Annotated in this window: 55 protein-coding genes and 5 pseudogenes (2 of these 60 only partly in view); 38 read left to right on the top strand and 22 right to left on the bottom strand. The window is 65.8% G+C overall.

Features of this window, described 5'->3' with window-relative positions; genetic code table 11:
- The 4 genes from MVA47_RS21065 to MVA47_RS21050 form a co-directional block, all read right to left on the bottom strand.
- Positions 1-463, bottom strand: the 5' portion of a protein-coding gene (locus MVA47_RS21065; RefSeq protein ID WP_023963249.1) for a LysR substrate-binding domain-containing protein. Its footprint begins 431 nt before the window's first position; 463 of the gene's 894 nt are visible here — the first part of the coding sequence; it begins with the start codon at positions 461-463; its stop codon lies beyond the left edge, outside the window.
- Positions 464-547: 84 nt separating this feature from the next.
- Positions 548-1,819, bottom strand: a complete 1,272-nt coding sequence (locus MVA47_RS21060; RefSeq protein WP_247209760.1) for a glucarate dehydratase family protein — start codon at positions 1,817-1,819, stop codon at positions 548-550.
- Positions 1,819-2,754: a 5-dehydro-4-deoxyglucarate dehydratase gene (locus tag MVA47_RS21055; RefSeq protein WP_247209759.1), complete on the bottom strand. Its 936-nt coding sequence runs from the start codon at positions 2,752-2,754 to the stop codon at positions 1,819-1,821. Before MVA47_RS21055 ends, MVA47_RS21060 begins: the two co-directional genes overlap by 1 nt.
- 29 nt (positions 2,755-2,783) lie before the next feature.
- Positions 2,784-4,400: an aldehyde dehydrogenase (NADP(+)) gene (locus tag MVA47_RS21050; protein ID WP_247209758.1), complete on the bottom strand. Its 1,617-nt coding sequence runs from the start codon at positions 4,398-4,400 to the stop codon at positions 2,784-2,786.
- Positions 4,401-4,655: 255 nt separating this feature from the next.
- Here MVA47_RS21050 and MVA47_RS21045 point away from each other — a divergent pair, with 255 nt between their 5' ends.
- A complete protein-coding gene (locus MVA47_RS21045) occupies positions 4,656-5,996 on the top strand; it encodes a wax ester/triacylglycerol synthase domain-containing protein (protein WP_247209757.1) in 1,341 nt (446 codons plus the stop codon).
- Between the two features lie 37 nt (positions 5,997-6,033).
- Here the strand turns inward: MVA47_RS21045 and MVA47_RS21040 are convergent, their stop codons facing one another.
- Entirely contained in the window at positions 6,034-6,777 is a 744-nt protein-coding gene (locus MVA47_RS21040; RefSeq protein WP_247209756.1) for a hypothetical protein, read from the bottom strand.
- Between the two features lie 40 nt (positions 6,778-6,817).
- Positions 6,818-7,384: an HhH-GPD-type base excision DNA repair protein gene (locus MVA47_RS21035; protein ID WP_247209755.1), complete on the bottom strand. Its 567-nt coding sequence runs from the start codon at positions 7,382-7,384 to the stop codon at positions 6,818-6,820.
- A 139-nt stretch (positions 7,385-7,523) separates the two neighbouring features.
- Between MVA47_RS21035 and MVA47_RS21030 the strand changes: the two genes are divergently transcribed.
- Entirely contained in the window at positions 7,524-8,009 is a 486-nt protein-coding gene (locus tag MVA47_RS21030) for a hypothetical protein (protein WP_247209754.1), read from the top strand.
- A 200-nt stretch (positions 8,010-8,209) separates the two neighbouring features.
- Entirely contained in the window at positions 8,210-9,691 is a 1,482-nt protein-coding gene (locus tag MVA47_RS21025; RefSeq protein WP_247209753.1) for a sugar porter family MFS transporter, read from the top strand.
- A gap of 2 nt (positions 9,692-9,693) precedes the next feature.
- Here the strand turns inward: MVA47_RS21025 and MVA47_RS21020 are convergent.
- Positions 9,694-10,502: pseudogene (locus tag MVA47_RS21020) on the bottom strand (enoyl-CoA hydratase).
- Positions 10,503-10,663: 161 nt separating this feature from the next.
- On the opposite strand from MVA47_RS21020, the gene MVA47_RS21015 reads away from it, so the two are divergent.
- Positions 10,664-10,879, top strand: coding sequence for a PspC domain-containing protein (locus tag MVA47_RS21015; protein ID WP_247209752.1), 216 nt, complete (start codon positions 10,664-10,666; stop codon positions 10,877-10,879).
- On the opposite strand, the gene MVA47_RS21010 is transcribed toward MVA47_RS21015, so the two are convergent.
- The 4 genes from MVA47_RS21010 to MVA47_RS20995 form a co-directional block, all read right to left on the bottom strand.
- Complete coding sequence (locus MVA47_RS21010; RefSeq protein WP_247209751.1) at positions 10,866-11,597, bottom strand: lysoplasmalogenase; 732 nt, start codon at positions 11,595-11,597, stop codon at positions 10,866-10,868. The two genes, MVA47_RS21015 and MVA47_RS21010, sit on opposite strands and share 14 nt — an antisense overlap.
- Before the next feature lie 7 nt (positions 11,598-11,604).
- The gene (locus MVA47_RS21005) at positions 11,605-12,777 is read right to left on the bottom strand and encodes a lipase family protein (protein ID WP_247209750.1); all 1,173 of its coding nucleotides are present in this window, start codon (positions 12,775-12,777) and stop codon (positions 11,605-11,607) included.
- Between the two features lie 32 nt (positions 12,778-12,809).
- Positions 12,810-13,676, bottom strand: coding sequence for a hypothetical protein (locus MVA47_RS21000; protein WP_247209749.1), 867 nt, complete (start codon positions 13,674-13,676; stop codon positions 12,810-12,812).
- A 244-nt stretch (positions 13,677-13,920) separates the two neighbouring features.
- On the bottom strand, positions 13,921-14,730 hold the full coding sequence (locus tag MVA47_RS20995) for a hypothetical protein (protein WP_374474439.1): 810 nt from the start codon (positions 14,728-14,730) through the stop codon (positions 13,921-13,923).
- A 289-nt stretch (positions 14,731-15,019) separates the two neighbouring features.
- On the opposite strand from MVA47_RS20995, the gene MVA47_RS20990 reads away from it, so the two are divergent.
- The 4 genes from MVA47_RS20990 (at position 15,020) to MVA47_RS20975 (ending at position 19,151) form a co-directional block, all read left to right on the top strand.
- Positions 15,020-16,051: a thiamine ABC transporter substrate binding subunit gene (locus tag MVA47_RS20990; RefSeq protein WP_247209747.1), complete on the top strand. Its 1,032-nt coding sequence runs from the start codon at positions 15,020-15,022 to the stop codon at positions 16,049-16,051.
- Between the two features lie 95 nt (positions 16,052-16,146).
- Entirely contained in the window at positions 16,147-17,691 is a 1,545-nt protein-coding gene (locus MVA47_RS20985; RefSeq protein ID WP_247210975.1) for an iron ABC transporter permease, read from the top strand.
- A 1-nt stretch (position 17,692) separates the two neighbouring features.
- On the top strand, positions 17,693-18,739 hold the full coding sequence (locus MVA47_RS20980; RefSeq protein ID WP_247209746.1) for an ABC transporter ATP-binding protein: 1,047 nt from the start codon (positions 17,693-17,695) through the stop codon (positions 18,737-18,739).
- On the top strand, positions 18,732-19,151 hold the full coding sequence (locus MVA47_RS20975; protein WP_247209745.1) for a (deoxy)nucleoside triphosphate pyrophosphohydrolase: 420 nt from the start codon (positions 18,732-18,734) through the stop codon (positions 19,149-19,151). Before MVA47_RS20980 ends, MVA47_RS20975 begins: the two co-directional genes overlap by 8 nt.
- On the opposite strand, the gene MVA47_RS20970 is transcribed toward MVA47_RS20975, so the two are convergent.
- Entirely contained in the window at positions 19,123-19,305 is a 183-nt protein-coding gene (locus tag MVA47_RS20970) for a hypothetical protein (RefSeq protein ID WP_033335720.1), read from the bottom strand. The genes MVA47_RS20975 and MVA47_RS20970 overlap by 29 nt on opposite strands.
- Positions 19,306-19,478: 173 nt before the next feature.
- On the opposite strand from MVA47_RS20970, the pseudogene typA reads away from it, so the two are divergent.
- The 6 genes and pseudogenes from typA to MVA47_RS20940 all read left to right on the top strand — a co-directional run bounded on the left by typA (position 19,479) and on the right by MVA47_RS20940 (position 27,782).
- Positions 19,479-21,388: pseudogene (gene typA / locus MVA47_RS20965) on the top strand (translational GTPase TypA).
- A 48-nt stretch (positions 21,389-21,436) separates the two neighbouring features.
- Positions 21,437-23,404 (top strand): ABC transporter family substrate-binding protein, encoded by a 1,968-nt coding sequence (locus tag MVA47_RS20960; protein WP_247209744.1) that lies wholly within the window; start codon positions 21,437-21,439, stop codon positions 23,402-23,404.
- A 16-nt stretch (positions 23,405-23,420) separates the two neighbouring features.
- Positions 23,421-24,286, top strand: a pseudogene (mshB, locus tag MVA47_RS20955) (N-acetyl-1-D-myo-inositol-2-amino-2-deoxy-alpha-D-glucopyranoside deacetylase); the annotation flags it as partial.
- A 4-nt stretch (positions 24,287-24,290) separates the two neighbouring features.
- Entirely contained in the window at positions 24,291-24,674 is a 384-nt protein-coding gene (locus MVA47_RS20950; protein WP_247211088.1) for a facilitated glucose transporter, read from the top strand.
- A 25-nt stretch (positions 24,675-24,699) separates the two neighbouring features.
- Positions 24,700-27,033, top strand: coding sequence for a 7,8-didemethyl-8-hydroxy-5-deazariboflavin synthase CofG (gene cofG / locus MVA47_RS20945; protein WP_247209743.1), 2,334 nt, complete (start codon positions 24,700-24,702; stop codon positions 27,031-27,033).
- Positions 27,030-27,782, top strand: a complete 753-nt coding sequence (locus MVA47_RS20940) for a hypothetical protein (protein WP_247209742.1) — start codon at positions 27,030-27,032, stop codon at positions 27,780-27,782. Before cofG ends, MVA47_RS20940 begins: the two co-directional genes overlap by 4 nt.
- Before the next feature lie 7 nt (positions 27,783-27,789).
- On the opposite strand, the gene MVA47_RS20935 is transcribed toward MVA47_RS20940, so the two are convergent.
- Positions 27,790-28,188, bottom strand: coding sequence for a rhodanese-like domain-containing protein (locus tag MVA47_RS20935; RefSeq protein ID WP_247209741.1), 399 nt, complete (start codon positions 28,186-28,188; stop codon positions 27,790-27,792).
- 52 nt (positions 28,189-28,240) lie between these two features.
- On the bottom strand, positions 28,241-28,786 hold the full coding sequence (locus tag MVA47_RS20930) for a cysteine dioxygenase family protein (RefSeq protein WP_247209740.1): 546 nt from the start codon (positions 28,784-28,786) through the stop codon (positions 28,241-28,243).
- 334 nt (positions 28,787-29,120) lie between these two features.
- On the opposite strand from MVA47_RS20930, the gene fdxA reads away from it, so the two are divergent.
- The 5 genes from fdxA (at position 29,121) to MVA47_RS20905 (ending at position 32,321) form a co-directional block, all read left to right on the top strand.
- Positions 29,121-29,447 carry a ferredoxin gene (fdxA, locus tag MVA47_RS20925; protein ID WP_247209739.1) on the top strand — a complete coding sequence of 109 codons (327 nt, stop codon included), beginning with the start codon at positions 29,121-29,123 and terminating at the stop codon, positions 29,445-29,447.
- A 7-nt stretch (positions 29,448-29,454) separates the two neighbouring features.
- Positions 29,455-30,570, top strand: a complete 1,116-nt coding sequence (gene dapC, locus MVA47_RS20920; protein WP_247209738.1) for a succinyldiaminopimelate transaminase — start codon at positions 29,455-29,457, stop codon at positions 30,568-30,570.
- A 167-nt stretch (positions 30,571-30,737) separates the two neighbouring features.
- The gene (locus MVA47_RS20915) at positions 30,738-31,622 is read left to right on the top strand and encodes a DUF692 family multinuclear iron-containing protein (RefSeq protein WP_247209737.1); all 885 of its coding nucleotides are present in this window, start codon (positions 30,738-30,740) and stop codon (positions 31,620-31,622) included.
- Positions 31,600-32,073, top strand: coding sequence for a hypothetical protein (locus MVA47_RS20910; RefSeq protein ID WP_247209736.1), 474 nt, complete (start codon positions 31,600-31,602; stop codon positions 32,071-32,073). The genes MVA47_RS20915 and MVA47_RS20910 overlap by 23 nt, the downstream gene beginning before the upstream one ends.
- Positions 32,070-32,321, top strand: coding sequence for a hypothetical protein (locus MVA47_RS20905; protein WP_247209735.1), 252 nt, complete (start codon positions 32,070-32,072; stop codon positions 32,319-32,321). Before MVA47_RS20910 ends, MVA47_RS20905 begins: the two co-directional genes overlap by 4 nt.
- A gap of 401 nt (positions 32,322-32,722) precedes the next feature.
- On the opposite strand, the gene dapD is transcribed toward MVA47_RS20905, so the two are convergent.
- Positions 32,723-33,673: a 2,3,4,5-tetrahydropyridine-2,6-dicarboxylate N-succinyltransferase gene (dapD, locus tag MVA47_RS20900; RefSeq protein WP_247209734.1), complete on the bottom strand. Its 951-nt coding sequence runs from the start codon at positions 33,671-33,673 to the stop codon at positions 32,723-32,725.
- A gap of 47 nt (positions 33,674-33,720) precedes the next feature.
- On the opposite strand from dapD, the gene MVA47_RS20895 reads away from it, so the two are divergent.
- Positions 33,721-34,431: an AraC family transcriptional regulator gene (locus tag MVA47_RS20895; RefSeq protein WP_247209733.1), complete on the top strand. Its 711-nt coding sequence runs from the start codon at positions 33,721-33,723 to the stop codon at positions 34,429-34,431.
- Here MVA47_RS20895 and MVA47_RS20890 read toward each other — a convergent pair.
- Positions 34,413-34,814: a VOC family protein gene (locus MVA47_RS20890; RefSeq protein WP_247209732.1), complete on the bottom strand. Its 402-nt coding sequence runs from the start codon at positions 34,812-34,814 to the stop codon at positions 34,413-34,415. The two genes, MVA47_RS20895 and MVA47_RS20890, sit on opposite strands and share 19 nt — an antisense overlap.
- A gap of 99 nt (positions 34,815-34,913) precedes the next feature.
- Between MVA47_RS20890 and dapE the strand changes: the two genes are divergently transcribed.
- The 12 genes from dapE to MVA47_RS20835 all read left to right on the top strand — a co-directional run bounded on the left by dapE (position 34,914) and on the right by MVA47_RS20835 (position 44,404).
- Positions 34,914-36,017: a succinyl-diaminopimelate desuccinylase gene (dapE, locus tag MVA47_RS20885; protein WP_247209731.1), complete on the top strand. Its 1,104-nt coding sequence runs from the start codon at positions 34,914-34,916 to the stop codon at positions 36,015-36,017.
- 49 nt (positions 36,018-36,066) lie between these two features.
- A complete protein-coding gene (locus MVA47_RS20880) occupies positions 36,067-36,813 on the top strand; it encodes a TIGR00730 family Rossman fold protein (protein WP_247209730.1) in 747 nt (248 codons plus the stop codon).
- Positions 36,810-37,349: a TIGR00730 family Rossman fold protein gene (locus tag MVA47_RS20875; protein ID WP_247209729.1), complete on the top strand. Its 540-nt coding sequence runs from the start codon at positions 36,810-36,812 to the stop codon at positions 37,347-37,349. The genes MVA47_RS20880 and MVA47_RS20875 overlap by 4 nt, the downstream gene beginning before the upstream one ends.
- 144 nt (positions 37,350-37,493) lie before the next feature.
- The gene (locus MVA47_RS20870) at positions 37,494-39,215 is read left to right on the top strand and encodes a long-chain-acyl-CoA synthetase (protein ID WP_247210972.1); all 1,722 of its coding nucleotides are present in this window, start codon (positions 37,494-37,496) and stop codon (positions 39,213-39,215) included.
- 106 nt (positions 39,216-39,321) lie between these two features.
- On the top strand, positions 39,322-40,134 hold the full coding sequence (gene folP / locus MVA47_RS20865; protein ID WP_247210969.1) for a dihydropteroate synthase: 813 nt from the start codon (positions 39,322-39,324) through the stop codon (positions 40,132-40,134).
- Positions 40,131-41,147, top strand: coding sequence for a glucosyl-3-phosphoglycerate synthase (locus MVA47_RS20860; RefSeq protein ID WP_247209728.1), 1,017 nt, complete (start codon positions 40,131-40,133; stop codon positions 41,145-41,147). Before folP ends, MVA47_RS20860 begins: the two co-directional genes overlap by 4 nt.
- A gap of 147 nt (positions 41,148-41,294) precedes the next feature.
- Positions 41,295-42,173, top strand: coding sequence for an SDR family oxidoreductase (locus MVA47_RS20855; RefSeq protein WP_247209727.1), 879 nt, complete (start codon positions 41,295-41,297; stop codon positions 42,171-42,173).
- Positions 42,170-42,907: an acetoacetate decarboxylase family protein gene (locus MVA47_RS20850; protein ID WP_062800818.1), complete on the top strand. Its 738-nt coding sequence runs from the start codon at positions 42,170-42,172 to the stop codon at positions 42,905-42,907. The genes MVA47_RS20855 and MVA47_RS20850 overlap by 4 nt, the downstream gene beginning before the upstream one ends.
- 7 nt (positions 42,908-42,914) lie before the next feature.
- Positions 42,915-43,235, top strand: coding sequence for a DivIVA domain-containing protein (locus MVA47_RS20845; protein ID WP_023963301.1), 321 nt, complete (start codon positions 42,915-42,917; stop codon positions 43,233-43,235).
- 127 nt (positions 43,236-43,362) lie between these two features.
- Positions 43,363-43,530: a DUF3117 domain-containing protein gene (locus tag MVA47_RS20840; RefSeq protein WP_023963302.1), complete on the top strand. Its 168-nt coding sequence runs from the start codon at positions 43,363-43,365 to the stop codon at positions 43,528-43,530.
- A 38-nt stretch (positions 43,531-43,568) separates the two neighbouring features.
- A complete protein-coding gene (locus tag MVA47_RS27320; protein ID WP_374474287.1) occupies positions 43,569-43,766 on the top strand; it encodes a putative RNA methyltransferase in 198 nt (65 codons plus the stop codon).
- Positions 43,739-44,404 carry a methyltransferase domain-containing protein gene (locus tag MVA47_RS20835; RefSeq protein ID WP_247209726.1) on the top strand — a complete coding sequence of 222 codons (666 nt, stop codon included), beginning with the start codon at positions 43,739-43,741 and terminating at the stop codon, positions 44,402-44,404. The genes MVA47_RS27320 and MVA47_RS20835 overlap by 28 nt, the downstream gene beginning before the upstream one ends.
- Here the strand turns inward: MVA47_RS20835 and glgA are convergent.
- Positions 44,377-45,546 (bottom strand): glycogen synthase, encoded by a 1,170-nt coding sequence (glgA, locus tag MVA47_RS20830; RefSeq protein WP_247209725.1) that lies wholly within the window; start codon positions 45,544-45,546, stop codon positions 44,377-44,379. The genes MVA47_RS20835 and glgA overlap by 28 nt on opposite strands.
- 153 nt (positions 45,547-45,699) lie before the next feature.
- On the opposite strand from glgA, the pseudogene glgC reads away from it, so the two are divergent.
- Positions 45,700-46,916, top strand: a pseudogene (gene glgC / locus MVA47_RS20825) (glucose-1-phosphate adenylyltransferase).
- Here glgC and MVA47_RS20820 read toward each other — a convergent pair.
- Genes MVA47_RS20820 through cofD form a run of 3 tightly spaced genes read right to left on the bottom strand, consistent with a single transcriptional unit; the run spans position 46,913 to position 49,822 of the window.
- Positions 46,913-47,488, bottom strand: coding sequence for an NUDIX hydrolase (locus MVA47_RS20820; protein ID WP_247209724.1), 576 nt, complete (start codon positions 47,486-47,488; stop codon positions 46,913-46,915). The pseudogene glgC and the gene MVA47_RS20820 overlap by 4 nt on opposite strands.
- The gene (locus MVA47_RS20815; protein ID WP_247209723.1) at positions 47,485-48,828 is read right to left on the bottom strand and encodes a coenzyme F420-0:L-glutamate ligase; all 1,344 of its coding nucleotides are present in this window, start codon (positions 48,826-48,828) and stop codon (positions 47,485-47,487) included. The genes MVA47_RS20820 and MVA47_RS20815 overlap by 4 nt, the downstream gene beginning before the upstream one ends.
- Positions 48,821-49,822, bottom strand: a complete 1,002-nt coding sequence (gene cofD / locus MVA47_RS20810) for a 2-phospho-L-lactate transferase (protein WP_247209722.1) — start codon at positions 49,820-49,822, stop codon at positions 48,821-48,823. Before cofD ends, MVA47_RS20815 begins: the two co-directional genes overlap by 8 nt.
- A gap of 467 nt (positions 49,823-50,289) precedes the next feature.
- On the opposite strand from cofD, the gene MVA47_RS20805 reads away from it, so the two are divergent.
- Positions 50,290-50,523 carry a WhiB family transcriptional regulator gene (locus tag MVA47_RS20805; protein ID WP_031333673.1) on the top strand — a complete coding sequence of 78 codons (234 nt, stop codon included), beginning with the start codon at positions 50,290-50,292 and terminating at the stop codon, positions 50,521-50,523.
- Positions 50,524-50,619: 96 nt separating this feature from the next.
- Here the strand turns inward: MVA47_RS20805 and MVA47_RS20800 are convergent, their stop codons facing one another.
- Entirely contained in the window at positions 50,620-51,126 is a 507-nt protein-coding gene (locus MVA47_RS20800; protein WP_051406720.1) for a metallopeptidase family protein, read from the bottom strand.
- 74 nt (positions 51,127-51,200) lie between these two features.
- On the opposite strand from MVA47_RS20800, the gene MVA47_RS20795 reads away from it, so the two are divergent.
- A complete protein-coding gene (locus MVA47_RS20795) occupies positions 51,201-51,641 on the top strand; it encodes a DUF3499 domain-containing protein (RefSeq protein WP_247209721.1) in 441 nt (146 codons plus the stop codon).
- On the opposite strand, the gene MVA47_RS20790 is transcribed toward MVA47_RS20795, so the two are convergent.
- A complete protein-coding gene (locus tag MVA47_RS20790; RefSeq protein WP_247209720.1) occupies positions 51,562-52,632 on the bottom strand; it encodes a phosphatase PAP2 family protein in 1,071 nt (356 codons plus the stop codon). The genes MVA47_RS20795 and MVA47_RS20790 overlap by 80 nt on opposite strands.
- A 215-nt stretch (positions 52,633-52,847) precedes the next feature.
- Between MVA47_RS20790 and MVA47_RS20785 the strand changes: the two genes are divergently transcribed.
- The 3 genes and pseudogenes from MVA47_RS20785 to manA all read left to right on the top strand — a co-directional run.
- Entirely contained in the window at positions 52,848-54,242 is a 1,395-nt protein-coding gene (locus tag MVA47_RS20785) for a phosphomannomutase/phosphoglucomutase (RefSeq protein ID WP_247209719.1), read from the top strand.
- Positions 54,243-54,317: 75 nt separating this feature from the next.
- The gene (locus tag MVA47_RS20780; protein ID WP_247209718.1) at positions 54,318-55,442 is read left to right on the top strand and encodes a hypothetical protein; all 1,125 of its coding nucleotides are present in this window, start codon (positions 54,318-54,320) and stop codon (positions 55,440-55,442) included.
- Positions 55,442-55,973 (top strand): annotated as a pseudogene (gene manA, locus MVA47_RS20775) (mannose-6-phosphate isomerase, class I) (it continues 700 nt past the right edge of the window). The gene MVA47_RS20780 and the pseudogene manA overlap by 1 nt, the downstream one beginning before the upstream one ends.

Genomic DNA, 55,973 nt, shown 5'->3' with positions numbered 1-55,973 from the left:
CCGGACGGGTCATGATGGGGCGCACGAGCCCCAGGTCGAGCTCTCCGCCGGACAGTGACTCGATCTGGGCGGAAGAGACCATCTCGCGCAGAACGAGTTTGACGTCGGGTAGTACCTCGCGGGCGGTGGCGAGCAACCGGGGCAGTACCGCATGAGCAGAAGCGCCCGTGAATCCGATGATGACGGTGCCGAGATCGCCGGCAGGCACCCGGCGCACGGTCAGTACTGCGCTCTCGGACAGCCGCACGATGCGGCGGGCGTCGGGCAGAAAGGCCGAGCCGGCGGCGGTCAGCGTGACCGAACGACTGGTCCGGTCGACGAGTTGCACCCCGAGTTCGTTCTCCAGTTGCTGGATCTGCCTGCTCAGTGGCGGCTGGGTCATGTGAAGACGTTCGGCAGCTCGGCCGAAATGGAGTTCTTCGGCGACAGCGATGAAGCAGGTGAGGCGAGCCAGCGAGAACATTGATCCACTCCCGGTATCGGAATTGGGCGCGCAACCGGCCCAGTGGATCAATGTACGCGCCGGTTCAGCGCCGGACGAGCGGGTTCACCAGCGCGGGCAGGTGTTCTCGAACGACGGGTCGATGGTTTTCATGTATCCGGTGTCGTCGCGGTCCCGGATGCCGCATTCGAGATATTGCCGGTGCAGAGTCGCGAGGGCATCGTCGTCGATCTCGACACCCAGGCCGGGTCCCGTCGGAACCGGTACTGCGCCATCGACGATGGACAACGCTCCTGCTCGTACGACGTCCTCGGTCTTCCACGGCCAGTGAGTGTCACAGGCGTAGGACAGATTGGGCGTGGCGGCGGCCAGGTGGACCATGGCAGCGAGGCTGATTCCCAGGTGCGAGTTGGAATGCATGGAAAGGCCCAGCCCGAAGGTCTCACAGATCCCGGCGAGCAACCGCGACCGTTGCAGGCCACCCCAATAGTGGTGGTCGGAGAGAACCACGGACACCGAGTTCTGCCGGACCGACGGTTCGAGCTGGTCGAAGGCGACCACGCACATGTTGGTCGCCAGAGGCATTTTCGCTTCCGCCGCCACTTCGGCCATGCCCTGCAGGCCCGGTGTCGGGTCTTCGAGGTACTCGACGACGCCGGCGAGTTCGGATGCCACCTCGATCGAGGTCTCGACCGTCCACGCCGCGTTGGGGTCCAGCCGCAGCGGCAGGTCGGGGAATGCCGACCGCAGGGCCTTCATGGCCGCGATCTCCTGCTCGGGAGGAAACACGCCGCCCTTGAGCTTGATCGCCTTGAATCCGTACGTGCCGATCATCCGCTGCGCCTGCCGGACGAGACCCTCCGGGTCGAGCGCCGCGCCCCACTCGTCGGGGTCGGTTCCGGGATGGCCGGCCCACTTGTAGAACAGGTATGCACTGAACGGCACCTCGGTGCGTACGGCGCCGCCGAGGAGGTCCGACACCGGCCGATCCAGGGCCTTGCCCTGGATGTCGAGGCACGCGACCTCGAAGGGTGACAGCACCCGGTCGGTGGTGCTGGCGGTGGTGATCATGCCGGCCACACCGTCCCCGCCGCTGACAGACAGCGTGCCCAGGGTGGCATCGATGGTTGTTCGCAGTGCGTTGAGCGCGAACACATCGTGTCCGGTGATCGCCTTCGCGGACGCCTCGAGCCGAGCCAGATGCGCGGTGTCGGCGTAGGTTTCGCCCAGTCCGACGATTCCGGCGTCGGTGTCGAGCTGGATGATCGCCCGCAGTGCGAAGGGCTGGTGGACGCCGACGGTGTTCAGCAGCGGCGGATCGGCGAAAGCGACCGGGGTGATGCGGGCGCCGGTGATCCGGATCGGTCCAGTGGGCATCAGACCGCGACGGCCGGTGACAGGGCGCCTTCGAGGACGGCCCGGCCGGCAGCGGTGATCTCGATGAGCTCCTGCTGGTGTGCCTGTGTCAGCGGCACGAGCGGTGCGCGAACCGGTCCGGCGTCGAGACCTTCCATCGTGACGCCGAACTTCACCATCGACACCGCGTAACCGGGGACCTGGTTGCGTAGGCGGACCAGCGGGTGGAAGAACTTGCGCAACAAAGCTTCCGCGAGTTGGTCGTCCCCGGACTCCAGGGCGTTGTAGAACGCCAGCGCGATCTCAGGGGCGAACGCGAAGGTTGCCGAGGAGTACAGGGTGACACCGATGGCGCGGTAGGCCTGCTGGGTGATCTCGGCTGTGGGCAGACCGTTGAAGAACAGGAAGTTCTTGCCCGAAGGTGCCAGGGCGTCCTTGACGGCCATCACGATACGGGCGACGTTGTCCAGGTCGCCGGTTCCGTCTTTGAACCCGATGACGGTGGGCAGCTGCGCCACCTCGACCGCGGCAGCCTCGTTGTAGACGGCCGAACCGCGGTTGTAGACGATGAGCGGGAGGTCGGTGGCGGCAGCGACGGTGCGGGTGTACTCCACGAGCCCGGCGGGCGGCATCGTCACGAGGTACGGCGGTAGCAGCAGGATGCCATCGGCGCCCGCGGCCTCGGCGCTACGCGCGAATTCCTTTGCCTGGACCAGCGATCCGCCGGCGCCGGCGAAGACGGGCACCCGTCCGGCCACGACCTCGACCGCCGTTGCGACGATCTTGCTGAACTCGTCGAGCCCGAGAGCGTGGAATTCGCCTGTACCGCAGGCAATGAAGACGCCACCGGGTCCCGCGGCGACACCCTTGTCGAGGTGCTCGGCGAGCAGGGTGTAGTCCACATCCCCGGACGGGGTGAACGGGGTGACGGGAAAGAACAGAACTCCGTCGAGCATCAGATTTCTCCTAGAGTGGGTGGGGTTGGTCAGTCTTGGACGAGGCGGCCGTCGATGCGGCGCCACAGCTGATTGGGGTTGCCGTCGGCGATCGCCGACGGCAGCAGTGCGGGTGGGACGTCCTGGTAGGCGACCGGCCGCAGGAACCGCTCGATGGCAAGCGATCCCACAGACGTGGAACGCGAATCGGACGTCGCTGGATACGGGCCGCCGTGGACCATGGCGTGGCCGACCTCGACCCCGGTGGGCCAGCCGTTGAACAGGATCCGGCCTGCCTTGAGTTCGAGAACCCTCATCAGCTCGCCCGCCGCCATGAGGTCATCGTCGTCGCAGTGCACCGTTGCGGTGAGCTGGCCTTCCATGCGTGCCGCGACGGCGCGTACCTCGTTCGCGTCAACGCATTTGACCACCAGGCTGGCCGAGCCGAATACTTCCTCCTGCAACACTTCTGACGCCAGGAACGTATCGGCGTCGGTGCTGAAGACAGCGGCGCCGCACGTATTCGGCCGGTCGGTCGTCGAGGCCTTCGCCTCGGCGGTCGCTGCGGTCGAGAACGCCTCGACGCCGTCGGCATAGGACCTCGCGATGCCGGGGGTGAGCATCGGTGCTGGGGCCGACGCGGCGATCGCGTCGCTTGCAGACCGCACGAAGTCATCCAACGCGGGGCCGTCCACGGCGATGACAAGGCCGGGGTTGGTGCAAAACTGCCCGGCACCCATGGTCAACGACCCCACGAATGCCTGCCCGAGGTCGGTGCCCCGGTTCCGCAGGGCGGACTCCATCAGGAACACCGGGTTGACCGAACTCATCTCGGCGTAGACGGGGATGGGCTCGGGGCGGGCTGCGGCGGCAGCGACCAGAGCGGTTCCGCCAGAACGCGATCCGGTGAATCCGACCGCCTTGATCCTCGGGTCTGTCACCAGGCGGGTACCGAGGATCGGTCCCGAGCCGTAGAGGAGCGAGAACGTTCCGGCAGGCATCCCCGTACGGGCGATTGCCTCGGTGATGGCGCGACCGACCAGTTCCGAGGTGCCGGGATGAGCGTCGTGTGCCTTCACGACCACCGGGCAGCCGGCGGCGAGAGCCGAGGCCGTGTCGCCGCCTGCCACCGAGAACGCGAGGGGGAAGTTGCTGGCGCCGAACACTGCCACCGGTCCGACGGGGATCTTGCGTTGCCGGATGTCGGCGCGCGGCAACGGTGTGCGATCGGGTTGTGCGGGATCGATGCGTGCACCGTTCCAGCCGCCGTCTCGCAGTACGCCTGCGAACAAACGCAATTGTCCTGCGGTCCTGCCCACCTCGCCGGCGATCCTGGGGCGGGGTAGACCCGATTCGGAGCAGGCTCGGTCGACGAGGGTGTCGCCGAGAGATTCGATGTTCTCTGCGATCGCCTCGAGGAATTCGGCGCGAACGGTGGACGTGGTCGCCCGATACCGGTCGAAGGCAGCGGAGGCAGCGGCACATGCGGCGTCGACGTCACTGTCGGACCCGTAGGAGTAACGGGGTTCGAGGACGTCCCCGGTCGCCGGGTCGAGCCCGTGCACGGTGTCGCCCTGTCCGGTGACAAATGTGCCCGCGATGATCATCTGCCCGGTCAGGGCGTTCATCTGCGCCTGCCCTGTCGAGCGATCTTCTGTCGTCGTCATGTGCCGACTCCTACCTGTTGTGCGTACTTGTTCGGCCATGGCGATCGCGGCCGACCTGCGTCGTCGACCCAGACCACGCCGCCCAGCGGCAGGCGTGACCTGGGTCATACATCGACCGTAGGCCGCTTATTCATTCATGTCCAAGTCAAATATGGACGCTTTCAATAGCCAAGTTGTATCGACCGACGTGCGCGGACGGTTGCGGCCATCAGATAGGCACCCGATGTGCTCGCGGCGGTGAAGTACGTTCGTCGGATGGAGCGAATGACACCCATCGATGCCCAGATGTACTGGATGTCGAGTCGAGTTCCGAACGACCAATTCCTGCTGTTCGCCTTCGACGGTGAGGTCGACAACCTCGAGTCGGCCATCGCCGACGTGCTCGGGCGCGCGGCGTCGAACGTCGATCTGACCTTGCGGGTCGCCGACCCGGGCTGTGCTTTCGACTACCCCTACTGGGTTCGCCACGGGGTCGGACCAGATCACGTCACAGTGCACCAATTGCCGCAGCCCACCTGGTCGGGTTGCCTTGCGGCCGTTCAGAATCTGTTCGCAGATCAGCTCGACCTCCGCGACAGCGTGTGGCGTCTGCACGTGTTCGAGGGTGTCGGCGACGTTCCCCGCTGCCAGGGTCCGGTGACGGTGGTGGTCCTGCAGATCGGACACGCCCTCGCCGACGGCCGCCGCGCGACGGGCGTGGCCAGGAGTCTGTTCGTCGATGGCGGGGAACCGCGCCGCGGCATTGCGGCGAAACCCGAGAGCGGCTACTCGACGGTGCGGGCGGCAACGGTCGCGGCGATCCGGACACCCAAACAGCTCGGCTTATTGAGTTTGCGCGGGCTGAATGCTGCTGTCACACACCGAAGGCTGGTTGCGGACGTGGCCGACGGATCCGTGCCCCCGCAGGCCGATGTGCGACCCGCGCTGCCCACCAACAACAGGCCGGAGGGTCGCCGCGAGATCCGCACGCTGGTCCGTGACCGCGACGACTTCCCGGGGCCCACCGTCACTGTCGGAGCGCTCGCAGCCATCTCGCTGGGGTTGTCGGAGCACCTCGCCGGCCAGGGTGTCGACACTGCCGCGCTCGGTGCGGAGTTGACTGTCGCGAAACCAGGAAAACCCCTCGCTCGCAACCACTTCCGGAACGTCGGTGTCGAACTGTTCAGCACCACGGCATCATGGGAACGAAGAACCGAGCAGATCGCCGAGGCGCTGATGCATCGTCGATCTCGTGGTGCTCATCCCGCGTTGCGAGCGGCCGACGAAGCCTTCTCGGCGGTTCCCGCTCCTTTGTTGTACTGGGGGATAACACAATTCGATCCGACTGCGGTTGCACCCATGGTCATCGGGAACACGGTGGTGTCGAGCATCAACCGCGGCCCGGCCGACCTGACATTCGGCGGGGCGCCGGTTGCGTTCACCGCCGGCTACCCGGCCCTGTCTCCTGCGATGGGCGTCACCCACGGGGTGCACGGAATCGGTGACACGGTGGCGATCAGCGTGCACGCCGCAGAGTCGGCGATCGGGAACATCGACGACTATCTCGAATCGCTGAGTGCGTCCATCGCATGGAACCGAATCGTCGCCGGACGGTGACCGGCCGACTCCCTCTACGGCCGCCCGTCGCAGTTCGTCAGTGGTCGTCGGTTCCGTTCTTGGTGCGTACCAACCGTTTCGGCAATCGGCCGACGAGTTCGCCCAGCGGGAGCACGGCCTGGCCGAGGACTTCGGCGGCGTCGTTGAGCTGATCCACCGTCTCCTGCAGCTTCCGGATGTTCGGCGCGAGTTCGCCGATCACCTCGACGAGTTCGGTCAACCGGTCCAGTGGCCCGCCCGGCGCGATGGTGCGCTCGATCGCGCCGTTCTCGCCCAGGAGTTGCTCGAGCAGCCCCTCCTCGGCCACGAGGCGGTCCATGAAGCCCTCGTCCTCGGCAAGGCGGTCGAGCAAGCCGCCCGTCGTCGTCAACTTCGCAAGGATTCCGTCCTCGGCGAGAAGGCGGTCCACCGGGCCACCACGAGAGAGGAGCCGATCGAGAGGCCCACCGTCCTCGGTCATCTGATAAAGCACGCCGTCGTCGGACAGCATCCGGTTCACCAGTCCGTCATCGGACACCAGCCGCTCCAGGGGGCCGTCCTTGGCCAGGATGCGACCCAGAGAACGGTCGTCCTCCAGCAGCTCGGCCACCTGGCCGATCAGTTGGAGGGGACTGCGGCCGGGAGGTCCCTGAGACACCCCCATCGCCACCGTGATCTCGTGCTGCACGTTCTCGATGGCGATGCGGCTGACCGCCACGCTGGCCTCGACGGCCGACAGGGCCGCCCCTGCGATCGCGAATCCCAACCGGGTCGGGAGTTCGATCACCAATCTGGCATCCATGCCGTTCACCCTAAGACGTCCCCTCCACGCCGGTGGCCGATCACCCTGCTTTGGCCTTTGCCTTCTGTTCCTTCTTGAATGATCGCACCTTCTGCAGGGATTCCTCGTCCACCACGTCCGCCACCGAGCGGTATCCGGCCTTGCTGTAGTCGCCGACCGCCTTCTGCCAACCGGCAGGGGCGACACCGCACTGCTTGGCGAGAAGTGCGGTGAAGATCTTGGCCTTCTGGGCACCGAAACCCGGCAGCTCGTTGATGCGTTTGACCAGATCCGGTCCGTCTGCCGCCTCGTTCCAGATCCGTGCGGTGTCGCCGCCGTACTGTTCCACCACGATGGTGGCCAGGGCCTGCAGGCGCGCGGCCATCGACCTGCCGTAGCGGTGGACGGCCGGAGGGGTGGCACACAGGTCGGCAAACGAGTCGGGCTCGGCGGCGGCGATCGCGGCGGGGTCGAGACTTCCGAACCGTTCCCTGACCTTGGCCGGCCCGGCAAATGCTCGCTCCATCGGGAACTGCTGGTCCAGCAACATCCCGGCCAGCAACGCGAAGGAATCGGTACTGAGCAACTCGTCGGCGGACGGGTCGCCCGTGATGTGCAGACTGGTCATGGACACGAAGTCTAGTGCCGGGCACCCAACCCACATCGACGCGCGCGAGGACCCGTCTCACCGAACCCCGATCACCGGGGGCTTGGTGGTGATTGAATGCTCGGCAGGACGGTCCGGGTCGGGGAGAGCGGAGTCGGTCATGCGGAGACGCAGCCGGGTTGCGGCGGCGGCCCTGGCTGCCGCGGCCACGATGTCTGTGCTGGCCGCGGGCCAGTCCTCGGCCGAGCCGTACACCGAACCCAAGCTGGTCGACACCGTGCGCTGCGACAGCGCCGACCCGTGGTCGCCGGGCCGGCTCAGGATCGACATCGACGTGTACAACGATGTCGTCTTCCCACCCGACGGGGCGCGTGGGCCTGTCCTGTACCTCAGTGCGAACAACTCGCGTCCTGGCTTCCTGCTCGAATACAACGTCGAGGCAACCGTCCGCTGGGTCAACACCACCACCGGAGCTCGCGGGACGACGGTCATCCCGGCGCGGGGCCGCTCGGCCAATTGGGAAGGTTCCCTGCCGACCGGCCGTGGCCACGTGGCCTACGTCGTCACCCAGAAGATCGGTGCACTCGCCTTCATGCCCATGGTGAACCCACAATCGTCGACCTGTCGTGGCGCTGCAACGGTGTGATCACCTGTCGGGTGGGGCGCTGGAGTTCCCCAGCTCGCGGAGGCGTAAACGCGTGCCGCTCCGCTCGCCGGTGACCGACTTGTGACCGACTGTCTTTCGGGGACTTGCGAACTCGCCTGACATGACAGGAGTAACGTCAGCTCTTGGCGTATGTCGTCGGCGGTGATTGCCGACCGCCGTCCGGAAGGTGGGTACCCCCGATGTCCACAGGTGCAGCCAGTAGATCCAGCCGGCCGGTCGGGGGTGAGGCACACGTAGCCAAGGTCATCGGTGTGACCGTCGCCGCAGCCGTCGGCGGATTCCTCTTCGGTTTCGACAGCTCGGTGGTCAACGGTGCTGTCGAATCCATCGGCACACATTTTGAGCTCAACTCGTTCATGAAGGGCTTCGCGGTCGCCATCGCACTCCTCGGGTGCGCGCTCGGTGCCTGGTTCGCCGGTCGGCTCGCGGACATCTGGGGCCGCAAGAAGGTGATGCTGCTCGGCTCCGCGTTGTTCATCGCCTCGTCCATCGGCACAGGATTGGCGTGGTCGGTTCCAGACCTGTTGATCTGGCGTGTGATCGGCGGCCTCGGCATCGGCATCGCCTCGGTGATCGCTCCGGCGTACATAGCCGAGATCGCCCCCGCCCGATACCGCGGTGCACTCGGATCCCTCCAGCAGCTGGCCATCACCATGGGCATCTTCGTCGCACTGCTGTCGGATGCGCTGCTCGCCGACAGCGCCGGTAGCGCATCGAGCGATCTGTGGTTCGGTATCGAGGCGTGGCGCTGGATGTTCATGGTCGGCGTCATCCCCGCCATCGTCTACGGCGTTCTGGCCCTACTGATTCCGGAATCACCCCGGTACCTGGTGGGGAGCAACCTCGACGAGGAAGCCGCCCGCATCCTCACCGAAGTGACCGGTGAGCCGAACCCACTCGAACGCGTCAAAGAGATCCGGCTGACGCTCAAACGCGAATCCAACGTGTCGATCAAGGACATCCGCGGGCCTTCGTTCGGTCTGCATCCCCTTGTCTGGGTCGGTATCTGGATCGCGGTGCTGCAGCAGTTCGTCGGCATCAACGCGATCTTCTACTACTCCACCACGCTCTGGCAGTCCGTCGGATTCAGTGAGAGCGAGTCGTTCAAGACGTCGGTGATCACCGCCGTTGTCAACGTCGTGATGACCTTCGGGGCAATCCTGTTCGTCGACCGCATCGGCCGCCGCAAGCTCCTGCTGATCGGTTCGGTCGGTATGGCCATCGGGCTCATATTGGCGTGCGCGGCTTTCACCCAGCAGCAGGGCTCGGGCGACGACATCACCCTCCCCGACAACTGGGGCGTGGTCGCGCTGATCGGTGCCAACCTGTTCGTGGTCGCGTTCGCTGCCACATGGGGCCCGGTCATGTGGGTGATGCTGGGGGAGATGTTCCCCAACCGGATCCGCGGTGTGGCGCTCGGTGTGTGCACCGGTGTGAACTGGCTCGCGAACTTCACCATCTCGCTGCTCTTCCCGGAACTGAACTCGCGTCTGGGTCTGGCGTGGATTTACGGGTTCTTCGCGTTCTGCGCGATCGTGTCGTACTTCTACGTGCACTTCAAGGTTCCCGAGACCAAGGGTATGGAACTCGAGGACATGGACACTCTCGGCGACGTCGAGGCCGCACTCAAGGCCGAAAAAGCCGCGGCCAAAGAGAAATAGCGCTACAGCGAATCGGTGAACAGCGGCGGCCGTCCCTCTTTGCGGGCGGCCGTCGCTTCTGGAAGTTGGCGGTCAGCAACCGGACGTAGAGCTGGCCGAGGCCTTCGGCCTGCATGTGCGCGTCGAGGCTCGAGGCCTCCATGCCCGACCAGAGCGTTCGCTTTGTCAGTTCGATAGCAGGGCGCGACAATTCGGCGATCCGGTCAGCGACGCGGCAGCACTCGGCCAGCAGGTCGGCGTCGGGCACGGTTCGCGACACCAGCCCGATTCGGGCGGCTTCGTCGGCGTGGACATCCCATCCGGTCAGCATCATCTCCGCGGCATGTGAGCTACCGACGGCTCGCGGCAACAGGTAGCTCAACCCCAACTCGCTTGCGGTGAGCCCGTTGTTGATACCCGCCGCACGGAAATAGGCCGCCACGCCCGCGATGCGGATGTCGCATGCCAGCGCCAGACACAGCCCGCCACCGATCGCGGCGCCGTTGACTGCGGCGATCACCGGCTGATGCATGCGGCGGATCGCCTTGATCGTCTCGTCGAGCAGCTCCAAGGAACGAAGCGCGATCGTGGGGGCGGTCAGGCCGTCGATGCCGGGTATCTTGCCCGCCGACTTCTGGTCGGCGCCAGAACTGAAACCGCGTCCGGCGCCGGTGATGATCACAGCTCGGACCGCATTGTCCGCACTGATCTCCTCGAGCTTTTCCTTGAACGGCAGCATGACGTCAAAAGCCATGGCATTCATGCGTTCTGGGCGATCCAAGGTCACCAGGGCAATGTGTTCGCGGGGATGGTCCACCCGGACATACGACATTTCGCCATCGTGACACGAGCGGTGTTCCCTGAGGAGCGAATCAGGGAAGTCGGCCACAAAGATCAGGGTCGATCCCCGATGGCAGGGACGCTCGACGTCCATACATTGGGACAGGTGAGAGCGGCTCGGTGTCGCTGGGGGACTGAACAGAAAGGAATGACATGGACGAATTGGTTCGGGTTTCCGAGGGCAGGATGCTGGGAGGAGTCTGCACCGGCATCGCACGACGGTACGGCTGGGACGTGAATGCGGTGCGCGTGGCATTCGTGGTCTCGTGCCTGCTGCCGGGGCCGCAGCTGGTCGTTTACCTGGCTCTCTGGTTGGTGATGCCGATGCAGGGCAAGATCGCTCCCGCCGGCGGGGTCACGCCGGTCTGACGATGCCTGCGGCGTGACGCCGCCGGGCCAGTGAGTCGACGCCGTCGAGCAGGAACATCTGCGCGACGAAGTAGGTCGACAGCACGGTTGCCTCGCTCATCGCGCGTGCGAGGTTGCCGCGCAACAGATATCGGCGATTCATCAGAATTGCATCGGACAGCATGAACAGGATCCCACCCGTTGCCAGTCGGCGGGTGGGATCGCTTCGTGTGCCCGACGACAGGCACGGGTCTGCGGCCGTGGCCGCCATCACCGACAAGGCGGCCCCGTAGGTACCGAGCACGGGCAGCAGCCTGGGCTGGTTCAGGATCAGCAGTGCGGCAACCTCGTTCATCACCGCGAACCGGGGGAGCAGTCGTCGACGTGTCGGTCGGGCACCGTGCCGGCTGAACAGGCCCAGGTAGGCCAGGTGTGCCACGCCGAACATGGTTGCGCCGGTCTGTATGTGCCGGTCTTTGCCTCGACCGTCGGCAAACTCTTCGCGATACATGAAGTAGTCGCCGGCTGCCGAGGCGATGAGCGTGGCGGCCAGCAGTGCGTTGTCCGCCGGTGCCCGTCGCCTCGTGCCGCGGGCAACGGTGATCGCCAACATTCCCAGCGCTGCCGGCTTGACGACAGCGACCACCGGCCGGTGGCGAACAGCTCCCGCTGCCGCCACCAACACGGTGGTCACCGCAAACGCCTTGCGCTCCGGATACTTCCAGCCGGATACCCGCATGTCTGGATCAGCCCGCGAAGATTCTCTCGACGAACCCTGAGGCGTCAGGCAATGCGGCCGCAGCCGTGCCCTGACCGTCGGACGGATACGTACGGACCGTCACGTTCTGCCCCGACGCCTGCACCCTGTTGATGAAGTCGAGTGTGTACGGCAGCACAACCGTGGTGTCGAGCAGCCCCTGTCCGATGAACACCGGCTTGTCGTAACCGCGATCGGGGACACCGAGGTAGGCGTCGACGACAGGCCTGATGTTCGGGATCGACGCGACAGGCTTGGTGAACAACTCGTTCAGTCCGGTCGAGGCGACCGAGCGCTGCAGTTCGGCGGAACACACCTTGAGGGCCTTGTCCACGAGTGCCTTGCCCTCGGTGCTGAGGTAGGAGTTCAAGTTGAGCTCCGGGTACGAGCCGCGGATACCGGCGATCGCATAGAGCACCTCGGCGGTGAGATCGGTGGGCAGCGGCACGGGGATGAAACCGGGTCCGGCGCTGAGTACCAGTTCGCCCAGGTTGGCCGGCACGCTGGTGGTCACCGCGCCCCGGAAGTCGAGCTCTGGGCCCTGCCACGCGATGGCGTTGCGCGCAGTCGCCAGCGCCGAGGTCGCCCCGCTCCCGTTCCCGTTGACGATCCACTCGTCGGACAGGTCCGGGGTGATGTCGTGGGCGGCCTTGACCGCGTCGACGATGTTGCGTGCCTTGATGTCGCCCTGCAAGTCCGGCGTGGCCCCTTCGACACCGAGACCGGCGTAGTCCGAGGCAACCACGGCGTAGCCCTTGCGGAGCCAGGGGGTGATGTCGTTCCAGTGGGCGGCGGATTCGGTCTTACCCGACCAGGACGGTGCGCACTTGTCGGCCAGTCCGACGGTGTCGTGCGCCCATGCGATCACCGGCCAGCCGCCTTCGGGCGCAGTGCCTCTCGGCAGGTACACCGCGGCACTGCTGATCTCGCTGCGATTCTCGGCCGCGGTGGTCCAGTACGTGAAGCGGTCGGCGCTGCCGGCACCGGTGACCCAGCGGTCGTCTGGCAGACCGATGTTGGCGTGGACGGTGCCCGAGGTGGCGGTCGGCGCGGCGGCTGCGGCGCCGGTCCCGATCGCGGCGGCCACGGTGGCGGCCAGGGCAGCAACGGTCAGACCGCTGACACCCATCCGACGCAGTGCTTGTGTGTGAACACTTTTCATGACTTCTCCTACATGAAAACGCTGATACCGAGCTACGCCTGGGTGATCCCGATCATCGGGAAGAAGAAGCAGCTGCGGTTTCCGTTCTGGACGGTGCCGAAGACTGCGGACAACACTGTGCCGTTGCCCGTCTCCACCGGTGCCAGGCGGGCACCCTTGACGCTGACGTTGTTCACCACAGCCGAGATGCGCTCGGCGATCGCGGTGCGGATCGCGGCCGGGAAGGAGGCGGGGACGTTCTTCATCAGCAAGTCGACGATCGTCGTGCCCACCGGCGCCATGTCCGCGAAACCGCCCTTGAGGGTGTTCACGTTGAACCAGGCGACCTGCATTCCGGTGGCTGCGCCGTCGGCAGTGATGCCGGCCGGGAAGAAGCCGAAGAGCGTCTCACCGTCTTTGATGAGATTGGCGTCGAGTCCTTCGGGAAGCTTCAGCCCGGGCAGGAAGTAGGGGCCCGGAATCGCTCCACCTACTGCGGGGACCAGTCCGAGCGGATTGGATTCGGTCGGGGCTGTGCAGTTGAAGGCCGCCGACGGGTTGATGAAGCTCTGGATGCCGAGCTTGCGCAGACTCTCGTTGGCCTCGGCGAGAAGGCCGAACATGTCCGAGGAGTCAGCCGCCGGCGTGGCCGCGGTGCCGGCGACCTCGGTCGGCACCTGACCTGTTCCGCCCAGGAGCGCTTTCGCCGCGGCCAGGGCGGTCGGATCTCCCGAGGTCTTCTTCAGCGTTCCGATCGCCGAGGTCAGTTCGGCGTCGCTGGGGGTGTGCTTCGGAGCGGTGAGGGTCGTGTCGATCGGTGCCGCAGGCTCAGCCGAAGCCAGGGCAGGCATCAGCAGCGCCCCGGACGCTGCGATCGCAAGTGCGGCGAGGCCTCGGCGAAGCATTGGTGAGCTGGGCATGGTTCCCCCTTGAAGAGAAGATGATGGGCCACCTGTTACCCGTGTGACAGATGTGGCCAATGGTGCGCTTGTTACACACAACCATGTGATTCAAGGAGAAGGCAAGCTGCGACGCTGACCTGTGATGCAACTGCTACCGTTCCGGTTTCCCTGCGGGTCAACGGATCTCGGCGGGACTGTTCGCAATGGTAAAAGAAACAGGCGCCGACCAGATGGTCGGCGCCTGTAGCTGTGCGGGGGACGGCTAGATGTTCATCAAGCCGACGGTCGGGATGATGGTGCAGCTGACCACCTTGCCCTCGGTCTTTGTGGTGACATTGCCGTAGATGGCCGAGATGACCCGGCCCTTACCGGTTTTCGCGATCGTGGTGAAAGTTCCGGGGCCCTCGGCGACGTTGATCTTCTCGTTGCGCTGCAGGCTCTGCTGGCCGGTCTTGCCGGTGTCGATGTTGACCCAGGCCACGGTCAGCGGGGCTTCTTTGTTGTTCAGTGCGGGCCCGGTGCCGAGGCTGGTGTAGACGAAGCCGGCTTCGCCGCGGGCGGGACCGGGAGCGGGTGCCTGCTGCGGTCCTGCGGTCGCGAGCGCGGTGCCCACGGAGTTGCCTCCGGGAATGCACCCGTTGCCCAGGGTCGGGTAGAGGAATTGCTGGATCACGGGTGCGCCGGGGCCGGTGGGAATTGCGGGACCGCCACCGCCGGTGCCCTCGAGGAAGCTGATGACACGATCCCAGATCTTCGCGAGGTCTGGCGGCAATCCGGAGTCGGCTGCCAGGGTCCTGGCGTTCGCCATCAGATCGGCATTGACCTTGCCGTCGGGGCCCGGGGTCGCGGCCGAACCGATGATCGCCGGGACGAACGCGCCCAGCGACTGCAGTGTGGCCTCGCTGACCTTGGGTGTCGGCGCCGGGGCCGGTGCGGCAGAGGCCGTGGCCGGCAGTGCGAGCGCAGCGCTGGCGGCAATCGCGACGGCCGTGACGACCCGGCGGGCGGAAAGGTTGGGCAACGGCTTGCGTGAACGCTTGCTGCTGCGACCTGTCGGCTCACTGAATAGCACTGTGTGGTGTCCCATCTTGCGTTGATTGCCCGCGATCTGACGGCTGGTGTGTAAATCGCCGTGCTGACGGTAACCGTTCCGTGACCATCCCGCCAACAGGGGGACGCGCCGCGAGAATCGATTTCTGTCGCCAGGGGACCATAGCGTGTTACTGGAGTGACTCATGGGGCTGGAGACACAATTGTTATGTGTCATTCGGGCCACGGCCACGCGCACTGGGCGAGAGCGGTGCGTCGAGTGCCTGGTTAGATCATTGATGACCAGGCACCACCGCACCTCTGGAGGCTCGATGCGTCGACGACATCAATTCGTAGCAGCGCTGATCGCTGCCGCGGTCGCCACGACCGCCTTGAGCGCCTGTGGCGACTCGGACACCAGCGACGAGGTGGTGTTGCTCACCCACGACTCGTTTGTGCTGCCGGACGAACTCCTGGCCACCTTCGAGGAGCAGACCGGATTGACCCTGAAGGTGGTCAGAGAAGCCGATGCGGGTCAGCTGTCCTCCTCGGTCGCCCTCACGGCCGGATCGCCTCGCGGCGACGCCGTGTACGGCATCGACAACACCTTCGCGTCCCGGGTCATCGACGCCGGTGCCCTGGTGGAGTACACCAGCCCCGACAACGCGCTCGGACCCGCCGACGACGCGTTGCCGCCCCCCAACCTGCTCACCGCCGTCGACCGGGGAGACGTCTGCGTGAACGTGGACAACACCTGGTTCGCCGACCGCAACCTGCCCGCACCCCAGAACCTGGCCGACCTCACCGATCCGCGGTACCGCGGGCTGACCGTCGCGATGGATCCCGCCACGTCATCACCCGGAATGGCGTTCCTGCTCGCGACCATCGCCGCCTACCCGGATGGGGTGAACGGCGGATGGCAGGGCTACTGGCAGCGACTGCGCGACAACGAGGTGGCCATCGCGCCCGGATGGACCGAGGCCTACAACCAGGAGTTCACCGCGGGTGAGGGCAAGGGCTCCAAGCCGATCGTCGTCTCCTACGCATCGTCGCCCGCGTTTCTCCCCACCACCACCGCCTTGCTCGACACCTGCTTCGAGCAGGTCGAGTACGCCGGCGTACTGCGCGGCGCGTCGAACGAAGACGGCGCCAAGAAGGTCATCGACTACTTGATCAGTGAGCCCGTTCAGGCGGCGCTTCCCGAGTCGATGTACGTCTACCCGGTCCGTGAAGGAACACCCCTGCCGGTCGACTGGGCTCAGCACGCTCCCGAGCCCGAGGCCGCCGCAACCATGCCCGCCGACGAGATCGCGACGAACCGCGAAGCGTGGCAACAGGAGTGGCGCACCGTGATGGGCCGCTGATCGAGGTGCCGACGGCTCGGCCGGCACATTCGGCCATTGTCGGCCGAGTGGCTGTGACGGCTCTGGGCGCCGCCCCGCTGGTGTTCGTGGCGGTGATGTTCGGCTGGCCACTCGTGGCCTTGGCGGAGCGGGCGTTCGCCGACGGCTCCGCGTCGAACCTGTGGCAGCTTCTCGACGGTGCCAACGCCGCACATCTGCTGTGGTTCACCGTCGCGCAGGCTGCCGCGTCCACTGCCCTCACCCTGCTGATCGGCCTTCCGCTCGCGTGGGTGCTGTCCACCTATGAACTCCGAGGTGCGCTGCTGCTGAGGGTGCTCGTCACCATCCCTTTTGTCCTGCCCACCGTTGTCGTCGGCGTAGCGTTCTCGGCTCTGCTGGGTGATCGCGCCCCGCTCGCCGGTTTGGATCTCGCCGCATCCGTCTGGGCAATCCTGTTGGCGCACATGTTCTTCAATGTCGCAGTGGTGGTGCGCACGGTCGGGTCGGTGTGGTCCGGAATCGATCCTCGTTCCGAGCAGGCCGCCCGGACTCTCGGAGCCGGACCCATCCGCGTGTTCCGCACGATCACCTTGCCCGCGTTGGCCCCGGCCATCGCCTCTGCGGCATCAGTGGTGTTCCTGTTCTGCGCGACCAGCTTCGGGGTCATCCTGATACTCGGTGGCGGCAGATTCAACACGCTGGAGACCGAGATCTACCGGCAGGCAATCGGTTTCTTCCAGCTACCTGCTGCGGTTGCGCTCTCGATGGTCCAGATCGTCGTGGTCGCGGTGGTGGTCGCGCTCAGCGCGATCCTCGGTCGCCGGGTCCGCGCGACAGCTGCTCCGCGATACCGCAGGCGGCCACGCGGCCGTGAGTGGCCGGTGATCGGCTCGATCCTCGGGGTGTCGGGGGTGATCCTGCTGGCCCCACCGGCAATCCTGGTGCTGCGCTCGGTGCGACCCACCGTGGGTGGGAACTGGAATCTGGACGGTTACCGGGCGCTGTCGGAGTCGGTGAACGGTCAGACACCACTGGACACCATGCGGTATTCACTGCTCAGTGCGACATGGGCGACGGTCATTGCGATGGCCCTCGGTCTTGCCGGCGCCGTTGCCATCTCCCGGGCGAGGGGGTGGTCGGGCAGTGCTGCAACGGTGATCACCATGCTCCCGCTGGGGGTCAGCGCGGTGACCGTCGGCCTCGGGTACCTCGTTGTCCTCACCGCGATGCCGCGGGAGGTGAGCACCTCGCCGGTCATCGTGCCCGCGGTGCAGGCCCTGATCGCGTGCCCACTGGTCATCCGGATCCTCGTGCCGGCCATGGGTCTGATCGACAGGCGGCTGCGTCAGGCGACGGCCACCCTGGGGGCCGGTCCGTTGCGGGTGTGGTGGACCGTCGACTTCCCGGTCATCAGGCGGGCACTATGCGCTGCAGCGGGTTTCGCTTTTGTCATCGCGCTCGGGGAGTTCGGGGCGACCAGTTTTGTCGCTCGTCCCGACACCACAACGGTGCCGGTACTGATCGGTTCGTCCCTTGCCCGGCCCGGGTCGGGCAACTTCGCGACCGCGATGGCCTGCTCGGTGATGATGCTGGTGGTGACCGCCGTGGTGGTCACCCTGATCGAGGTCGTCCGTCGCGAAGAACGGGGAGGCGAGTTCTGAGATGCTCCAATTATCCTCTGTGACAGTCGGTTATCGGTCCGAAACCGTCCTCGACGACCTCAGCTTGTCGATCGGCACCGAGGGATCGGCCATCACGGCACTGCTGGGTCCGTCGGGATGTGGCAAATCCACTCTCATCCGCGCCATCGCCGGCCTGGAACCGCTGACCGGCGGCACGATCACGTTCGACGGAGCGGATCTGGCGCCGATCGCGACTCATCGGCGCGACTTCGGGGTGGTGTTCCAGGACGGACAGTTGCTGCCCGGACGCAGCGTCGCAGACAACATCGGATACGGATTGCGTGCCCGGCGTTGGCGTAAAGATGCCACCGCCGCCCGGGTGGCAGAGATGCTGGACCTGGTTGATCTCTCCGGGTACGGGAACCGGCAGGTCGCCGAGTTGTCGGGTGGGCAGCAGCAGCGGGTGGCACTGGCCCGCGCTCTTGCCCCTCGTCCTCGCCTGTTGTTGCTCGACGAACCCCTTTCGGCCCTCGATCGGCAACTTCGTGAACGACTCGCTGTCGAGATCGCCGAGATCATCGACGCCACAGGCACTCCCACCATCGTGGTGACCCACGACCACACCGAGGCGGCGTTGATGGCCGACCACATCGCCGTGATGGACCGGGGTCGGATCATCCAGCACGACGACCCGGCGTCGTTGTGGCGCGCACCGCGAAACGAACGGGTCGCTCGGTTCATCGGGTGCACAACCATCTTCAAAGGGACCGTTCGCGCGGGTGTGTTGGACAGCGACCTCGGCGCGGTTGCGCTGGATGTTCCCGACGGGCAAGTGCGAATAGGGCTACGGCCGGATGCTGTCGCGGCCTTACCGCTTGCCGATGCCGGGCAGTCGGCGCCCGTCGGAACGGTGCGGCATGTGGCGTCGCTGCCGGAGGGCACACGAGTGCGGCTGTCGGTGGCGGGAATCGACGTGGATGCCGTGAGCAACGCTGCGGTGTCGTTGGGTGATCGGATGGCGATTGTGCTCGACGCACACCGGCTTGCGGTCATCACCGAACACAGCACGGAGGACGCCGATGCGTGAGGTCGTCGCCGGAGCAGTGATCGGGGATGGTCGGCTGCTGCTCGCGCAACGGACCTATCCCACGGAGGTCGCCGGGTTGTGGGAACTGCCGGGCGGAAAGGTCGAGGCGGGGGAGAGCCGTGAACAAGCTCTGCGCCGCGAACTCGGCGAGGAACTCGGCATCGAGGTACGAGTCGGTCGGCAACTAGGGGAGCCCGTACCGTTGCGCGCCGACCTCGTCTTGGTGGCGCTGGCCGCTGATCTGATCAAAGGGTCGCCCCGGCCGGCGGAACACTCGGCCGTGCGGTGGGTCGAGACCCCGGAACTCGAGTCGATGGCGGCGCGGGGTGAACTCGTGCCCGCGGACGCGGTCTGGCTCGATGACCTTGTTGAACTGTTGGCCGTCAGGCAGCGCGGGAACGAACCTTCTTGAGGGCTTTGGTGAGTTCCTTGTTGGACATGCCCTGATCAGCGAACTTCTGCATCTTGTGGATCACCACGGGGCAGCGCAGGCACCGGGTGGACGATCGGCAGCACTTCTTTTTCGCCTTCATGCTGCAGACGTCTGCCGCCTTCTTCTTGCCCACTGCTGACCTCTTCGTGTCGGTGCGTACCCGGAAAAGTTAGGTTAGCAGCACCTTAATTCTGGGGTCGATGTGTCCTGTGACGGCGCTCTCACCGGGGTACCGGATACCCTGTATTGGTCTGAGCACCTCGCTCGACCTTTTTGACATGCCCACTTCACGTCCGGAGAACTTCAGTGACTGCTGCCCCCAATTTCCGCAACGTCGCGATCGTTGCGCACGTCGACCACGGGAAAACCACCCTGGTTGATGCGATGCTGCGGCAATCGGGCGTTTTCGAGGAACGCGCCGAACTCGTCGATCGTGTGATGGATTCCGGCGACCTCGAACGGGAAAAGGGCATCACGATCCTGGCCAAGAACACCGCGGTGCACCGTCGTCAGCCCGACGGCACCGAAGTGGTCATCAATGTCATCGACACCCCCGGCCACGCCGACTTCGGCGGTGAGGTCGAGCGCGGCCTGTCCATGGTCGACGGTGTTGTGCTCCTGGTCGACGCGTCCGAGGGTCCGCTGCCGCAGACCCGGTTCGTGCTGCGTAAGGCACTCGCCGCGTCGTTGCCCGTGATCCTCGTCGTCAACAAGACCGACCGTCCGGATGCGCGTATCGCCGAGGTCGTCGAGGAGAGCCACGACCTCCTGCTCGACCTCGCGTCCGACGTCGACGACGAAGCCGCCGAGGCCGCCGAACTCGCTCTCGACCTGCCGGTCCTGTACGCCTCGGGTCGTGCGGGTATCGCCAGCACCACCGCTCCGGAGAACGGCCAGGTTCCCGATGGCGAGAACCTCGACGCACTCTTCGACGTGCTGCTCTCGTACGTCCCGGCCCCCAAAGGTGATCTCGACGCGCCTCTGCAGGCCCACGTCACCAACCTCGACGCCTCGGCGTTCCTCGGCAGGCTCGCGCTGGTCCGCCTCTACGCCGGCACCTTGAAGAAGGGCCAGACCGTCGCCTGGCTGCGTGAGGTCAACGGCGAGCCCGTCACCGAACGCGCCAAGATCACCGAACTGCTCGTCACCGTCGGCGTCGCGCGCACTCCCGCAGAAACCGCCGTCGCCGGCGACATCGTGGCCGTGGCCGGCATGCCGGAGATCATGATCGGCGACACCCTCGCCGACGTCGATCATCCGATCGCACTGCCCCGGATCACGGTCGATGAGCCGGCCATCTCGGTGACCATCGGCACCAACACCTCACCGCTGGTCGGTCGGGTCAAGGGGCACAAGCTCACCTCCCGCATGGTCAAGGACCGCCTCGACAGCGAGCTCGTCGGCAACGTGTCGTTGCGTGTCCTCGACATCGGTCGTCCGGACGCCTGGGAGGTCCAGGGTCGTGGTGAGCTCGCTCTGGCAATCCTTGTCGAGCAGATGCGACGCGAAGGCTTCGAGCTGACCGTCGGCAAGCCGCAGGTGGTCACCAAGCAGGTCGACGGCAAGCTGCACGAGCCGTTCGAGCATCTGACGATCGACGTACCCGAGGAGTACCTGGGTGCGGTCACGCAGCTGCTCGCCGCCCGTAAGGGTCGGATGGGCGACATGGCCAACCACGGCAGTGGCTGGGTCCGGATGGAGTTCGTCGTTCCTTCGCGCGGTCTGATCGGATTCCGCACCGACTTTTTGACCGAGACCCGTGGCACCGGTATCGCGAACGCGGTGTTCGACGGCTATGCGCCGTGGGCGGCGAGATCCGCGCCCGCCACACCGGTTCGCTGGTCTCGGACCGCGCCGGAACGGTCACGCCGTTCGCCATGATCCAGCTGGCCGACCGGGGAACGTTCTTCGTCGAGCCGGGCGCCGACACCTACGAGGGCATGGTCGTGGGTATCAACCCGCGCATGGAGGACCTCGACATCAACGTCACCAAGGAGAAGAAGCTGACCAACATGCGTCAGTCCTCCGCCGATGTGATGGAGACCCTCGCCAAGCCCATCAAGCTCGAACTCGAGGCTGCGATGGAGTTCTGTACCGACGACGAGTGTGTCGAGGTCACCCCGGAGGTCGTCCGGGTGCGCAAGGTCAACCTCGACTCGAACACCCGCGCACGTGAGCGGTCGAAGACCAAGGCCCGCAACCAGAGCGTCAGCTGACTCGCTGTGTGAGCTGACATCGGGCGAAGGATCGACGACGGGGAGTTGATGACGGGCGACGCTGCCGGACAATCGCGGTTGGATACCAAGGCGCTGAGGTGCTTGGGGCTCGTCGCGGCGTGTCTCATGCTCGTCACGGCGTGCGTCGCAGACCCGCCGCCCCCTGTGCAGCAGACCAATTCGGTCCCGCCCGAGCCCACCGAGCCGTCAGGCCAGGTGCTGTACGTCGCCACCGACTCGATCGGTATCGGCTTCAACCCGCACCTGGCCGCGGACCAGTCGGCGGTGACCACAGCGGTCGCGGCGATGACGTTGCCCAGTTCATTCCGGCCGGTCGCCGACGGCCCGCGGGTGGGATGGGTGATGGACCCGGCTCTGCTCACCAGCGCGGAGGTGACCGGCACCGCGCCGTTCACGATCACCTACCGCATCCACGAGGACGCCCAGTGGTCCGACGGGCTGCCGATCACCGCAGAGGATTTCATCTACCTCTGGCAGCAGATGTCGCGGCAACCCAACGTCACCGCGCCGGCCGGATATCGGCTGATCACCGATGTCCGCAGCGGCGGCGGTGGCAAAGAGGTCACCGCGACCTTCGCGGCGCCGTACCCGGCATGGCGGGAGCTGTTCAACGACCTCCTGCCGTCGCATGTGCTCAAGGGCGCTCCCGGTGGCTTCCAGTCGGGCATGGACAGCGGCTTCCCGGCGTCCGGAGGCCCCTTCACGATCAGCGGCATCGACCACAGCCGCGACGAGGTGCGGATGATCCGCAACGATCGGTTCTGGCTCAAGCCGGCAATCGTCGATCGGCTGACCCTTCGGCGCGCCGGAACCATCAGCCAGGTGGCGGATTCGATGCGCTCAGGCGACACGCGCGTCGCCGCGATCAGCGGCGGGCCGGCCCTGGGCGCCAACCTCGGCAGCATCGGCGGTGTCCAGACCGGGAAGGTGGCCCAGTCCCGCACGCTCGGGATCACGGTGAACACCCGAACCGACTCGATGGCCGATCTGGATCTGCGGCGGGCGGTGCTCGGTTCCATCGACACCCAGCTCGTCACCTACGCCGGCGCGGACGACACCGAGGTGCTGCCGGCCATGAACTCGGTGTACGCACCATCGGACCCGGGTTATTACCCCGTTCCGCGCACGGTTGCCACACCTCAGCAGATCGATGGGTGGATATCGGCCGCCGGGTATCGCCGGGGACTGGCCGAACCGCCGCCGACCCCGTCGGACGAATCGATCCCGTCGGATGCGCCGGGCTCGACGACAACGGAGACCACGACCACTGCACCCGGTTCGTCTGACGTGTCGGGCACACCGACCCCGCAGACCCCAGCCGGCGATCTGCCCCGCCTGCCCGTGGGCGTCCAGCAGGTGGAGCGGGACGGTGAACCCCTCATCGTGCGGGTTGCCTCGGTCAGCGGTGATCCAAGGACCGGCGCCGCGGCCGCGAACATCGTGGACCAGCTGGGCCGCTCGGGAATCCGCGCCGAGACCGTCAGCCTGTCCACCGCCGACCTCTACAGCTCGGCTCTGACCGGCCGTCAGGTCGACATCGTCGTGGGCTGGAGCCGCGCGGGCGAGTCGCCCGCCACCGCACTGGCATCGAACACCGAATGCCTCAGTACCGAGGCGACCACGGAGACATCGGTCTCGGGTGAACCCGGTCCCAGCCTGTCGGCGACACCCTCTCCCGGCCCCACCGAGTCGGCGTCGAGCTCGTCGCAGGCACCCGAGGAGCGCACCGAACCGCGGTACACCAGCAATGTGTCCGGTCTGTGCGACCCGGCACTGCAGGCGCTGTCGGCGCGGGCCATCTCGGCCGACGACCCCACCGAGGATCTCCGCGCCGCCCAGCGACTCCTCGACGACCAATCGGTGTATCTGCCCGTCTATCAGGACGTCCTCACCACGGCGGTATCGCCGCTGGTGACCGGCGCACCTGTCACCGGGCCGGTTCAGACGGGTATCTTCGGTGGGTCCGCGGGCTGGCAGCAGCAGACCGGAAACTGAAAAGAGAACTCTCACCTTGAACCGTTTGCTGTTCGTGCACGCCCATCCCGACGACGAGACCATCACCACCGGCGGCACAATCGCGAAGTACCTGGCCGACGGAGCAGAGGTCACCGTCGTCACCTGCACGCTGGGTGAGGAGGGCGAGGTGATCGGGGAACAGTGGAGTGGTCTGGCCGCAGACGGCGGTGCCGATCAGCTCGGGGGCTACCGGATCAGCGAACTGACCCGGGCCCTGGCGGAGCTGAGCGCTCCAGCGGCCGGATCCCTCGCACCGGTGTTCCTGGGCGGCGCCGGCCGGTGGCGTGACTCGGGCATGGCCGGGGCGCCGTCGAACGACCACCCGCGGGCATTCATCGGAGCCGGTACCGTACCGGCCGAGGTCTTGGCCGAGCTGATCTGTCAGACGCGTCCGCAGGTCCTCGTCGGTTACGACCCGGTGGGCAGCTACGGGCATCCCGACCACATCCAGGTGCATGCGATCTGCGCCCGGGCCATCGAGCTCGCGGCAGCGTCGGAGACCCGGCCGTGGACGGTGAGCAAGCACTACTGGACGGTGACCGAGGAGTCGGCGCTTGCCGACGGGCTGGCCTCTGCGCAGACGCGGGTGCCTTCGGGCTGGCGGATGCCGCTGGCGGGGAGCTGCCCAGCCATCCCGATGCCGAGGTGACGACGGCCATCGACGTGCGAGAGGTGTACGACCACAAGGTCCGGGCACTTGCCGCTCATGCGACACAGGTCACGGTGTCAGCGTCGGGTACCGAGTACGCGTTGTCCAACAACATCATTCAGCCCATCTTCGCCGAGGAACACTACATCTTGGTGTCCGGGGTCCAGGGGCCTACGGGGCCGGGAGGCCGTGAGCCGGACCTGTTCGGGGGCTGTGATGCGCAGGGCACTGCTGGTTTTCCTCTGGCTGGACGGATTCCTGGTCGGGATCGCCTCGGTGGCGTTCCTCCAGCTGACCATCGGCACCGTACAGATTCCGATCAGCGCCGTGGCGGCGGCCGCTGCGAACTGTGTGCTGCTGTGGTGTTGCGCGACGCTCACCGAGACCATGGCCCGATTCGGTGCTCTCATCGCGTTCGGGCTCGCCTTCTTCGTGGCCACCGCAAGTGGCCCCGGGGGTGATGCTCTGATGCCGCAGGACTGGCGAGCATTCGCGCTGCTGGGGCTGGGTGTGGGAGTTCCCGCATTCGTGTCGTACGCCGGACTGTTGCCCGCCGCCGACACCGGCAAGACCACCCCGGTCGCGGGGGCCAGGGAATGATCGGGCAGTCGGGGAGCATTATCTGATGGTGACCCCAGACCAGCTGACCTCAGAGGCGCAGACGGACGGGCAGGTGTCTGCAGCGGTGCACAACGCGTTGCAGCAAGCTCGCGATGGCGCCCTCAGCCCGGAACAGGCCACCACGTTGCTTGCAGTGCGCGGCGATGATCTCCAGCAGTTGTGTCGCATCGCCGCTGACCTACGTGACGTCGGGCTCGCAGAAGAAGGCCGCGACCGCCAGATCACCTACTCACGCAAGGTTTTCATCCCGCTGACACGCTTGTGCCGCGATCGCTGCCACTACTGCACCTTCGTCACGGTGCCGGGCAAACTCAGCCGTGCGGGCCACGGCATGTTCCTCGAACTCGACCAGGTTGTCGAGATCGCCCGGCAGGGTGCTGAATTGGGTTGCAAAGAAGCACTGTTCACCTTGGGGGACCGGCCAGAAGACCGGTGGCCCGAAGCGCAGCAGTGGCTCGACGAACGCGGCTACAGCTCCACCCTCGACTATGTCCGTGCCGCTGCCATCCGTGTTCTGGAAGAGACCGGCCTGCTGCCCCACCTCAATCCCGGGGTGATGAGTGCCGAAGAGATGTCGCGACTCAAGCCGGTCGCTCCATCGATGGGCATGATGCTCGAGACCACGGCACGCCGTCTCTTCACGGACCGGGGGAACTGTCACTACGGCAGTCCGGACAAGGACCCGGAGATCCGCAAGCGGGTACTTGTCGACGCGGGACGGATGTCCATACCGTTCACCACGGGGATCCTCGTCGGAATCGGGGAGAGTTTCGCCGAGCGTGCCGACTCTTTGATCGAGATCGGCAAGATACACAACATCTTCGGCAACATCCAAGAAGTCATCGTCCAGAACTTTCGGGCCAAGCCCGACACCGCGATGCGCGGGGTCGCCGACGCCGAGTTCGAGGAGTTCCTGGCGGCAGTCGCGGTGGCGCGCATCGTGCTCGGGCCGCGGATGCGAATCCAGGCTCCGCCGAATCTGGTCTCGCCTGCCGAGTGTGCAGCTCTGGTCTCGGCGGGCGTCGACGACTGGGGTGGTGTGTCGCCGTTGACGCCTGACCACGTCAATCCCGAACGGCCCTGGCCCAATCTGGAATCCCTGGCCGAGATCACCGCCGCCACGGGCTACACCCTCACCGAGCGCGTCACCGCGCAGCCGCGTTACGTCCTGCAAGGCGCGCCGTGGATCGATCCGGCTGTCGCGGGCCACGTGCAGGCGGTGGCGGATCCGACGACCGGCCTGGCCGCCGACATCCGTCCCAGCGGTCGGCCATGGGGTGTGGTTCGCGAGGCGGGCCGAGCCCCGGCTCGGGGTGTGCCGGACTTCGGCGCGGCGTTGGACCGTGCTCACGCCGACCCGGCCGGCTGCAGTCCCGACGACTACCTGACCTTGGCGCACGCCGATGGTGATGAGCTGGATGCTCTTGTCGCGCTGGCTGATTCGCTGCGTCGACAGACCGTCGGCGATGACGTCACCTACGTTTCCAGCCGCATCATCAACACCGTGTCCGTGTGCGAACCCGGCTGCCGATACTGCGCGACCTCCACCCACTCGGCTCTGTCGGCCGAGGAGGTCGCCGACAGGGCCTGGGAAGCATCGATCGCCGGGGTGGATGAGGTCTGCATTCGAACCGACTCCAACGCCACCGCCGCAGAGTGCTGTCAGTACATCCGCGCCATCAAGGCGCGGGTGCCGTTCATGCACGTGAGCCTCCTGGTCCCCGAGACGATCGGCGTCGCGGTCCGTGCGGGCGGGACGGTGGCCCGCACCCTCCTGGCCGAACTGCGTGACGCGGGCCTCGACCACATCGGTGGCGCAGCGGGATTCAGCATGGGGGCAAACGCCCTCTCGGTGGCCCACGAGCTGGGGCTGCGTTCCACCGCGACCCTGGTCTACGGCCACGGGGACGGTCCGTCCGACTGGGTACGTGAGTTGGGCCTGGTGCGCGAGATGTTCGACCGCACCGAGGGATTCATCGACTTCGTGCCGCTTCCGTTCTCACACGCCGGAGCCCCCGCCCCGTCTGTGGATGCCACCAAACCGACGATCCGCGACAGTCGGGCAGTGCACGCTCTGTCGCGTGTGATGTTGCACGGTCGGATTTCGACGATCGGAACCAGTCTGCGCGGTCTCGGGGTGGCGGATGCGCAGTTGATGCTGCAGAGTGGCGCAAGCGATCTGGGGCGGACGGCAATCGAGGAAACCATCGCGCGATCAACCGGGTCGCATCATGGACTCGCGTGGACACCCGCAGAGATGCGGTCCATGGCTGGAGCAATCGGCCGACCAGCGCAGGAGCGAATCGTCGCCGGCGTCCGAAAAGAGAGTGCCGCATGAAGTTACCGCTGCCGCCGGCGAAGCACCTGAGTGATCACGAGGTCGCCCGGTTGTTGTACACGGCCACCGGGTTGATCGATCCCGCACTCGGGGCGGTGGAGCACCTCGATCCTCTGGGGATCAAGCACAGGACGTTTCGGGGACCCGAACAGCAGGCCATGTCCGCGTCGGAGGTGCCCGCCGAGGGAATCGCGAAATTGATTGCGGCCTTGGACGACTCACTCGTCAAGGTCACCGATGCTTCCGGCTTCCCGGGGACGGCGAAGTGGGAGAGCTGGACCGCTGATCAGCGCCGCGACTGGTGGGTCGGCCGTATGGGAACGGTGACCACGGCCCTGGTGGCCTATCCCGGGGTGTTCGGCGTGATCGCCAATCGGCTGCCGATCCAGGTGATCGCCGGATTCGTGCAGCAAGCGGTCGTGCTGTGCGCGGTCGCACGGGCATACGGCATCGACGACCGTCATGCGCAGACCGACCTGCTCGCCCACGTGCTCTGCCGCCGGAAACTGGATTCGCGTGCGTTGCTGCGCAATGAGTCGGCAGACGAAGGTCACGCCTCGGTGTGGGACAGGCTGGCCACATCCCGTGCCATCGTCGGTGAGTTGGGTCGTCGTCCGTCGCCGCGTCAACCCTGGCGGATGTTGGGTGCCCTACCGGTCATCGGCGCCGTGGCCGATTTCATCGGCGAGCACTCCGCCCTTCGTCGGGCCACGGACTCCGCGGTGGAGAAGATCCGGCACAACAGCTGACCGGGGGTCAACGGGCAGGCTCGGCCAGCCCGGCTTCGACGAGTGCCTCGAATCCTCCGACCACGTCGGTGGCCCGGTGGAGGCCGAGTTCCTGCAGCGACGCGGCGGCCAGGCTCGACGTGTATCCCTGCGAGCACAGCACGATCCATTGGACGTCATGGTCGACCGCTCGGGTGATGCGGGCGTCGGAAGTGGGATCGAGTCGCCATTCGAGAACGTTGCGTTCGATGATAAGGGCACCGTCCACTTCGCCCTCGGCGGCGCGTTGGGCTGCGGGCCGGATGTCGACGAGCACGCCACCGTGTTCGACGGCGATCGGTACGTCCGCCGCTTCCAGGCGCACCAGGCCCTCCCGCGCACGGGCCAGCATCTCATCGATCGTCAGACGTGTTGTCACCGAACTCATGCTGCCCCACCGTCGGTGAGTACGGTCTTGGTCCGGCGTAGTGACTGCGAACTCATGCTGCCCCGCCGTCGGTGAGTACGGTCTTGGTCCGGCGAAGTGACTGCGAGTCGGTGACTTCGTAGTAGGACATCGCGGTCAACGGTGGTGAGTACGCGTGCACGCTGAGCGTCGGCTCGCTGGTCACCTCGCGGGTGGGGCTGCGGACCACGTCGTGGACCCAGCCCAGCGGGAACGAGGCCTGGTCGCCTTCGTCGAGAGTGCGGGCCCGGAGGGTGGACCCGGTCCACCGGTATTCGGTCAGTGCGCCGGACAGCACAGTGAGCGCGCCCAGCGAACCGGCATGGTCGTGCAGGTCGGTTGATTCGTCGGGAGTCCAGCTGATCAGCCAGATGTCGACATCGTCGTCATGATGCAGACGCGTTGCCCACCGGTTCTCCCGGTCCCAGTACTTGGGCAGCAGGTCGTCGTGGCGGCCGTCGAGTACGTCACTCGCGCTCTGGTCGGTCAGCCGCAGCAGATCGGCCGGTCGCAACCGTGTCGGGAAGTGGTGGGTGGGTACTGCGGCGGTGGAGAGCGGACGGTTCAGTGTGGAGGTCATGGCAGGTGCTCCTGGGAAAGTCGAATGGTGCGTGGTCGCTGGGTCAGCGACAACACATTCGGTTCCACAGGGACATCTGGCGCACGGTCACGTCACCCAGGATGGATCGCGCACGCCGGACTGCACAGGGTTAGGACCGTCGTGATTTCAATCGAGGCCCGACTGATGGGGATAAAGGCCACCTTCCCTCACCCGGTTTTGACTTGATATGTGCAACGCGGATACTAGGAGGCGACAAGCGGGCAGTCTGCCGTCCTTTTTTGTGGTGGAGGGCGTGCCCGCTTTTGAGCGCGTGCAGCCCACGCGCGAGTAGCGAAGACGAGGAGGGTGGTCGGTGACCTATATCATCGCTGAGCCTTGCGTTGATGTGTTGGACAAGGCATGCGTCGAGGAATGCCCTGTCGACTGCATCTATGAGGGCGAACGGATGCTTTACATCCAGCCCGACGAATGTGTCGACTGTGGTGCGTGCGAGCCGGTGTGCCCGGTGGAGGCCATCTTCTACGAAGACGATGTGCCGGACGAGTGGGAACCGTATGTCAACGCCAACGTCGACTTCTTCGATGATCTCGGTTCGCCTGGCGGTGCCAGCAAGGTGGGCAAGGTTGCGCACGACTCACCGTTCGTCAAAGCGCTGCCTCCGATGAACACCGAGGACTGACTGCCCGATGACAGTGGTGCGTGGCCGCGAACCGGTTTCCAGGCGGCTTCCGGATTTCCCCTGGGACACCCTCGCGGCCGCGAAGGCTCGGGCGACGGAGCATCGCGACGGGATCGTCGATCTCTCCGTGGGGACGCCGGTGGACCCGGTTGATCCGCTGATCCGGTCGGCACTGGCCGAGGCGTCGGGTTTCCCCGGCTATCCGGTGACCATCGGGACACTCGAGGTCCGCAACGCCGCGGTGGCCGCTCTTGCGCGCCGGCACGCGGTTCCCGGTCTCGACGAGACCATGATCCTGCCGGTGATCGGCACCAAAGAGGTCATCGCCGGTCTGCCGTCGACTCTGGGTATCGGGCCGGGCGATCAAGTGGTGATTCCCGAAATCGCTTATCCCACTTATGAAGTCGGTGCCCTGCTTGCCGGTGCGGAGCCGGTTCGCGCTGATTCGCTCACGCAGCTCGGACCGAGTTCGCCTGCCCTCCTGTACCTGAACTCGCCGTCGAACCCCACCGGGAAGGTCCTCGGGCTCGAGCACCTCCGCAAGGTGGTCCAGTGGGCGCGCGAGCGCGGGACGATCGTGGTGTCGGACGAGTGCTACCTGGGCCTGGCGTGGGACGACGAACCGCTGTCGATCCTCGACCCACGGGTCACCGACGGTGATCCGACCGGTCTGCTGGCGGTCCATTCGCTGTCCAAGACGTCGAACCTGGCGAGCTACCGTGCTGGTTTCCTCGCCGGCGACCCGGCGCTGATCGGGGAGCTGCTGGCCGTGCGCAAACACGCGGGCCTGATGGTCCCGTACGCGATGCAGGCGGCGATGGCCGCAGCGCTCGGCGACGATCATCACGTCGACGCCCAGCGGGAGCGTTACCGCGCCCGCCGCGAAACTCTCGCGGCGGCCGTTCGCGGCGCAGGGCTGCGGATCGATGAATCGGCCGCAGGTCTGTATCTGTGGGCGACCCGGGACGAGCCGTGCCGAGACACCGTCGACTGGCTTGCCGATCGCGGCATCCTCGTCGCCCCAGGCGATTTCTACGGCCCGCGTGGCGTGCGCCATGTACGGTTCGCGCTGACCGCCACCGACGAACGGATTACGGCTGCGGCCACCCGCCTGGCGTCCTGACCTGCAGATATATCACCTGTTGCCAATCTGAGACCGTTCCGTTACCCCATCTCGGCCACTTTGGGCGAAGCTGTCTTCAGTCAGCTGGATCGATTGTCGAAACAGCTACCGTTACAAGGGATTCGAATGGCCGACGCCGTCCACTCGTGACCGGGTGAGGAGGCGTGATGAGCACACAGCTGACCGGATCTTCAATCGCGTGGCGAGCCCCGATCTCCGACCTGCTCAACGATCTCGCGGATACGGGGTCCCTGCGCTTCACCGAGGTGGTCGCCGAGAACATGACGCCCGGCGTGTTGCCGGACGGAGTGACCGATCTGCGCGCCCGGGGAGTGGCGATCGTGGCGCACGGCGTCAGCCTCGGGCTTGCCGGGGCCGATCTACCCGACCCGGGGCGCTTGCGCCGACTGGCCGAACTCGCACGTGAACTCGAGTCGCCGGTGGTCAGCGAGCACATCGCGTTCGTCCGGGCCGCGGACTCGCCCGATCCGCTACATGGCGACGTCCTGGAAGCCGGTCACCTGTTGCCGCCTCCCCGAACACGCGCGGCGTTGACAATCCTGTGTGACAACATCTCCCGCGCCCAAGACGCAGTGGGTGTGCCGCTGGCACTGGAGAACATCGCGGCGCTGATCGCCTGGCCGGAGGATGAGTTCGACGAACCCGACTATCTCGCCGAGATCGTCCGGCGCACGGGGGCACAGTTGGTTCTGGACGTGGCCAACCTCTTCTCGAGCGCCGTCGCGCAGGGGAGTGATCCGCTGCGGCAGTTGCTGCGATTCCCGTTGTCGCACATCGCCTATGTGCACACCGCAGGCGGCCGTTACCGCCACGGGCGATATGTGGACACCCATGGCGATCCGATGGTGGACGATGTGACGACGTTGCTCACGCAGTTCGTGGCGGGATGCCACCGGGCGCGGGTTCGGGTTCCCGGGATCATGCTCGAACGTGACACGGACATCAGGCCCGAGACGGTCTTGCCGGGTTTGCGCGCGATCGACGCCGCGATCGAGGAAGGCCGGGTCCGTGAAGTCGACCACTGCGCTTGACCGAGAACGCGCGGCGCTCGCCGCCCGGCAACGCGAGGTGGTGGGTGACCTGTTGGCAGGCCGGGTCCCCGCCGGCTTCGACCGCGTCGGATCGCTGCTGACGAGCGACATCCTGGTCGGGAAGCGAGCGTCGGCAGCGCTGCGTGCCGGCCCGCAACTCGAAGCTCTCCCGCGCTGGCGTTCGCGGTTCGGTCAGTTCGGTAGAGAGAACCCGCTTCGTGGGTGCGCGCATGATGACGTGGCCGCTTTCACGTTGTGGCTCGAGCGTCGCGACGATCTAGACCCGGAGGAATCAGATTGGCTCGCGGTCGAAAAGGTGTACGCCGGTGTCCGGCGGATCGCTTGGGTGCGCTACCGCGGACGTCGAGAACTGGTGATCGGAATGGGTTCGGCGACATGGCATCTGTCAGGGTCGCGTCCAAGAGTTGTCGACGAGGAGGGGTTGTCATGAACGCACTGTTCATAGCTCTGGCGGTGGGGATACCGGCTCTGCTGTTCGTCTTGCTGACCCGATCGATGCAGCCGGGGCGCCGCCGCAGGCGTCGTGGAGGCTGGTCCGGCGACGGCGGCGGGTGGATCGGCGGTTCCGACGGGGGAGGTCACGGCGATGGCGGGTTCGGCGGTGGTTCGTGTGGAAGCAGTTGTGGCGGCGGCGGTGGCTCGTCGAGTGGTGGCGGTGGCTGCGGGAGCAGCGGTTAGAGAGGCGAGGCGATGACAATTCTGATCGTGATCGGTGCGTGTTTGGCCGGCGGGGCGTTGATCGCCCTCATCGCCGTGGTCGGTTCCCGCTCGTCCAGATCGGCCGATCGGTATCGGGCTCCGGGCCGGGGACCCTGGTACGGCTCGCCGTACAACAATCTCGGCGGCGGTGGGAATGGGTCGACGAACCACGGGAACACCAGCTGGAACGATTCGTCGGGACCTTGGCACAGCAACAGCTGCGGATCGGGCCACCAACACAACTGCAGCTCGAGCAGCTCGTGCAGCAGTTCAGGATCGTGCAGTTCGGGGAGTTCTTGTAGTTCCGGGAGCTCCTGTGGCTCGGGGTGTGGTGGTGGCGGAGGCGACTGACCGTCGACTCCGCCGCACCTCCTCGAGCGTCAGTTCGCGTGGAGTGCCGCGTTCAGTTCGATTCCATCGCCCTTCCATGGGGCCACCTCCACGGCGCCGGTGGTGCTGTTGCGACGGAACAAGATGTTGCTCTTGCCCGACAACTCCCGCGCCTTGACCACGGTGCCGTCAGGTCCGGTGACCTTGGTGCCCGCGGTCACGTAGAGGCCCGCTTCGATCACGCAGTCGTCCCCGAGCGCGATACCGCACCCGGAGTTCGCCCCCAGCAGGCAACGCTCGCCGAGTGAGATGATCTCTTTGCCGCCGCCGGACAGGGTGCCCATCGTCGACGCGCCACCGCCGACGTCCGACCCGTCGCCGACGATGACCCCGGCAGAGATCCGGCCCTCGATCATCGACTGTCCGAGTGTTCCGGCGTTGTAGTTCACGAAACCCTCGTGCATCACCGTTGTTCCCTCGGCAAGATGCGCACCGAGCCGTACGCGGCCGGCGTCTGCGATCCGGACTCCGCTCGGCACAACGTAATCGACCATCCTGGGGAACTTGTCGATGCCATACACCGTGACGTCTCCGCGGCCCCGGAGCTTGGCGCGGGTCAGCTCGAAGCCCTCGACGGCACACGGGCCGAAGTTGGTCCACACCACATTCGACAGCTTCCCGAAGATCCCGTCCATGTTTGCGCCCCGGGGAACGACGAGTCGATGCGAGAGCAGATGCAGTCGCAGGTATGCGTCGTGCGCGTCGGAAGGTGGATCGGCCAGCACGATCGAGGTGCGGACCGCCACGGTGCGCACACCGCGGTCGGTGTCACTGCCCACGAGAGAGCTGAGGTGGGCGGGTACGTCGTCGCCTTCGAGGAGATCTGTACCGGATTCGGTCACCTCGGTGAGTTCGGGCGAGGGATACCAGGTGTCGAGGACCGCCCCGTCATCGGTGATGGTGGCGATGCCGATGGCTGAGGCTCCAGATGCGTTGGTCACGGGTCATGAGTTTACGCGGAGCAACTTCACGCAGGACAATCCAGAGTGTGTCCGAATCCGTCACCTACCACGAACGTCGCTCGTCGCTGGTGCCCGCGACGATCTGGTGGCGCAGCGGCCCGGCAGGTCCCACCGAGATATTGCCGGATGGGTGCATGGACCTGATATGGACGGGAACAGATCTGATGATCGCCGGACCGGACACCCGGCCCGTCGTCGTGGAGGGATCGCGCACGGCAGATATGACCGCTGTGCGATTCGAGCCGGGCATGGCCCCCGTCGTCTTCGATTGTGCTGCAGACGAACTGCTCAACAGCAGGGTCGCGCTCGCCGATGTGTTGTCGGCCCGGGCGGCACGTCTGCTCACCGAACAGTTGGCGTGCGCCGCGGATCCTGCAGCAGTACTACAGAGATGCGCCGCCGACCGCCTCGCCCGGAGGCCGCCCCCGCGATGGCTCCGTCCGGCGACGGCACTGTTGGCGGATGGTCAACCGGTGAGCCGGGTCGCCGACGAGGTGAGCGTGAGCCCTCGTCAGCTCCAGCGATGGTCACGGCACCACTACGGGTACGGCGCCAAGACGCTCGCCCGGATCCTCCGGGTGGATTCGGCGCTGGATGGTCTACGGGCCGGGGCCCCGCTCACAGAGGTGGCCCACTCGACCGGATACGCCGACTACGCGCACATGTTCCGCGAGGTCCGGGCGGTCACCGGGAAACCCCCGACCCATTTTGCGCGTGGTCAGGTCGAGGGGGCGTAGAAGTCGACGCTGTTCCCATCGGGATCGACGACGGTCGCGTAGCGCTGGCCCCAGAACGCGTCGAACGGTTCGAGCCGGCCGGTGTGTCCGGCTCCGGTCAGTTCCGCGTATCGAGAATCCACCTCGGCCGGGTCAGCGCATTCGAATGCCAACGAGATCCGTCCACCCTTCGCGAGCGTCGACCATGCGGGGTCGAACTCGGCGATGCTGCGGGCGGTGTCGAGCAGGATCCGGAATCCCCCGAATGCAGTCGACTCGGTATGAGGGGCATCAACCCCGTCGTCTGCGAACTCGAGACCACACGCTCGGTAGAACGCGATCGAGGCGGCCATGTCTTCGACCACGATGGACAGCGCATTGAGGATCGGCATCGGCGTTTTCATGAGCGTCAACGTATTTGCCTGGCCGGGCATCGGTCATGAACGTTTCGGACGACGTGGACAACTCGTGCGGGGGAGCGGTGGGCGACTACGGTGAACCACGTGAGTATTCCGGCCCTTGACCTGCGCGCCGACCCGATCGACCTGACGGCGGCGCTCGTCGACATCCCCAGTGTCAGTCATGACGAAGCCGTGATCGCGGATGCCGTGGAGACCGCGATACGCGAGCAGACCTCCGGTTTCGAGGTGCTGCGCCACGGCAACCGGGTGCTCGCCCGCACCGATCGCGGTAAGCCCCGTCGAGTGGTGCTGGCCGGTCACCTCGACACCGTCCCCATCGCCGACAACGTCCCGAGTCGCCGTGAGACGGTCGGCAGTGAGGGTGACGTGCTCCACGGTTGCGGCACGGTCGACATGAAGTCCGGCGATGCGGTTTTCCTGCACCTCGCCGCCACACTCGACGACCCGAACTGTGATCTGACCCTGATCTTCTACGACTGCGAAGAGATCGCCGCGAAATACAACGGCCTCGGTGTCATCGAGCGCGAATTGCCGCAGTGGCTCGCCGGAGACGTCGCCATCCTGGGTGAGCCCACTGCCGGCCAGATCGAGGCGGGTTGCCAGGGCACCCTGCGGGTGAGGTTGAGCACCGCGGGTGTGCGCGCCCACTCGGCTCGCTCCTGGCTGGGCGACAATGCGATCCACAAGCTGGGCTCGGTGCTCCACGCCCTGGCCGCCTACGAGGCGCGCCGAGTGGACATCGACGGGTGCGAATACCGGGAAGGGCTGTCGGCCGTACGGATCGAGGGCGGTGTCGCCGGGAACGTCGTGCCCGACGTGGCGAGCGTCGACGTGAATTTCCGGTTCGCACCCGATCGGTCGGTGGAGCAGGCGACCGACCACGTCCGCCAGCTGTTCGCGGACGAGATCGCCTCGGGCGCAGTGACCTTCGAAGTGACGGATTCGGCGGCGGGAGCGCTGCCCGGACTCGGGCATCCGGCGGCCGCGGCCCTGGTCGAGGCAGCAGGCGGGCAGTTCCGGGCGAAGTACGGGTGGACCGATGTGTCCCGGTTCTCAGCGCTCGGGATCCCGGCGGTCAATTTCGGGCCGGGTGACCCGAATCTCGCGCACAAACGCGATGAACGGGTGCCCACAGCACAGATCACCGAGGTGGCCGACGTCCTGCGGCGGTATCTCACCACCTGACCGACTGCTCGAGGGGCCGACATCTGTCGACCGTTGCTAGCGTCGTGGCATGTCAACACCCGACCGAGACACCCGGCTCAGCTATCGCGGGGCGGCCCGGATCCGCGAGGATCACGACAAGCCTGTTCAGACCACCGACCAGCGCCTGCTGCGATCACCCGATTCGGCACGTGACCCCTGGAGGGTACTGCGCATCCAGTCCGAATTCGTCGAGGGTTTCGACACCCTCTCGACGGTTTCGTCCGCGGTGACCGTGTTCGGTTCGGCCCGAGTGCAACCAGGTTCTCCGTTCTACGAATTGGGCCGCGAGCTGGGTGCGGCGCTGGCCGACGCGGGGTATCCGGTGATCACCGGTGGCGGACCCGGTCTGATGGAAGCGGTCAATCGCGGCGCCTGCGAGAACGGCGGTTACTCCATCGGGCTCGGCATCGAGCTGCCGTTCGAGCAGAACCTGAACGAATGGGTCGACCTCGGCATCAATTTCCGGTACTTCTTCGTCCGTAAGACGATGTTCGTGAAGTATGCGCAGGCTTTCATCTGTTTGCCCGGCGGCTTCGGAACACTCGACGAACTCTTCGAGGCTCTCACGCTGGTGCAGACCCGCAAGGTGGTCCAATTCCCGATCGTCTTGTTGGGCAAAGACTTCTGGGAACCGCTCTTGGCCTGGGTCCGCACGACGATGGCCGGTGAGGGCCTGGTGTCCGAAACCGACATCGAGCTCCTGCAGGTGACCGATTCGGTGACCGAAGCAGTCGCGATCGTGGACGAGTCGCGCCAGCGGCAGGCCAAGTCATGAGTTCGATCTGCGTGTATTGCGCTTCCGGACCAGTGCCCGCCGAGTACCTACAGTTGGCGGCCGAGCTCGGCACCGCCATCGGTAGCACCGGGAACACGCTGGTGTCCGGGGGCGGCAACGTGTCCATGATGGGTGCGGTGGCACAGGCAACCCGCGACGCCGGTGGCCACACGGTAGGGATCATCCCCAAAGCTCTGGTGCACCGCGAAGTCGCTGACACCGACGCCGACGAACTCGTCGTGACTGACACCATGCGTGAGCGCAAGCAGCAGATGGACGATCGGGCCGATGCGTTCATCACCCTGCCCGGAGGTATCGGGACGCTCGAAGAGCTGTTCGAGACGTGGACGGCCGGCTACCTCGGGATGCACGACAAGCCCGTGGTCCTGCTCGATCCCGGAGGACATTACGACCCGCTCGTGCGGTGGTTGCGTGACCTGACGACAACCGGATTCGTCTCCACGCATGCACTCGATCGGCTTGTGGTCACCAAGTCGGTCCGCGACGCTTTGGCAGCGTGCAATATTTATCTGTGAATATCGGTAACCTCATCGCGAATGTGCCGTGCGGAGCTCTACGGAGCTCGTTTGGGGGCACAACGGACAAGCATCGGAGCTCAGGTGGCAAGTGAATCCCGGACAAGTGTTGGACTTCTCGACGTCGCGAAGGGCGCGCTTGCAATGGTGCCGGACGTACCCGGCATCGTCAGGCACGCACCGGGGCTGATCCTTCGCAGGCCGTCGGCGGAGTCGACGATCGGGTCGGTGTTCAACTCGCTGGTGGCCAAACACCCCGAGCGGCCTTTCATCCGGTTCGAGGGCAATTCCATCACCTACGGTGAGGCCAATCGCCGGATCAACCGCTATGCCGATTTCTTCAGCAAGAACGGTGTGGGACAGGGCGACGTCGTCGGCGTACTCGCGAAGAACCATCCACAGACGCTCCTGGTGATGATCGCCGCGGTGAAGCTCGGCGCGGTGGCGGGGATGCTGAACTACAACCAGCGTGGGAAGGTGCTCACCCACAGCCTCGGGATCCTCGAGGCCACCGTTCTCGTGGTCGACCCGGAGGTTCGCGAGGCCCTCGAATCGATCGATGACGACCACGTGCTGCCCTCGGTCACAGTTGACTTCGATGAGCTCGACGAGGCCACCGAAGGTCTGAGCGAAGAGAATCCTGCGGTCACCGCCGGGCTTCCCGCAAAGACCAAGGCGTTCTACATTTTCACCTCTGGCACCACCGGGATGCCGAAGGCCAGCATCATGTCGCACTACCGCTGGATGACCAGCATGGACGGCATCGGCGGCATGGGGGTGCGGCTTCGTCACAGCGACACCATGTATTCGGCGCTGCCGCTCTACCACAACAATGCACTGACAGTCGCGCTGTCGTCGGTGCTGGCGTCCGGCGCATGCCTCGCGATCGGCAAGTCGTTCTCGGCGTCCCGCTTCTGGGACGACGTGATCCAGAACCGGGCCACTGCGTTCTGCTACATCGGCGAACTCTGCCGGTACCTGATGGCCCAGCCCGAGAAGCCGACCGACCGCAGCCATGGCGTGAAGGTGATCGTCGGCAACGGCATGCGGGCCGAGATCTGGGAGAAATTCACCCAACGCTTCGGCATCGAGCGGGTTGTCGAGTTCTACGGCGCCTCCGAGCTCAACCTGGCATTCATCAACGTGTTCAACCTGACCCGCACCGCGGGGTTCTGCCCGCTGCCGTACAAGGTCGTCGAGTACGACCACGAGACGGGCGACCCGAAACGCAATGGCGACGGTCGCCTGACAAAGGTCTCGAAAGGTGAAGCGGGACTGCTCATCTCAGAGATCTCCGACCGAGTGCCCTTCGATGGCTACACCGATGAAGAGGCGTCGAACAAGAAGATCATCTCCGACGCGTTCAAGGACGGTGACCGCTGGTTCAACTCCGGTGACCTCGTGCGCGATCTCGGTATGTCGCACATCGCCTTTGTCGACCGGCTCGGTGACACCTTCCGCTGGAAAGGCGAGAACGTCGCGACCACCGAGGTCGAGGGTGCTCTCGCAGGCGTCGACACCCTCGATCAGGCCGTGGTCTACGGCGTGGAGGTGCCGGGCAGTGACGGCAAGGCCGGAATGGCCTCGGTGACCGTCCGCGAGGGCGCCGACCTGGACCCGAAGGCGCTTGCGAAACACCTGTACGACGAGCTGCCCCCGTACGCGGTCCCGCTGTTCCTCCGAGTCGTGGATCAGCTCGAGCAGACATCGACGTTCAAGAACCGGAAGGTCGAGCTGCGCGATCAGGGTTACACGGACGTCGGCGACGATGCGCTTTATGTTTTGACCGGTAGCGAGGACGGGTACATCGAGTTCTACGATGAGTACCCCGATGACGTTGCCGGTGCCAAAGTCCCCCGCGGATAAGTCGATCCCGAGCGCGCAGACCGTCAGGCCTGACGCGTGGTCGGCGCATGCGCCGGTGTCGCCGACCCTCTGCGGCCGTGCGGTGGTCACGGATCGTGCGTTGGTCATGGCGATCGTCAATCGGACACCTGATTCGTTCTACGACCGTGGGTCCAGCTTCACCGACGACGGCGCGAAGTCCCGAGTCGAGCAGGTCGTCGCCGAGGGTGCCGACATCGTTGACATCGGCGGGGTGAAGGCGGGTCCCGGTGCCGACGTGGATGCCGCAGAGGAAATCGACCGGGTGTTGCCGATGGTCGAGTGGATCCGCAACCGGCACCCGGATCTCATCATCAGCGTCGACACATGGCGCGCCGATGTGGCCCGCAAAGCAGTGGACGCCGGAGCGGATCTGATCAACGACACGTGGGCGGGGGCCGATCCAGACCTGGTCTCGGTGGCCGCCGAGATGTCGGCGGGCATCGTCTGTTCGCACACCGGGGGAGCCGTGCCGCGTACCCGCCCCCACAGGGTTCGGTACCCCGACGTGGTGGCCGACGTGCTCGCGGAGGTGACAACAGCTGCCGACCGCGCGGCTGCCGCAGGTGTGCGCCGTGATTCGATTGTCATCGATCCGACGCATGACTTCGGTAAGAACACTCATCACGGGTTGGCTTTGTTACGCCAGGTGAACGTTCTGGTTAATACCGGCTGGCCAGTGCTGATGGCACTGAGCAACAAGGATTTTGTAGGGGAGACTCTAGGGGTAGGCCTGGAAGATCGGCTGGAGGGGACACTGGCCGCGACAGCACTTGCCGCTTCGGCGGGAGCACGAGTGTTTCGCGTTCACGAGGTTGCCGCCACACGAAGGGTGGTCGAGATGGTTGCCGCAATAGCCGGGACCAGACCACCTGCCCGAACAGTAAGGGGTTTGGCATGACCGCTGGAAAACACGTCACTGGAAGGTCCGACCGCGTCTGGACGCCCATCGCGTCCGCGCCCGAAGATTCACCGCAGGCCGAGTGGGCCGCCGATCACAGCTGGGACCGACCAGACTGGTCTGTCGAGGAGTTGGTGGCCGCAAAACGCGGCCGCACGGTGTCGGTGGTCCTGCCGGCGCTGAACGAGGAAGACACCGTCGCGGATGTGATCGCCTCGATCCGTCCACTCGTCGGCACCCTGGTCGATGAACTCGTGGTGCTCGACTCGGGCTCGACCGACGCCACCGCCGAGCGGGCTCGCGCGGCCGGTGCCCAGGTGATCACCCGTGAAGAGGCGGTTCCCGAGGTGGAGCCGGTTCGCGGTAAAGGTGAAGTCCTGTGGCGTTCGCTGGCCGCCACCACCGGCGATCTCATCGCTTTTGTCGACTCCGACCTCATCGATCCCGATCCGATGTTCGTGCCGAAATTGCTCGGACCGCTGCTGATCAACGAGGACATCCAATTGGTGAAGGGCTTCTATCGACGCCCGCTCCGTACGGGTCAGGGTGAGGACGCAAACGGAGGCGGCCGAGTCACCGAACTGGTTGCCAGGCCGCTGCTCGCGTCCTTCAAACCTGATCTCACCGCGGTGCTGCAACCACTCGGAGGCGAATACGCCGGCACCCGAGAACTGCTGTGCGCCGTTCCTTTCGCCCCCGGTTACGGAGTGGAGATCGGGTTGCTCGTCGACACGTACGACCGCTACGGGATGGCCGGCATCGGCCAGGTCAACCTGGGTGTGCGCACCCACCGCAACCGCCCTCTTGTGGAGCTCGGGGTGATGAGTCGTCAGATCGTCGGCACACTGATGGGCCGGTGCGGCATCGAGGACTCGGGTGTGGGGCTCACCCAGTTCAAGATCCAGCCCGACGGCACCTTCACACCCAAGACCACCGATGTCTACCTCGCTGATCGGCCCGCGATGAACACCTTGCGGCCGATGGCCACCACGCGAGCGCGCCGCGCCTCGTAACGGTCGACCCAACCGTCACCACAGCACCAAAGACGATCCACCTGCCGAGCAGGTGGATCGTCTTTGCATATGCAGCGCCCCGGTCGGCTACCGTAACTAGAACATGTTCTAGCAAGGTGTCCGTTTCACACTTCGGGGAGTTGGTCGATGTCGGGTTCGATGACAGGTAAGTCCGTTCTGGTCACCGGTGGCGGCAGTGGGATTGGCGCGGGAATCGCCGGTGCACTCGCCGAGCAGGGGGCCAAGGTGACGATCGTCGGGCGCAACGCCGAGCGCCTCGGCGAGACGGCCGACAAGTTCAACGCAGCACTGGTGGGCGGTTCGGTGCACGCTCACGCCGGCGACATCACCGACGAGGATCAGGTCGCGGAAGCGGTGGCCGCGGCCACGGCTCTCACCGGGCGCCTGGACGGAATCGTTGCGTGCGCCGGCGGTAGCGAGACCATCGGCCCGATCACCCAGATGGACACCGCTGCGTGGAAACGCACCATCGACCTCAACCTGAACGGCACGATGTTCACCATCAAGCACGGCGGGCGCGAACTCGTACGGGGCGGCGGCGGGTCGATCGTGGCCATCTCGTCGATCGCGGCGAGCAATACGCACCGATGGTTCGGGGCATACGGCGTCACCAAGTCGGGCGTCGATCACCTCGTTGCGCTGGCCGCAGACGAGTTGGGCGCCAGCAACGTTCGCGTCAACGGGATCCGGCCGGGTCTGACCCGCACCGAATTGGTGGGCATGATCGTGGACGACGCGACGCTGAGCGAGGACTACCGGGTGAGCACCCCGCTGCCTCGTGTCGGCGAGGTGGAGGACATCGCCGCGCTGGCGCGTTTCCTGCTCGGTGACGAATCGTCTTGGATCACCGGACAGGTCATCAATGTGGACGGGGGCCAGATGCTGCGGCGCGGTCCCGACTTCAGTTCCATGCTCGAGCCGTTGTTCGGAGCCGAGGGCTTGCGCGGAGTCGTCCACACGGAGAGTGACGGAGCAGTCGAGAACACAGAGGAGGCAAGGTCATGACCACCGCACATCAGGTGTTGGGCGCCGAGGTGCAGATGCCGGTACAGGTTCGTGATGCGAGTTGTTTTGTTGCCGGGTTCACCGCCTCGGCGTCGGCGGCGCAGGCCGCGATCGACCAGACAGGGCTGCAGGTGATGCAGGTGCGCCCGGGCCGGGCGATGTGCATGCTCGTATTCGTCGATTACGTGGACGGAGATCTCGGTCCCTACAACGAATTCGGGGTGTGCCTGCTCGTCGGTGATCGGGAACGCCGTGGCGCGTCTATCGTTTCGAATCTGAGGGATCTGGCTGCCGGGCGGGCACGTGCCCTCGTGCACCGACTTCCCGTCGACGGCGAGTTCACTCTTGCTGCGGGCCGGGGCATCTGGGGCTTTCCCAAGACACTGGCCGACTTCGATGTCGACCATCGCAGCGCCACAAAGCGGGGAGTCGTCAGCGAGGGCGGACAGATGATCGCTGCGTTGACGGTGCGGCCGGGCATCAAGGTTCCCGATTCCGGCGCCACCACGGTCTTGCGTGCCTACTCACATCTCGACGGGGTCACCAGGGAGACCCCGTGGGTGCTGAACAACACCAAGGACACCCGCACCCGCATCGGTGGCGCCGATCTGCAGTTGGGTTCGCATCCGATCGCCGATGAGCTGCGAAGCCTGAAGCTGGGACGTCGGGCGTTGATGACATCGTCGGTCGGCCACCTGGAGATGACGTTCGAGGACGCCGAGCGGGTGTCATAGTGGATGGGTGCTGACGTTACTGCTCTACCTGCTGATCATGATCGCCGTGATCGGTGTCGTGTTCGCCGTTGTCTGGGTGGTGTTCGGGCGGTCGGAAGACCTTCCGCCCCTTGAACCGGGCACCACGCTGACACGGCTGCCGCGCGCCGGGATCACCGGCGACGACATCCGGTCCCTCCGGTTCGCACAGGTGACCCGCGGCTATAAGGCGGGCGAAGTGGACTGGGCCCTGGAGAAGCTTGCCAGGGAAATCGATGAACTCAGGTCGGCGCTATACCGGCTCCAGGCGCGTGATGAGGTCGAAAGCCCAGCGCAAGAGGCAGAATAACCCGTCAGTAGTCCGTACTATAGAAGCCGACCAGCGTATAACCGCGCGGTGTCAACGGATATTGGCACCGACCGAATAAGATCAGACTTCGACGCCGACTGCGGCAGCGAATCTGAAGGGAGCAGAGATGGCGGCGATGAAGCCACGGACCGGGGACGGTCCCCTTGAAGCAACCAAGGAAGGGCGAGGAATCGTTGTACGCATCCCCATCGAGGGTGGCGGCCGACTGGTTGTCGAGCTGACCTCGGACGAGGCAGCGGCATTGGGTGAAGAACTGCGTGGGGTGACCGCCTGATCCGGTGACACGCAGCAACAACAAGGAGACGATCGACCATGCTTTCTGCAGTGGTCGATCTCTTGTGTTGTCCGGTGTGCCGGGCACCATTCGAGTGCGCCGACCGCACTCTCTGGTGCACCGGCGGCCATAGTTTCGACATCTCGAAGCAGGGATACGTCAGCCTGCTCGGGGGCGGGGGAGCAGTTTTCGTTCGGACACCGCCGAGATGCTCGGTGCCCGAACAAGATTCTTGAACGCGGGTTTCTACAACCCGATTCTCTCCGCGGTACGCGATCAGTGCGCGCCTGGCGCAACGATTCTCGACGTGGGTGCGGGTACCGGGCACTACCTGTCGGCCGCGGTCGATGCGTCGGGCGGGCGCGGCGTCGGCATCGACCTCTCGAAGATCGCGGCGCGGCAACTCGGTCGGCTGCCGGGGGACATCGGTGCCGTCGTCGCTGATGGCTGGCAACCCTTTCCGGTCGCCGATCGGGTGATCGATCTTGCGTTGTCGGTGTTCTCGCCGCGCAACGTACCGGAGTTCGCGCGAGTGCTCAGGGCCGACGGCAAGCTGGTGGTGGTGACCCCGACGCCTCGCCACCTGCGCGAACTGGTGGACGCCGTGGGCATGATCGGAGTGGACAAGGACAAGTCCGAGCGGATCGGCAACAGCATGGCGGGCACCTTCGTCCGCATCGAACGCACCCTGGTCGAGTACTCGGTTGCCCTGTCGCATTCTGAGATAGCCGATGTGGTCCTCATGGGTCCGTCCGCATTCCATCTGACACCAGGCGATGTCGCCACGAAGCTTTCCGGTCTGCCCGACCCGCTGTCGGTGACGGTGTCGACGACCGTCCAGGTGTATCAGCCTGTGGCGCAGACAGTTTCGTAGATCGACAGCGTCTGCTCGGCGATCGAGTCCCACGAGAATTCGGCAATGGCGCGTTCGCGGCCGGCTGCACCCATGGCTGCGGCCTGAACCGGATCTGCGACCACCCGATTCACCGCCGCGGCAAGATCGTGTTCGAAGTCGCGCGTGTTGTCCTCGCTGTAGTGCACCAGTAGGCCGGTGACCTCGTCTCGGACCACCTCGGGGATGCCACCGACGTCAGAGGCCACGACCGCGGTTCCGCATGCCATGGCTTCCAAGTTGACAATCCCCAGCGGCTCGTAAATCGACGGGCAGATGAATACCGTTGCAGCCGAAAGGATTTCCCGAACCTTCTCGGTGGGCAACATCTCGCGCACCCAGAACACCCCCGAACGGGCGGCAGACAGGTGCTCCACGGCTTCGGCGATCTCGGCACCGATCTCTGGGGTGTCGGGTGCCCCGGCACAGAGCACCAGTTGCAGATCGGGGTCCATGTGGTGGGCTGCCGCGATCAGGTGGCGAACACCCTTTTGCCGGGTGATGCGACCGACGAACACCGCGATGGGGCGTGACGGATCGACGCCGATGTCGGTCAGGACCGACGTCGAGTCGGCGGCGTCCACCGGGTGCCACGTGTGGGTGTCGATGCCGTTGCGGACAACATGCACTTTGTCCGGGTCGAGGCGCGGATACGCATCACACACGTCGATCCGCATGCCCGAACTGACCGCGATCACTGCATCTGCGTATTCGACGGCGTTCTTCTCCACCCAGCTCGACACGCGGTATCCACCGCCGAGTTGCTCGGCTTTCCATGGTCTGCGGGGTTCGAGTGAATGTGCGGTCAGCACATGGGGTATCCCGTGCAGCTGCGCGGCGAGGTGGCCGGCGAGCCCGGTGTACCAGGTGTGTGAATGGGCGACCGATGCACCTTCGGCGGCCACCGCCATCCGTAGATCCGACGACAGTGTGGTGATCGCCGCGTTGGCGCCTTCGAGGCCGGGATCGACTCCGTGGACCTGAGCGGTCTCACGCGGAGCGCCCATGCAGTGCACGTCGACCGTGGCGAGGTGGCGCAGATGGCGCACCAATTCGGTGACGTGGACTCCGGCGCCGCCGTACACTTCTGGTGGATATTCCCTGGTCATCATCGCCACGCGCATGGGTCTGACGCTAGTCGGGCGAAGGCCGTAACGCCATCGGTGCACTTCAATCCCGCCGTGTGATCAGAAGTTGTGTCGCGATAGCGCAAGCGATTTCGAAACTCTCGCCTGTTGTCTCTGGCCGCGACGTCACTTGACGGATAGGTTTAAGGGGTGATTTCACAGCGCCACGTCCTCGGGATCGTCCTCGCCGGCGGCGAGGGGAAACGACTCTTTCCGTTGACGATGGACCGCGCCAAACCCGCCGTGCCGTTCGGTGGCGGATACCGGCTCATCGACTTCGTCCTCAGCAACCTCGTCAACGCCGGGTATTCGCGGCTGTGCGTGCTCACGCAGTACAAGTCGCACTCGCTCGACCGCCACATCTCGCAGACCTGGCGGCCATCGGGGTTCAACGGCGAATACATCACGCCTGTCCCGGCGCAGCAACGGCTCGGACCCCGCTGGTACACCGGTAGCGCCGATGCGATCTTCCAGTCGTTGAACCTGGTTTACGACGAGGAGCCCGAGTACATCGTCGTGTTCGGCGCCGACCACGTCTACCGGATGGATCCCGAGCAGATGGTCGAGGCCCACATCGCTTCTGGTGCCGAGTGCACGGTGGCGGGCATCCGGGTTCCGCGTGCGGAGGCCGTGGCGTTCGGCTGTATCGATTCCGACGACAGCGGCAAGATCACCCAGTTCCTCGAGAAGCCCGCCGATCCGCCCGGCACGCCGGACGATCCGGACGCGACGTTCGCATCGATGGGCAACTACGTCTTCACAGCCGACGCCTTGGTGAGGGCGATCAAGGCCGACGCCGACAATCCCGACTCCGACCACGACATGGGCGGCGACATCATCCCGGCCTTCGTCGACCGCGGTGAGGCGTTCGTCTACGACTTCAAGGACAACCAGGTGCCCGGGGCCACGGACCGCGACCGCGGATACTGGCGTGACGTCGGCACCCTCGACGCCTTCTACGACGCCCACATGGACCTGGTGTCGGTGCACCCGATCTTCAACCTCTACAACCGGCGCTGGCCCATCCACGGCTCCGCGGACTATCTGGTGGCGCCTGCGAAGTTCGTCCAGGGGGCCTCGCGCAGGAGTCGATGGTGGGGGCGGGGAGCATCATCTCTGCAGCCACCGTTCGCAACTCTGTCCTGAGTTCCAACGTGATCGTCGAAGACGGCGCCACCGTCGAAGGCAGCGTGCTGATGCCGGGTGTGCGGATCGGTAAGGGGGCGGTCGTTCGAAAGGCCATCCTGGACAAGAACGTCGTGGTGTCAGACGGCGAGATCGTCGGCGTCGACGAACAACGTGACCGCGAGCGTTTCGCTTTCAGCAACGGCGGCGTCGTGGCCATCGGCAAGGGCGTACGGGTCTAGCGACCGGCTGCAGTGCTGAGCGCTGCGTCGATCAGCGCCGGGATGGCGGGGTGTTCGGTGTTCTCGGGCAGCGCGTCGATGGGCCACCAATCCAGATCCACCGACTCGTCGCTGCGGACGATGGCAGGCAGGGTGCCGTCGGCATTGTCGTCGGCAAACGCCGCGAACCGTAGGTCGAGGTGCCGGGTGGGTACACCCAGCGAGCAGGTGATCGGGTGCGTGTGGATCTGGACCAGCTCCGGTACGACGTCGAGGCCGGCGATCCCGGATTCCTCTCGCGCCTCGCGAGTGGCGACGTCGGCGATGGTCTCGTCCGTGTCCTCGCAGTGCCCACCGAGCTGGATCCACTTGCCGACCCGGGGATGCAACGTGAGCAGCACGTGGGTGCGGGCCGCGTTGATCACGATGGTCGACGCGGTGATGTGCCCCGCCGCACTCTCGCGAAGGCACCCGCGCGGTGCGGCCGCCAGGAACGCGAGCACGGTGTGACGTAACGAATCCTGGTGCGGGTCAGGTGCCTGCCATCCGGTGAGCAGTTCGGTGGTCGAGCGGTGCAGACTCTGGGCGCTCACAGTTCCACCACCAGGTCGTCGGTGTTCGTAGGCGTCCTCGGTTCGAGCCGGCCGGTGGGGAATCCGATGGCGACGGCGCCGAGCGGTTCCCAGTCGTCTGGAAGTCCGAGCTCGGCTCTCACCGCGTCCGGCGCGAAGATCGTCGAACCCACCCAGCAACTCCCGACATCACGCACGGCCAGTGCAACGAGCAGGCCCTGCACGGCGGCACCGGCAGCCACGGTGAACATCGTGTGCTCCGCCGCCGTCCTCCGGTCGTCCGGATAGTCGTGCCGCCCATCGCCTGTCAGCACGGGGATGACGACTTCTGGCGCCCGATAGAGCAATTGACCGCGCGCCACCCTCTTGCTGATCGACGATTCGGTCTTGCCGTCGTCGGTCAGGTCGTGACGCCACTTACGTGCCATGGCGTCCAGCAACGCAACGCGACGGGTGCGGTCGCGCAGCCACACGAAGCGCACCGGACGACTGTGGTGCGGTGCAGGTGCGGTCAGGGCGTCGGCGAATGCTGCCCTCATCACATCGGCCGGTACCGGTTCGTCCGTGAAATCACGGACCGACCTGCGCATGAGGACCGCTTGCCGCCGACCCACATCGATGGCTTCGGCAGTACCCAACCAGAACAGGTCTTCCTCGCCGGGACGAAGGAGATCCCTTGCGGTGGTGCCGTTTCCGCGCGGAGTCAGACCACGCACCACCGCCACCGGGATCTCGCCCAGTTTGCCCTTGACGAGATCGGCGGCTGCGGCGAGTTCGTCGGCGACGGCGATGTCGGTGACGATCAGCGGATTGCCGTACTCGTCGACCGAACCCTCGTACGGGTGGGTGACAGCGATACCTGCGGCTCCGATTGCCACGTCGGTCTGTCCGACCCGCCAGGCCCGTCCCATCGTGTCTGTGATCAATACGGCCACGTCGATGCCCAGTCGGTCGCGCAGGGACGCGCGCAGGGCCGCAGCGCTGGCGTCAGGATCGGTGGGGAGCAGTGCCAATTCGTCACCGTCGACGTTGGAGCCGTCGACGCCCGATGCCGCCTGAACGATGCCGAGCTTGTTCTCGGTGATCAGTGTGCGGCCCTTTCGGGCCACCACCCGCACCGCTTCGGAGTCCACGAGGGCGCGACGGGCGATGTCGCGGGCTTCCGGGTCGGTGGGGGCCGGCACCATCCGGCCCTCGACCTTCGAGATGATCTTGCTGGTCACCACCAAGATGTCGCCGGTACGCAACCAATCGGCCGCCGTTGCCAACGCACCGGCGAGATCGTCACCCGCCCGGAACCGCGGCAGGCCGGCGATCGGCAGGATCTGGATCGTCCCACCGGCGGCGTGGTCCTCATCCATGCGCCACACCCACGAGATCACATGCGTCGCGGACCATCTGGGCCGTCGTCTCCGGATTGCTCATCAGCAGGGGAACAGACGCGACCGCCACACCGGGGATGTCGGCGGTGTCGCCCTGTGCGATGAGCCACCCGTCGAGGATGCCGTTGCCGCTACGCGCTCCATAGTGCCGACCGACACCTTCGGGGCTCGTCTCCACGCCGATGACCGAGAGACACTCGTCGGCCATGCCGCGCAGGGGACTGGTCCCGATGATCGGGGAGATGCCGACGACCGGTGCGGCGGTTGTCCGCAACGCTCCCCGGATGCCGGGGACCGAGAGGATTGCGCCGACACTGACCACGGGGTTCGACGGTGCCAGCAAGACGATGTCGGCATCGGCGATGGCATCGAGAACCCCGGGCGCGGCTTTGGCATCGTCCGAACCGACCTGGGCGAACCCGTGGGTCGGGATCTGCGCTCGGTGACGCACCCACCATTCCTGGAAGTGAATCGCGACCTTCTCGTCCTCTTCCTTGCTGACGACGACGTGGGTCTCGTGGCGGTCATCGGTGGCGGGCAACAGGCGAACGCCCGGATCCCACCGTCGGCACAGCGCTGCGGTCACATCGCTGAGCCGGTAACCCGCATCGAGCATCTGCGTGCGGATGAGATGGGTCGCCAGGTCACGGTCACCCAGCCCGAACCAATCGGGGTCGGCGCCATAGGCAGCCAGTTCCTCCTTGGCGTGCCACGTCTCCCCGCGTCGGCCCCAGCCGCGCTCCGTGTCGATGCCGTCACCGAGTGTGTACATGCAGGTGTCGAGGTCCGGACAGATCCGGACCCCGTGCATCCACGCGTCGTCTCCCACGTTGACGATTGCCGTCACCTCATGGTCGGCCGGGGCGCGACCGGACGCGAGAACCTCCGGGAACGGGGTATGTCCCAGGAGTTCACGTACACCTTGCAGAAACCGGGCGCCACCGACGCCTCCGACGAGAACCGTCACCTTCACAGGGAACCAGGGTAGGCGCTTGCCGAGAGTGCCAGCGAAGTGAGCCGAGTGCACGTAACGTTGCTCACGGCGACGTCGCGCAATTTGGGGGTTTTTGCGGCGATTCGATATCCTCGCCTGACTTTTCCTCGCTCTGCGCCGTGTCGAGACAACGAAATCGGGCAGAGGGGTGATAAAGCAATTTCCCCGCTGAGCTTGACCTGGACACCCAAACCCGTGTCTAATCACATCAGTGTCATTCCCTGTTTTGACAGCGAGAATTGTTGCGGGGCACGGGGATCGATCACTTGTTCGAATCCGATTGACCAACTGCACAATTCGAAGTGAGATGAGGAGGCGGGACGATGGCTCTGGAACACATGGCTACCAACAGCCTTGAACCGCAAGTCGATTCGCAATCGAATGCATCCGAAACCAACCAAACTGAACGTCCTCGCCTGAGCCTGGTCACGTCGGCATTCGATGATATGTTCGAAGCGGTCGAAGACCAGTGGCAGGACCGTGCGCTGTGCGCACAGACCGATCCAGAAGCTTTTTTCCCTGAAAAGGGCGGTTCGACCCGGGAAGCCAAGCGCATTTGCCAGGGTTGTGAAGTACGTCCGGAATGCCTGGAATACGCGCTGCACAAAGATGAACGCTTCGGAATCTGGGGCGGCCTGTCAGAGCGTGAACGTCGCCGTATCAAGCGCGGGATCGTCTAGGTCTCTCGCTTTTCTCTGCACCCTCGCTCTGTGAGCTCGGGGCGTCTGCGCTGAAGCCGTCGACGAGCTCGGTAAGCGGGGTCTGTTCAGCGCCTCTCAGGTCGGTGGCGGATCGATCGTGTCCTCGTCGACACCGAGGTGTGCAGCGACCTGCTGCACCAGGACCTCGTGTACGAGGTCCAGCAGATCTGCACCTTTTTTCGCCCTGCTCTCCAGCGGGCGGCGGAACAACAATATGCGCGCTTTGGTGGCTCGCCCCTGCGAGTCCATGCCGGACGGGATGAGCCGGGCAAGAGGTATCGGGCCGTCGGCCGTCACCTCCACCGGCCATTGAACGGTCTCGGGGTCGCGCGGGAGCATCCTCGGCACGTCGTCCACCGCGATGTCCAGGTCGGTCAACCGGGCATGCCAACGCGCGTCGATTTCGGCGAATGCCTCGAGTACCACCGCATCGAACGACTGTGACCGGCTGGTCCAGGCGGGGACGTGGGTAGGCAGCAACGTCGAACGCAATCCGCGGCCCCGCCGATCACGGACCCGTGGAACACCACGTGAGGTTCGCCGGCGCCGCGGTCGTGCCAGCGGAGGACGAATGGGAGCCATAGAGCGCAAGTCTAGGCAGTCGCGGACGGTGTGTCCTGCTACGACCCGCCAGTCGGTCGGGATAATCTTCCTCCGTGAGGCTCCCACGTCAGTGTTCCAGGCCCGGTTGCGCCAATCCGGCGGTGGCAACTCTGACTTTTGTGTATTCGGACTCGACCGCGGTGGTCGGTCCGCTGGCGACCTCGGCCGAACCTCATTCGTGGGATCTGTGTGACACGCACGCCACGCGGATCACCGTGCCTCGGGGGTGGGAGATGCTGCGCAGTGAGGGTGGGTTCGCCCAGCCTCTGCGGGACGAGGACGATCTGACCGCTCTTGCCGAGGCTGTCCGTGAGGCAGCCGGCGGTGGGGGACTGGTGCCCCGCTCGTCGTCCGTACGTTCCGGCGAGTCGATCGGATCCCATGAGCGCCCCGCGCCTCGTGGCAACGGTTCGCTCAGCGGACCCGATCCGCTTCCTCGTCCTCGACCAGGTCGCCGCGGGCACCTTCGAGTACTGCCTGATCCTGTCGACTGAACGCCGCCTGCGAATCCGCCTGTAGCCGTCGATCTTTGCGGTTCGTCCACGCCCGCTCGCCGTAGTGGCAACCAACCATGACGAGCGCTGCCAGGCCCCAGCCGAGGAAGAGGTCGATCACGTAGTGTTCGGCCGAATACACCAGCGTGAACGCCATCACCAGTGCGTATCCGGTGTACATCGTGCGTCCCAACGCACGGGTGCGGCCCCACATGAACATGGCCAGCAGTGCGGTGACACCGGCGTGCAGCGACGGGATCGCGGCCACCTGGTTCGACTTCTTCTGCCCGACCTCGAGCACCTCGCGGACGGGTCCGATGTGCAGCACATCCCAACCGCGACTGGAGATGCGCTCGACGTACGGCTGTGCGCCATCGTGCCTCGGCTGCACCGGGCCCAGCAGGCCGCCGTCGGGGGCGTCTTCGACGGGCTGGGTGATGCAGAGCGGGAACGCCGATCCGTCGGCGACCTCGGCCGGGGTGCATTTGGCCGCCGCCCATGGCGGTGCGGCGGGCACCAGGATGTAGCCGATCAACCCGATGAAGAAGATGGCGATGAGCCGCAAGACGAATCGACGCCACTGCAGACGATCTTTGAGCCACAAGAAGCCGGCGACCGCGTAGGGAACGATGAAGTAGGACATGTACACGAAACTCGTGAACACCTCCCACCACTGCGCCTCGGCCATCTTGAGGTGTTCTTGCAGCCACACGGTCGGCACGACGTGGAACATCCACCGGTCCGCGTCCACCGCGAGGTGCCACTGGGTCGGCATCCCGAGGAAGGCTGCGATACCGCGAGTGGAGTCGTAGACCGCCAGCAGCACACCGAACGGCAGCCAGTCGCGCACCACCGAAAGGATGTTCCGTCGTCCGATGGATGCCGCGGCAAGCCCGAGCCCGAGGGCCACGAGAACGTACGATCTGCCGAACGACATGGTCCTGGTGGCCAGCAGCACGATGATCGTGGCGGCCCAGATGGTGACCGTCACGCGACGGACGAGGACCAGGTTCACTCTCTCGGAAACCAGACGCGCCGCCGCGAACTCGGCGAATCGGGTTCGGGCGTACCAAGATGTAACAGGGGCGTCAGTTTTTTGGGGGCTCTGCAGTTCGGTCATGATTGCGCGGCGACCCCGGTGTCGACCGAGCCGTTTTTCGCCAGTTCCAATGGATGCACATGCACCCGATGAGAAGGAGCCATTCCGTGGATCGTCCCGCACAGCTGTTCAGCCCCGAGTTGGTCAGCGCCGTCATCAAGGCCTACGACGTACGTGGTCTCGTCGGCGAACAGATCGACTCGGAGTTCGTCAGGAGCGTGGGAGCTTCGTTCGGCCGCCTCATGCGCACCGAGGGCCAGTTGGGTTTGGTGGTGGGCCACGACATGCGGGAGTCGTCGCCGGAACTGGCCGCTGCCTTCGCGGACGGCGCACTGGCCGAGGGACTGGACGTCACCATGATCGGTCTTGCGTCCACCGACCAGCTGTACTTCGCGTCGGGATTCCTGGATCGGCCCGGCGCCATGTTCACCGCGAGTCACAACCCGGCTCGGTACAACGGCATCAAACTGTGCCGCGCCGGTGCAAAACCTGTCGGTCAGGACACCGGACTGGCCACCATCTCGCGCGAGCTGGTGCACGGGGTGGACGGCACGGCGGCCCCCGAGAGCACCAGGGGAACCCTGACCGAGCGCGATGTGTTGGCGGACTATGCGGCGTATCTGCACAAGCTCGTCGATCTTTCCGGTCTGCGGCATCTGACGGTCGCCGTGGATGCGGGCAATGGCATGGGTGGTCACACAGTTCCGGTGGTCCTCGGCGGATCTGAGGCGTTCACCGTGCGTTCACTCTACTTCGAGCTGGACGGAACATTTCCCAACCACGAGGCCAACCCCCTCGATCCGAAGAACCTGGTGGACTTGCAGGCGTATGTGCGCGAGACCGGGGCCGACATCGGGCTGGCCTTCGATGGGGACGCCGACCGCTGCTTCGTGGTCGATGAGCTGGGTGAACCCGTGTCGCCGTCAGCGGTGACCGCGCTGGTGGCCGAACGTGAGCTCGCAAAGAATCCGGGCGCCATCGTGATTCACAATCTGATCACTTCACGCGCGGTTCCCGAGCTGGTCACAGAGCTGGGCGGGACGCCGGTGGTGACCCGTGTTGGGCATTCGTTCATCAAGCAGGAGATGGCCGACACCGGTGCGGTGTTCGGAGGTGAACACTCCGCGCACTACTACTTCAAGGACTTCTGGAACGCCGACTCCGGGCTGCTCGCGGCGTTGCACGTGCTTGCCGCGCTCGGTGCCTCAGATCAGCCGTTGTCGGCGATGATGGCCCGCTACGAGCGGTACAAGAGCTCAGGAGAAATCAACTCAACGGTCGACGACCAGGTCGCGCGCACTGCGGCCGTTCTCGCGGATTTCGGTGACGAGATCACCGAGACCGCCCGGATGGACGGCGTCACCGTGGATCTCGCAGATGGGTCCTGGTTCAATCTGCGTGCCTCCAACACCGAGCCCCTGCTGCGGCTCAACGTCGAGGCGCCGACCGCGGAGCGGGTCAACGAGCTGGTCGACCGCATCCTCGGGGTGGTGCGGGGCTGAGCAGACCGCGGTGAGGGGCGGCTCGGACGGCAATTCTTCCGCTCCCGAACGGGTGCGGACCATTAGTCTGGTCTCATGTTGACCGGAGCTCCAGACCTCGACGATGTCGCCGCACTGCTCGACGCAGACGTCGACGGTCTGCTGCCCGCTTCGGCCCTGGCCGGTGCGCAGTGTCGCGCAGTGTCGGCAGCCCACAGCGAAGGCGTTCTGGAGCCTCTGGGCCACCTACGGCCACGGGCCGTGGTGATCGTCTGTGGCGCCGGTCCGGCCGGACGGGCGGCGGCTCTGGTTCTGGCACTGGCCGCGCCCCACATCGACGTTCCACTGATCAGGTCCGAAACGGTGCCGTCGTGGGTGGGTCCTCTCGACGTGGTCGTGATCGCCGGTGACGATGCCGGCGATCCCAGGCTCGCCGACGCGGCGGCCCGTGCCGGACGCCGACAGGCAGAGGTTGTGGTCGCCGGACCTGTGGAGGGGCCGTTGCGCGACGCGCTGGCCGGGCGGGTGCTGGACATGTCGCCGCGGGTTCCGGTGCCTGCGCGTTTCCGTTTCACCCACTATGTGTGTGCCTACCTGGCTGTTCTCGCCGGCCTGCAATCGGTCCGGGTGACCGGCCGCCACCCCGACCTCGAAACGCTCGCCGATCAGCTCGACACCGAGGCCGCCGGGAACCACCCCGCCAACGAGCTGTTCCACAATGCCGCAAAGGAATTGGCGGCGCGATTGGTCGGGCATCCCACAGTATGGGCGGCAGACACGCCGGCTGCGCTGGCGCTCGCGGTGCACGCGTCGAGGAGTGTCTTCGCCAGTGCCGGGATCGTCAGTACGGCAACGGATCTCGGCGACGTGCTGGCGGCGGCACCGGTGCTGGCCAAAGGGGGCGGAGCCTTGTCGGCAGACTATGATCCCATCTTTCACGACGCGCAGATCGACGGCCCGGTCGCCGGGCAACAGGTCCGGGTACAAGTGTTGACCACCCCCGATCGCGAGTGGCAGATCCGTCGTCGCCTCGGAGTGCTGCCGGATGCCGATGTGGTGACCAGTGGTCCCGCGTCTCCACCGGTCGACGGGCAGCCGGCGCCCGGCACACATGCTGACCGGCCGGCGCCGAGTGGACTGGAAGATGTTGTGCCACTGATGATCTTGGGATTGAGGGTCGACATGGCGGGTGCCTACCTGCGGTTGGTCGGGGATCGTTGATGCGCCTGCTCGATGGTGTCGTCCGTCCCTATGCCTGGGGATCGCGTACTGCGATAGCAGCTCTGCGTGGGATGCCCACACCCAGCGCGCATCCGGAGGCCGAGTTGTGGTTCGGGGCCCACCCGGCAGCGCCCGCGGTCGTTCGTGATGACGCCCGGGAGAACACGCTCCTGGAAGTCATCGACGCCGATCCGCATGCAGAACTCGGCACTCTCTGTGCCGAACGGTACGACGGGCGTCTGCCGTTCCTGATGAAGATCCTTGCGGCCGAGGAGCCGTTGTCACTGCAGGCACACCCCAGTCTGCAGCAGGCCAAAGAAGGGTTCGCGCGGGAGAACGAGCGTGGCATCGATGTGGGTGCACCGGACCGCAATTACCGCGACGAGAACCACAAGCCCGAACTCGTGGTGGCACTGAGCGAGTTCCACGCCCTGGCCGGCTTCCGTGACGTGCGCGAGACGGTCGACCTGCTGCGCGTGCTACAGGTTCCCGAGCTGGACAGTCACCTCGGAATGATTGCCGGTCAACCGG

Origin of the sequence: Williamsia sp. DF01-3 (assembly GCF_023051145.1) — a bacterium.
In the GTDB taxonomy this organism is placed as follows: Bacteria; Actinomycetota; Actinomycetes; order Mycobacteriales; family Mycobacteriaceae; genus Williamsia.
The sequence above is the reverse complement of the archived record's forward strand: the minus strand, read 5'-3'. Positions and strand labels throughout refer to the sequence as shown.

Excerpts from the sequence above, each read along its gene's own strand:
- MVA47_RS21060 (WP_247209760.1), bottom strand. The coding sequence starts at position 1,819 with ATGCCCACTGGACCGATCCGGATCACCGGCGCCCGCATCACCCCGGTC.
- MVA47_RS21055 (WP_247209759.1), bottom strand. The coding sequence starts at position 2,754 with ATGCTCGACGGAGTTCTGTTCTTTCCCGTCACCCCGTTCACCCCGTCC.
- MVA47_RS21050 (WP_247209758.1), bottom strand. The coding sequence starts at position 4,400 with ATGACGACGACAGAAGATCGCTCGACAGGGCAGGCGCAGATGAACGCC.
- MVA47_RS21045 (WP_247209757.1), top strand. The coding sequence starts at position 4,656 with ATGGAGCGAATGACACCCATCGATGCCCAGATGTACTGGATGTCGAGT.
- MVA47_RS21040 (WP_247209756.1), bottom strand. The coding sequence starts at position 6,777 with ATGGATGCCAGATTGGTGATCGAACTCCCGACCCGGTTGGGATTCGCG.
- MVA47_RS21035 (WP_247209755.1), bottom strand. The coding sequence starts at position 7,384 with ATGACCAGTCTGCACATCACGGGCGACCCGTCCGCCGACGAGTTGCTC.
- MVA47_RS21030 (WP_247209754.1), top strand. The coding sequence starts at position 7,524 with ATGCGGAGACGCAGCCGGGTTGCGGCGGCGGCCCTGGCTGCCGCGGCC.
- MVA47_RS21025 (WP_247209753.1), top strand. The coding sequence starts at position 8,210 with ATGTCCACAGGTGCAGCCAGTAGATCCAGCCGGCCGGTCGGGGGTGAG.
- MVA47_RS21015 (WP_247209752.1), top strand. The coding sequence starts at position 10,664 with ATGGACGAATTGGTTCGGGTTTCCGAGGGCAGGATGCTGGGAGGAGTC.
- MVA47_RS21010 (WP_247209751.1), bottom strand. The coding sequence starts at position 11,597 with ATGCGGGTATCCGGCTGGAAGTATCCGGAGCGCAAGGCGTTTGCGGTG.
- MVA47_RS21005 (WP_247209750.1), bottom strand. The coding sequence starts at position 12,777 with ATGAAAAGTGTTCACACACAAGCACTGCGTCGGATGGGTGTCAGCGGT.
- MVA47_RS21000 (WP_247209749.1), bottom strand. The coding sequence starts at position 13,676 with ATGCCCAGCTCACCAATGCTTCGCCGAGGCCTCGCCGCACTTGCGATC.
- MVA47_RS20990 (WP_247209747.1), top strand. The coding sequence starts at position 15,020 with ATGCGTCGACGACATCAATTCGTAGCAGCGCTGATCGCTGCCGCGGTC.
- MVA47_RS20985 (WP_247210975.1), top strand. The coding sequence starts at position 16,147 with ATGTTCGGCTGGCCACTCGTGGCCTTGGCGGAGCGGGCGTTCGCCGAC.
- MVA47_RS20980 (WP_247209746.1), top strand. The coding sequence starts at position 17,693 with ATGCTCCAATTATCCTCTGTGACAGTCGGTTATCGGTCCGAAACCGTC.
- MVA47_RS20975 (WP_247209745.1), top strand. The coding sequence starts at position 18,732 with ATGCGTGAGGTCGTCGCCGGAGCAGTGATCGGGGATGGTCGGCTGCTG.
- MVA47_RS20960 (WP_247209744.1), top strand. The coding sequence starts at position 21,437 with ATGACGGGCGACGCTGCCGGACAATCGCGGTTGGATACCAAGGCGCTG.
- MVA47_RS20950 (WP_247211088.1), top strand. The coding sequence starts at position 24,291 with ATGCGCAGGGCACTGCTGGTTTTCCTCTGGCTGGACGGATTCCTGGTC.
- cofG (WP_247209743.1), top strand. The coding sequence starts at position 24,700 with ATGGTGACCCCAGACCAGCTGACCTCAGAGGCGCAGACGGACGGGCAG.
- MVA47_RS20940 (WP_247209742.1), top strand. The coding sequence starts at position 27,030 with ATGAAGTTACCGCTGCCGCCGGCGAAGCACCTGAGTGATCACGAGGTC.
- MVA47_RS20935 (WP_247209741.1), bottom strand. The coding sequence starts at position 28,188 with ATGAGTTCGGTGACAACACGTCTGACGATCGATGAGATGCTGGCCCGT.
- MVA47_RS20930 (WP_247209740.1), bottom strand. The coding sequence starts at position 28,786 with ATGACCTCCACACTGAACCGTCCGCTCTCCACCGCCGCAGTACCCACC.
- dapC (WP_247209738.1), top strand. The coding sequence starts at position 29,455 with ATGACAGTGGTGCGTGGCCGCGAACCGGTTTCCAGGCGGCTTCCGGAT.
- MVA47_RS20915 (WP_247209737.1), top strand. The coding sequence starts at position 30,738 with ATGAGCACACAGCTGACCGGATCTTCAATCGCGTGGCGAGCCCCGATC.
- MVA47_RS20905 (WP_247209735.1), top strand. The coding sequence starts at position 32,070 with ATGAACGCACTGTTCATAGCTCTGGCGGTGGGGATACCGGCTCTGCTG.
- MVA47_RS20890 (WP_247209732.1), bottom strand. The coding sequence starts at position 34,814 with ATGAAAACGCCGATGCCGATCCTCAATGCGCTGTCCATCGTGGTCGAA.
- MVA47_RS20880 (WP_247209730.1), top strand. The coding sequence starts at position 36,067 with ATGTCAACACCCGACCGAGACACCCGGCTCAGCTATCGCGGGGCGGCC.
- MVA47_RS20875 (WP_247209729.1), top strand. The coding sequence starts at position 36,810 with ATGAGTTCGATCTGCGTGTATTGCGCTTCCGGACCAGTGCCCGCCGAG.
- MVA47_RS20870 (WP_247210972.1), top strand. The coding sequence starts at position 37,494 with ATGGTGCCGGACGTACCCGGCATCGTCAGGCACGCACCGGGGCTGATC.
- folP (WP_247210969.1), top strand. The coding sequence starts at position 39,322 with ATGGCGATCGTCAATCGGACACCTGATTCGTTCTACGACCGTGGGTCC.
- MVA47_RS20860 (WP_247209728.1), top strand. The coding sequence starts at position 40,131 with ATGACCGCTGGAAAACACGTCACTGGAAGGTCCGACCGCGTCTGGACG.
- MVA47_RS20855 (WP_247209727.1), top strand. The coding sequence starts at position 41,295 with ATGTCGGGTTCGATGACAGGTAAGTCCGTTCTGGTCACCGGTGGCGGC.
- MVA47_RS20850 (WP_062800818.1), top strand. The coding sequence starts at position 42,170 with ATGACCACCGCACATCAGGTGTTGGGCGCCGAGGTGCAGATGCCGGTA.
- MVA47_RS20840 (WP_023963302.1), top strand. The coding sequence starts at position 43,363 with ATGGCGGCGATGAAGCCACGGACCGGGGACGGTCCCCTTGAAGCAACC.
- MVA47_RS27320 (WP_374474287.1), top strand. The coding sequence starts at position 43,569 with ATGCTTTCTGCAGTGGTCGATCTCTTGTGTTGTCCGGTGTGCCGGGCA.
- MVA47_RS20835 (WP_247209726.1), top strand. The coding sequence starts at position 43,739 with ATGCTCGGTGCCCGAACAAGATTCTTGAACGCGGGTTTCTACAACCCG.
- glgA (WP_247209725.1), bottom strand. The coding sequence starts at position 45,546 with ATGCGCGTGGCGATGATGACCAGGGAATATCCACCAGAAGTGTACGGC.
- MVA47_RS20815 (WP_247209723.1), bottom strand. The coding sequence starts at position 48,828 with ATGGATGAGGACCACGCCGCCGGTGGGACGATCCAGATCCTGCCGATC.
- MVA47_RS20805 (WP_031333673.1), top strand. The coding sequence starts at position 50,290 with ATGTTCGAAGCGGTCGAAGACCAGTGGCAGGACCGTGCGCTGTGCGCA.
- MVA47_RS20800 (WP_051406720.1), bottom strand. The coding sequence starts at position 51,126 with ATGGCTCCCATTCGTCCTCCGCTGGCACGACCGCGGCGCCGGCGAACC.
- MVA47_RS20780 (WP_247209718.1), top strand. The coding sequence starts at position 54,318 with ATGTTGACCGGAGCTCCAGACCTCGACGATGTCGCCGCACTGCTCGAC.